This window comes from Streptomyces hebeiensis (assembly GCF_052983195.1).
On record NZ_CM129812.1, the window covers coordinates 7,401,190 to 7,458,860 of the forward strand.

At 72.4% G+C, this 57,671-nt stretch carries 45 protein-coding genes and 2 pseudogenes (1 of these 47 running past the window's edge); 23 read left to right on the forward strand and 24 right to left on the reverse strand.

Features of this window, described 5'->3' with window-relative positions; all coding sequences use genetic code 11:
• From ACU6P3_RS31790 to ACU6P3_RS31815, 6 genes are all read left to right on the forward strand, one after another.
• Nucleotides 1-364: the final stretch of a class I adenylate-forming enzyme family protein gene (locus ACU6P3_RS31790; RefSeq protein WP_447195239.1), read on the forward strand. 1,094 nt of this gene lie to the left of the window's left edge; the window shows 364 of its 1,458 coding nt (coding positions 1,095-1,458); the start codon falls outside the window, past its left edge; the stop codon is at nucleotides 362-364.
• 17 nt (nucleotides 365-381) lie between these two features.
• Nucleotides 382-1,347: an ACP S-malonyltransferase gene (locus ACU6P3_RS31795; RefSeq protein WP_447195240.1), complete on the forward strand. Its 966-nt coding sequence runs from the start codon at nucleotides 382-384 to the stop codon at nucleotides 1,345-1,347.
• Nucleotides 1,348-1,439: 92 nt separating this feature from the next.
• Nucleotides 1,440-2,126 carry an SDR family oxidoreductase gene (locus ACU6P3_RS31800; protein WP_447195241.1) on the forward strand — a complete coding sequence of 229 codons (687 nt, stop codon included), beginning with the start codon at nucleotides 1,440-1,442 and terminating at the stop codon, nucleotides 2,124-2,126.
• Nucleotides 2,127-2,352: 226 nt separating this feature from the next.
• Nucleotides 2,353-4,572, forward strand: coding sequence for an aminodeoxychorismate synthase component I (pabB, locus tag ACU6P3_RS31805; protein ID WP_447195242.1), 2,220 nt, complete (start codon nucleotides 2,353-2,355; stop codon nucleotides 4,570-4,572).
• A gap of 127 nt (nucleotides 4,573-4,699) precedes the next feature.
• Entirely contained in the window at nucleotides 4,700-4,882 is a 183-nt protein-coding gene (locus ACU6P3_RS31810; RefSeq protein ID WP_447195243.1) for a Trm112 family protein, read from the forward strand.
• Nucleotides 4,883-4,888: 6 nt separating this feature from the next.
• Nucleotides 4,889-6,424, forward strand: coding sequence for a peptide MFS transporter (locus tag ACU6P3_RS31815; protein ID WP_447195244.1), 1,536 nt, complete (start codon nucleotides 4,889-4,891; stop codon nucleotides 6,422-6,424).
• A 150-nt stretch (nucleotides 6,425-6,574) separates the two neighbouring features.
• Here the strand turns inward: ACU6P3_RS31815 and ACU6P3_RS31820 are convergent, their stop codons facing one another.
• The 5 genes from ACU6P3_RS31820 to ACU6P3_RS31840 form a co-directional block, all read right to left on the reverse strand.
• Nucleotides 6,575-8,362, reverse strand: coding sequence for an ABC transporter ATP-binding protein (locus ACU6P3_RS31820; protein WP_447195245.1), 1,788 nt, complete (start codon nucleotides 8,360-8,362; stop codon nucleotides 6,575-6,577).
• Nucleotides 8,359-10,176: an ABC transporter ATP-binding protein gene (locus ACU6P3_RS31825; RefSeq protein WP_447195246.1), complete on the reverse strand. Its 1,818-nt coding sequence runs from the start codon at nucleotides 10,174-10,176 to the stop codon at nucleotides 8,359-8,361. The genes ACU6P3_RS31820 and ACU6P3_RS31825 overlap by 4 nt, the downstream gene beginning before the upstream one ends.
• A gap of 75 nt (nucleotides 10,177-10,251) precedes the next feature.
• Complete coding sequence (locus tag ACU6P3_RS31830) at nucleotides 10,252-11,199, reverse strand: aldo/keto reductase (RefSeq protein ID WP_447195247.1); 948 nt, start codon at nucleotides 11,197-11,199, stop codon at nucleotides 10,252-10,254.
• A gap of 176 nt (nucleotides 11,200-11,375) precedes the next feature.
• Nucleotides 11,376-11,948, reverse strand: coding sequence for an AAA family ATPase (locus ACU6P3_RS31835; protein WP_447195248.1), 573 nt, complete (start codon nucleotides 11,946-11,948; stop codon nucleotides 11,376-11,378).
• A 69-nt stretch (nucleotides 11,949-12,017) separates the two neighbouring features.
• A complete protein-coding gene (locus ACU6P3_RS31840; RefSeq protein WP_447195249.1) occupies nucleotides 12,018-12,899 on the reverse strand; it encodes a class I SAM-dependent methyltransferase in 882 nt (293 codons plus the stop codon).
• Nucleotides 12,900-13,525: 626 nt separating this feature from the next.
• On the opposite strand from ACU6P3_RS31840, the gene ACU6P3_RS31845 reads away from it, so the two are divergent.
• Nucleotides 13,526-13,795 (forward strand): hypothetical protein, encoded by a 270-nt coding sequence (locus tag ACU6P3_RS31845; protein ID WP_447195250.1) that lies wholly within the window; start codon nucleotides 13,526-13,528, stop codon nucleotides 13,793-13,795.
• Between the two features lie 61 nt (nucleotides 13,796-13,856).
• On the opposite strand, the gene ACU6P3_RS31850 is transcribed toward ACU6P3_RS31845, so the two are convergent.
• The gene (locus tag ACU6P3_RS31850; RefSeq protein ID WP_447195251.1) at nucleotides 13,857-15,101 is read right to left on the reverse strand and encodes an SLC13 family permease; all 1,245 of its coding nucleotides are present in this window, start codon (nucleotides 15,099-15,101) and stop codon (nucleotides 13,857-13,859) included.
• 80 nt (nucleotides 15,102-15,181) lie between these two features.
• Complete coding sequence (locus ACU6P3_RS31855; RefSeq protein ID WP_447195252.1) at nucleotides 15,182-16,318, reverse strand: PrpF domain-containing protein; 1,137 nt, start codon at nucleotides 16,316-16,318, stop codon at nucleotides 15,182-15,184.
• A gap of 127 nt (nucleotides 16,319-16,445) precedes the next feature.
• On the opposite strand from ACU6P3_RS31855, the gene ACU6P3_RS31860 reads away from it, so the two are divergent.
• The 5 genes from ACU6P3_RS31860 to ACU6P3_RS31880 all read left to right on the forward strand — a co-directional run bounded on the left by ACU6P3_RS31860 (nucleotide 16,446) and on the right by ACU6P3_RS31880 (nucleotide 20,659).
• Nucleotides 16,446-17,414, forward strand: coding sequence for a LysR family transcriptional regulator (locus tag ACU6P3_RS31860; protein WP_447195253.1), 969 nt, complete (start codon nucleotides 16,446-16,448; stop codon nucleotides 17,412-17,414).
• Nucleotides 17,415-17,736: 322 nt separating this feature from the next.
• A complete protein-coding gene (locus tag ACU6P3_RS31865) occupies nucleotides 17,737-18,477 on the forward strand; it encodes a class I SAM-dependent DNA methyltransferase (RefSeq protein ID WP_447195254.1) in 741 nt (246 codons plus the stop codon).
• Nucleotides 18,478-18,628: 151 nt separating this feature from the next.
• A complete protein-coding gene (locus ACU6P3_RS31870) occupies nucleotides 18,629-18,940 on the forward strand; it encodes a hypothetical protein (protein WP_447195255.1) in 312 nt (103 codons plus the stop codon).
• A 204-nt stretch (nucleotides 18,941-19,144) separates the two neighbouring features.
• Nucleotides 19,145-19,669 (forward strand): DNA-directed RNA polymerase subunit beta family protein, encoded by a 525-nt coding sequence (locus tag ACU6P3_RS31875; RefSeq protein ID WP_447195256.1) that lies wholly within the window; start codon nucleotides 19,145-19,147, stop codon nucleotides 19,667-19,669.
• Between the two features lie 15 nt (nucleotides 19,670-19,684).
• Entirely contained in the window at nucleotides 19,685-20,659 is a 975-nt protein-coding gene (locus tag ACU6P3_RS31880) for an RICIN domain-containing protein (protein ID WP_447195257.1), read from the forward strand.
• Between the two features lie 205 nt (nucleotides 20,660-20,864).
• Here the strand turns inward: ACU6P3_RS31880 and ACU6P3_RS31885 are convergent, their stop codons facing one another.
• Nucleotides 20,865-24,500 carry an ATP-binding protein gene (locus tag ACU6P3_RS31885; protein ID WP_447195258.1) on the reverse strand — a complete coding sequence of 1,212 codons (3,636 nt, stop codon included), beginning with the start codon at nucleotides 24,498-24,500 and terminating at the stop codon, nucleotides 20,865-20,867.
• 237 nt (nucleotides 24,501-24,737) lie between these two features.
• On the reverse strand, nucleotides 24,738-25,109 hold the full coding sequence (locus ACU6P3_RS31890; RefSeq protein ID WP_447195259.1) for a VOC family protein: 372 nt from the start codon (nucleotides 25,107-25,109) through the stop codon (nucleotides 24,738-24,740).
• 82 nt (nucleotides 25,110-25,191) lie between these two features.
• Between ACU6P3_RS31890 and ACU6P3_RS31895 the strand changes: the two genes are divergently transcribed.
• The 3 genes from ACU6P3_RS31895 (at nucleotide 25,192) to ACU6P3_RS31905 (ending at nucleotide 27,494) form a co-directional block, all read left to right on the forward strand.
• Nucleotides 25,192-25,653, forward strand: a complete 462-nt coding sequence (locus tag ACU6P3_RS31895) for a MarR family winged helix-turn-helix transcriptional regulator (protein WP_447195260.1) — start codon at nucleotides 25,192-25,194, stop codon at nucleotides 25,651-25,653.
• A gap of 66 nt (nucleotides 25,654-25,719) precedes the next feature.
• The gene (locus tag ACU6P3_RS31900; protein WP_344274154.1) at nucleotides 25,720-25,917 is read left to right on the forward strand and encodes an antitoxin; all 198 of its coding nucleotides are present in this window, start codon (nucleotides 25,720-25,722) and stop codon (nucleotides 25,915-25,917) included.
• Nucleotides 25,918-26,081: 164 nt separating this feature from the next.
• On the forward strand, nucleotides 26,082-27,494 hold the full coding sequence (locus tag ACU6P3_RS31905) for an MFS transporter (RefSeq protein ID WP_447195261.1): 1,413 nt from the start codon (nucleotides 26,082-26,084) through the stop codon (nucleotides 27,492-27,494).
• A gap of 197 nt (nucleotides 27,495-27,691) precedes the next feature.
• Here the strand turns inward: ACU6P3_RS31905 and ACU6P3_RS31910 are convergent, their stop codons facing one another.
• On the reverse strand, nucleotides 27,692-28,252 hold the full coding sequence (locus tag ACU6P3_RS31910) for an NAD(P)H-dependent oxidoreductase (RefSeq protein ID WP_447195262.1): 561 nt from the start codon (nucleotides 28,250-28,252) through the stop codon (nucleotides 27,692-27,694).
• A gap of 118 nt (nucleotides 28,253-28,370) precedes the next feature.
• Here ACU6P3_RS31910 and ACU6P3_RS31915 point away from each other — a divergent pair, with 118 nt between their 5' ends.
• Nucleotides 28,371-29,021 (forward strand): TetR/AcrR family transcriptional regulator, encoded by a 651-nt coding sequence (locus ACU6P3_RS31915; protein ID WP_447195263.1) that lies wholly within the window; start codon nucleotides 28,371-28,373, stop codon nucleotides 29,019-29,021.
• A gap of 182 nt (nucleotides 29,022-29,203) precedes the next feature.
• On the opposite strand, the pseudogene ACU6P3_RS31920 reads toward ACU6P3_RS31915, so the two are convergent.
• The 9 genes and pseudogenes from ACU6P3_RS31920 to ACU6P3_RS31960 all read right to left on the reverse strand — a co-directional run.
• Nucleotides 29,204-29,719 (reverse strand): annotated as a pseudogene (locus tag ACU6P3_RS31920) (maleylpyruvate isomerase N-terminal domain-containing protein); the annotation flags it as partial.
• 169 nt (nucleotides 29,720-29,888) lie between these two features.
• Entirely contained in the window at nucleotides 29,889-30,914 is a 1,026-nt protein-coding gene (locus ACU6P3_RS31925) for a glycoside hydrolase family protein (RefSeq protein WP_447195264.1), read from the reverse strand.
• Between the two features lie 52 nt (nucleotides 30,915-30,966).
• Nucleotides 30,967-32,253 (reverse strand): TRAP transporter large permease subunit, encoded by a 1,287-nt coding sequence (locus ACU6P3_RS31930; RefSeq protein WP_447195265.1) that lies wholly within the window; start codon nucleotides 32,251-32,253, stop codon nucleotides 30,967-30,969.
• 3 nt (nucleotides 32,254-32,256) lie between these two features.
• On the reverse strand, nucleotides 32,257-32,853 hold the full coding sequence (locus ACU6P3_RS31935; RefSeq protein ID WP_447195266.1) for a hypothetical protein: 597 nt from the start codon (nucleotides 32,851-32,853) through the stop codon (nucleotides 32,257-32,259).
• On the reverse strand, nucleotides 32,850-34,979 hold the full coding sequence (locus ACU6P3_RS31940; RefSeq protein WP_447195267.1) for a hydantoinase/oxoprolinase family protein: 2,130 nt from the start codon (nucleotides 34,977-34,979) through the stop codon (nucleotides 32,850-32,852). Before ACU6P3_RS31940 ends, ACU6P3_RS31935 begins: the two co-directional genes overlap by 4 nt.
• A gap of 137 nt (nucleotides 34,980-35,116) precedes the next feature.
• Nucleotides 35,117-36,727 (reverse strand): FAD-dependent oxidoreductase, encoded by a 1,611-nt coding sequence (locus tag ACU6P3_RS31945; protein ID WP_447195268.1) that lies wholly within the window; start codon nucleotides 36,725-36,727, stop codon nucleotides 35,117-35,119.
• Between the two features lie 49 nt (nucleotides 36,728-36,776).
• A complete protein-coding gene (locus ACU6P3_RS31950; RefSeq protein ID WP_447195269.1) occupies nucleotides 36,777-37,877 on the reverse strand; it encodes a LacI family DNA-binding transcriptional regulator in 1,101 nt (366 codons plus the stop codon).
• Nucleotides 37,878-38,181: 304 nt separating this feature from the next.
• Nucleotides 38,182-39,576, reverse strand: coding sequence for an esterase/lipase family protein (locus ACU6P3_RS31955; RefSeq protein ID WP_447195270.1), 1,395 nt, complete (start codon nucleotides 39,574-39,576; stop codon nucleotides 38,182-38,184).
• Nucleotides 39,577-39,642: 66 nt separating this feature from the next.
• On the reverse strand, nucleotides 39,643-43,944 hold the full coding sequence (locus ACU6P3_RS31960; protein WP_447195271.1) for a hypothetical protein: 4,302 nt from the start codon (nucleotides 43,942-43,944) through the stop codon (nucleotides 39,643-39,645).
• A 112-nt stretch (nucleotides 43,945-44,056) separates the two neighbouring features.
• Here ACU6P3_RS31960 and ACU6P3_RS31965 point away from each other — a divergent pair, with 112 nt between their 5' ends.
• Entirely contained in the window at nucleotides 44,057-45,070 is a 1,014-nt protein-coding gene (locus tag ACU6P3_RS31965) for an NUDIX hydrolase (RefSeq protein WP_447195272.1), read from the forward strand.
• A 491-nt stretch (nucleotides 45,071-45,561) separates the two neighbouring features.
• Here ACU6P3_RS31965 and ACU6P3_RS31970 read toward each other — a convergent pair whose 3' ends face one another.
• A complete protein-coding gene (locus tag ACU6P3_RS31970) occupies nucleotides 45,562-46,494 on the reverse strand; it encodes a hypothetical protein (protein ID WP_447195273.1) in 933 nt (310 codons plus the stop codon).
• A 533-nt stretch (nucleotides 46,495-47,027) separates the two neighbouring features.
• On the opposite strand from ACU6P3_RS31970, the gene rph reads away from it, so the two are divergent.
• From rph to ACU6P3_RS31990, 4 genes and pseudogenes are all read left to right on the forward strand, one after another.
• Nucleotides 47,028-49,634, forward strand: a complete 2,607-nt coding sequence (rph, locus tag ACU6P3_RS31975) for a rifamycin-inactivating phosphotransferase (protein ID WP_447195274.1) — start codon at nucleotides 47,028-47,030, stop codon at nucleotides 49,632-49,634.
• Between the two features lie 437 nt (nucleotides 49,635-50,071).
• Nucleotides 50,072-51,112, forward strand: coding sequence for a vWA domain-containing protein (locus ACU6P3_RS31980; protein WP_030739894.1), 1,041 nt, complete (start codon nucleotides 50,072-50,074; stop codon nucleotides 51,110-51,112).
• A 116-nt stretch (nucleotides 51,113-51,228) separates the two neighbouring features.
• A complete protein-coding gene (locus tag ACU6P3_RS31985; protein ID WP_447195275.1) occupies nucleotides 51,229-51,567 on the forward strand; it encodes a DUF4185 domain-containing protein in 339 nt (112 codons plus the stop codon).
• Between the two features lie 8 nt (nucleotides 51,568-51,575).
• A pseudogene (locus ACU6P3_RS31990) lies at nucleotides 51,576-51,986 on the forward strand (serine hydrolase); the annotation flags it as partial.
• Nucleotides 51,987-51,988: 2 nt separating this feature from the next.
• On the opposite strand, the gene ACU6P3_RS31995 reads toward ACU6P3_RS31990, so the two are convergent.
• A complete protein-coding gene (locus tag ACU6P3_RS31995; RefSeq protein WP_447198150.1) occupies nucleotides 51,989-52,690 on the reverse strand; it encodes a class I SAM-dependent methyltransferase in 702 nt (233 codons plus the stop codon).
• A 390-nt stretch (nucleotides 52,691-53,080) separates the two neighbouring features.
• Here ACU6P3_RS31995 and ACU6P3_RS32000 point away from each other — a divergent pair, with 390 nt between their 5' ends.
• Nucleotides 53,081-53,872, forward strand: a complete 792-nt coding sequence (locus tag ACU6P3_RS32000; protein WP_447195276.1) for an alpha/beta fold hydrolase — start codon at nucleotides 53,081-53,083, stop codon at nucleotides 53,870-53,872.
• A 113-nt stretch (nucleotides 53,873-53,985) separates the two neighbouring features.
• Here the strand turns inward: ACU6P3_RS32000 and ACU6P3_RS32005 are convergent, their stop codons facing one another.
• The 3 genes from ACU6P3_RS32005 to ACU6P3_RS32015 all read right to left on the reverse strand — a co-directional run bounded on the left by ACU6P3_RS32005 (nucleotide 53,986) and on the right by ACU6P3_RS32015 (nucleotide 56,527).
• The gene (locus ACU6P3_RS32005; protein WP_447195277.1) at nucleotides 53,986-54,867 is read right to left on the reverse strand and encodes an alpha/beta fold hydrolase; all 882 of its coding nucleotides are present in this window, start codon (nucleotides 54,865-54,867) and stop codon (nucleotides 53,986-53,988) included.
• Between the two features lie 173 nt (nucleotides 54,868-55,040).
• Complete coding sequence (locus tag ACU6P3_RS32010) at nucleotides 55,041-55,619, reverse strand: TetR/AcrR family transcriptional regulator (protein ID WP_447195278.1); 579 nt, start codon at nucleotides 55,617-55,619, stop codon at nucleotides 55,041-55,043.
• 56 nt (nucleotides 55,620-55,675) lie between these two features.
• Complete coding sequence (locus tag ACU6P3_RS32015) at nucleotides 55,676-56,527, reverse strand: NAD(P)H-binding protein (RefSeq protein ID WP_447195279.1); 852 nt, start codon at nucleotides 56,525-56,527, stop codon at nucleotides 55,676-55,678.
• A gap of 87 nt (nucleotides 56,528-56,614) precedes the next feature.
• Between ACU6P3_RS32015 and ACU6P3_RS32020 the strand changes: the two genes are divergently transcribed.
• Nucleotides 56,615-57,211, forward strand: coding sequence for a TetR/AcrR family transcriptional regulator (locus ACU6P3_RS32020; protein ID WP_447195280.1), 597 nt, complete (start codon nucleotides 56,615-56,617; stop codon nucleotides 57,209-57,211).
• The last annotated feature ends 460 nt before the right edge of the window (nucleotides 57,212-57,671 follow it).

A 57,671-nucleotide genomic window follows, 5' to 3' on the forward strand; every position in this document is an offset into this window, starting at 1 on the left:
GGGGGACACCGGGCGGCTCCCCACCCCCCGCACCGTCGTGGTCGAGGGCCGCACCACCCGCCGCATCTCGGTGGCCGGCCGGAAGGTGGACCCCGACGAGGTGGAACGCGCCGTCCGAGCGGCGCCCGGGGTGATCGAGTGCCGGGTCGCCGCGCCGCCGGAGGGCACCGCGGGACACGGCGACCGCTTCGTGGCGTTCGTGGCCGTCGAACCCGGCGTCACCGAGACCGGACTGCGCCGCCACGTGGCCCGCACGCTGTCCTCGTACAAGGTGCCCACCCGCTTCCACCTGCGGGACGCCCTCCCGCGCACCGGCACGGGCAAGGTCCACCTGGCCCGCCTGTGGCAGGAGGTGACCGCGTGAGAAGGGATGGTCCTCCAATGAGCGTCCTCGACGACATCTCCGCCGGACGGTACGCGCTGCTCTTCCCCGGCGCGGGGTCGCAACTGCCCGCGATGGCCCGCCGGTTGTGCCGGTCCTTCGGCTCCGCCGTCGACGTGCTCCGACGCGCCCACGAGGCGACCGGACTCGACCTCCTCCGGCTCTGCCGCTACGGCACACCGGCCGAACTGGCGCCACCGGAGGTCGCCCACCCGGCGATCGTCGCGACCGCCCTCGCGGGCAGTGCGGCGCTGCGCGAGCACACCGGAACCCGCTGGGCGCCGCCCGCGCTCGTCGGCGGCCACAGCCTCGGTCACTTCGCCGCCCTGGTCGAGGCGGGCGCCCTCGGCTTCCACGACGCCCTGCGCATCGTCGCCCGGCGCGCCCGGCTGATGGGGGAGGAGACCCGCCGCCGGCCCGGCCTGATGGCGTCCCTCTCCGGTCCGGAACCGGGCCGCGTGGCCGACTGGTGCGCCGCCTGCCCGCCGGACCTGGGCGTGGTGGTCCCCGGCTGCTTCAACGGACCGGCGCGGACCGTGGTCTCCGGTGACACCGCGGCGGTGCGGTGGGTCACCGCGCGCGCCGCACGGGAGGAGGACGTCCGGGTGCGGGAACTGACCGCGGGCGTGGCGTCCCACTCACCGCTGATGGATCCCGTGCAACGGGCGCTGGCACCGCGGCTCGCCGCCGTCCCGCTGGCCGCGCCCACCGTTCCCGTCCTGCTGGGCAGCGACGGACGCGCCGCCCGCCGCACCGGTGAGCTGCGCGAGGACCTGCTGCGCCAGCTCTCGGCGCCCGTGCGGTGGAACGACGCGATGCGCACCGTCGTCGACGCCGGTGTGACCACTGTCCTGGACACCGGACCGGGCCAGGTGCTGGCCAAGGCCGCCCTGCTGCACCCCGAACCCGTCGCCGTGGCACTGAACTTCATGCGGCCCCTGGAAAAGGCGGTGCCGCTGCCGTGAAGCCCCCTCGCATCCGGCCGCCGGAAAGGACCGCCGAGGACCCGCCGCGGCCGCCCGCCCCTCATACGGGACCCCGCGGGCGCTCCGCCCTGGTGATCGGCGGCAGCCGGGGCATCGGCCTGGCCACCGCACACGTGCTGGCGGCCCAGGGCCACCGGGTGACGGTCGCCTCGCGCGGCGGCGAGGGACCCGACGGTTTCGCCTCCGTCCGCTGCGACGTGTCCGACAGCCGCCAGGTCGACGAGGCGTTCGCCCGGACCGAGGAACGGCAGGGTCCCGTGCAGATCCTGATCGCCGGCGCCGCCATCCGCGAGGACGGCCTGCTGATGCGGACCACCGACGCGTCGTTCCGGCGCGTCGTCGACACCAACCTGACCGGGACCTGGCGGGCCGTGCGCCGCGCCGCGCCCGCGATGGTCTCCGTCGGCTGGGGCCGCATGGTTCTCCTCTCCTCCGTCGCGGCGGCCCTCGGCGTGGCCGGGCAGGTCTCCTACGCGGCCGCCAAGTCCGGTCTGACCGGACTGGCCCGAGGAGTGGCCCGCGAACTCGGCCCGCGCGGGGTGACCTGCAACGTCGTGCTGCCCGGCTTTGTCGACACCCGGCTCACCGCCGACGTGGCCGCCCGGCGCCGGGCTGCTGTCCTCGCGAGCACGCCGCTGAACCGGGCGGCACGCCCCGAGGAGATCGCCGCCGTCGTGGCCTTCCTCGCCTCCGAGGCGGCGAGTTACGTCACCGGCGCCGTGGTCCCGGTGGACGGAGGGCTGGCCATGGGCTGCTGACACCGGGCGCCGACGCCGCCCCGCCCACCGGCGCTCCCACGCGCTCCCGCCCCCGCCGACCCGATTCCGCCGAACCCCCTCGGCGGACCCGCTGACCTCCGACCCGCCGACCCGCCGACCTGACCCAGCTGGACCGACGCGGGCCCGCCCCGCCGACCCGAAGGCCCGACCCCGCCGGACCGACGCAGGCCCGACCCCGCCGCTCGAACCGCACCAGGAGCCCTCCATGCGGACGCTGCTCGTGGACAACCACGACTCCTACAGCTACAACCTCTTCCAGCTCATAGCCCGGGCGACGGGCGCGGAGCCCGTGGTGCTGCGCAACGACGACCCGGCGCTGCGGCAGGTGGATCCCGACGCCTTCGACAGCCTGGTGATCTCCCCCGGGCCGGGGCACCCCGGCCGGGCACGCGACCTCGGGCTGGCCGTCGGCCTGCTGTCCGCCTGCGGGCTGCCCACCCTCGGGGTGTGCCTGGGCCATCAGGGCATCGCGCTGGCCGCCGGCGCGCGCGTGCGCCCCGCGCCGATGCCCCGGCACGGCCATCTGAGCCCGATCCGGCACCGCGGCGAGGACCTGTTCGCCGGTCTCCCGCAGAACTTCACCGGCGTCCGCTACCACTCGCTGGCCGTCCCCGAGCCCCTGCCCGCCGCGCTGGAGGCGACCGCCTGGGCCGAGGACGGTGTGGTGATGGGTCTGCGCCACCGCACGCTGCCGCGCTGGGGCGTGCAGTTCCACCCCGAGTCCGTCTGCACCGAGTTCGGCCCGGAACTGATCGCCAACTTCACGCGTCTCGCCCACGCCCACCGCGCCACCGCCCGGTCCGCCGCGCGCCGGCCCCGCCGCCCGGCGGCCGGCCCCGCGAAGGCGACGACCGGCGCCGGCCCCGGTCGTCGCCTTCGCGGGGCCGGCGAGCCGTACCGGCTCCATGTCCGCCGGCTGCGGACGGAACCGGACACCGAGACGGTCTTCCGTACCTTGTTCGCCCGTGCCGCCCACTCCTTCTGGCTCGACAGCTCCCGGGTCGAACCGGGGCTCGCGCGCTTCTCCTTCCTCGGCGACGCGACCGGGCCACTGGCCGAGACGGTGCGCTACCGGGCGGGCTCGGGCGAGGTCGAGGTCACCGCGGCCGACGGCACCGCGACCACCGTCCCGGGCAGTGTCTTCGACCATCTGCGTACCCGACTCGCCCGCCACCGGATCGACGCCCCCGATCTCCCCTTCGACTTCACCTGCGGCTACGTCGGCTACTTCGGCTACGAACTGCGCGCCGACTGCGGATCGCCCCTCAGCAGGCCCTCCACCGCCGACGACGCGGGATGGATCTTCGCCGACCGGCTGGTCGCCGTCGACCACGAGCACCGCACGACCTACCTGCTGTGCCTGTCGCGCGCCGACCACGCGGACCAGCGCCGGGCCGAGCACTGGCTGCGCGAGACCGCCTCGACGATCGCGTCCCTCCCGCCGCCGCCCGCGCGCGTGCCCGCCCCGGCCCCTGCCGCCCCCGGGCCGCCGGAGAGCCGGCTCGCCAGGGACCGGGAACGCTATCTGGCCGACGTGCGCCGCTGCCGTGCGGAACTGCGCGCCGGCGAGAGCTATGAGATCTGCCTGACCAACACCGTGCGGGTCCCCGCGAGCACCGACGCGCTGTCCGCGCACACCCGGCTGCGCCGCCTGAACCCGGCGCCGTACGCGGCCTACCTGAGGTTCGGCGAGCTGGAGGCGGCCTGTTCCTCACCGGAGCGCTTCCTGCGCATCACGGCCGACGGCACCGTGGAGAGCAAGCCCATCAAGGGCACCGCCCCGCGGGGCGCCGATCCCGCCTCCGACGCGCGGCTCAAGCGCGACCTCGCCACCGACCCCAAGACCCGTGCCGAGAACCTGATGATCGTGGACCTGCTCCGCAACGACCTGGGCCGCGTCTGCGAGATCGGAACCGTCCACGTGCCGCGCCTGATGCACGTCGAGTCGTACGCCACGCTCCACCAGCTCGTCTCCACCGTGCGCGGCACACTGCGGCCGGGCACCGACGCGGTGAGCTGCGTACGAGCCTGCTTCCCCGGAGGCTCCATGACCGGCGCCCCCAAGCTGCGCACCATGGAGATCATCGACCGGCTGGAGGGCGCGCCGCGCGGTGTCTACTCCGGCTCCATCGGCTACCTCGGCCTGGGCGGCGGCGCCGACCTGAACATCGTCATCCGGACCGCCGTCCGCTCGGGCGGACGGTGGACCGTCGGAGCGGGCGGCGCCATCGTGCTCGACTCCGACCCGGCCGAGGAGTACCAGGAGATGCTCCTCAAGGCCGGAGCGCCGGTACGGGCGCTGTGCCCCGACGGTCCCCGCGACGAGCCGTCGGCCGGGGCCGGGGCCGGGGACGAGCACGACGCCACGGACGCGGACACCGCGCGCGAACAGCCCTCGCACGTCCCGGCCCCGTACCAGGCGTGACGCCCCGGCCCGCCCTCCTGAGCCCATTCGCACGCCCACCCGCGGACACACACCCGCGCACACACCCGCATGCCCGGGACCGACGGCCCAACGACCCGTCCGAGAACCGGAACCAGAAGGAGTCATCATGATCGACAGTCGTCTGCTCGACATCCTCGCCTGCCCCGTCTGCGCCGAGCGGCTCGAACTCGGCCCCGACCACACCCGTATGACCTGCTTCGGCGCCGCCTGCGGCCGGCGGTATCCCGTCGTCGACGGCATTCCGGTCCTCGTCGTCGGTGCCGAGGCGCCGGCTTCCTCGGCGGGCTGAGGACCGTTGAGCCGGCCCACGGGGGCGGGGCGGGACGCGGCGACGGATCAGGAGAAGGCCCCGGCCCGCCGCACGGCCGGGACCCGCTGCCCACGAGGACTGCTCACGCTGTGGAGCGTCGAGATGTGGGAACGGTTCAGTTTCTACGGCATGCGAGCGATCCTCGTGCTCTTCCTCGCCGCGCCGCCCGACGACGGGGGACTCGGGCTCGCACCGCACCTGGCGGCGGCGGTCTTCGGCGTGTACGGAGCCCTCGTCAACCTGCTGGCGCTGCCCGGCGGCTGGCTGGCCGACCGGGTCCTCGGCTCGTACCGGGCGGTGCTGTGGGGCGGAGTCGTCATCACCCTGGGCCACTGCGTCCTGGCCCTGCCCGTCGGCGCCGGGGGAACCTACCCCGGACTGCTGCTCGTCGCCGTCGGCACCGGCCTGCTCAAGCCCGGCATCTCGACCGCGATCGGCGGACTGTACGACGCCGATGGCGAGGCGGACACCGCGAAGGCCACCGCCCGACGCGACGCCGGATTCTCGCTGTTCTACATGGGCATCAGCGTCGGGGCCTTCGCCGCACCACTGGTCACCGGCTTCCTCGGCGAACGGGTCGACTGGCACATCGGGTTCGGTGCGGCCGCGGTCGGCATGCTCATAGGTCTCGTCGTCTGCCTCGCGGGCGGCGGCCGGCTGCCCGACACGGCCCGTAGGCCGACGGGGACCGCCGGCCCGGCCGGGATACGCCGCATGCTCGGGGCGGTCGGCGGCGCACTCGCCGTCGTCGGCATCGCGCTCGGGGTCACGACGCTGTTCGGAACGACGTTCATCGACGGCGTCATCCAGGCCGTCACGCTGCTCACCGTCGTCGTCCCGATCGCCTACTTCGCCTCCATGTTCCGCGCCGCCGGCCTGGAACCGGTGGACCGCGACAGACTGCGGGCCTATGTGTGGATCTTTCTCGCGGCCGCCATGTTCTGGATGATCGCCGAGCAGGGCGGTTCCCTGATCAGCCTGTTCGCCCGGGACCACGTCGACCGGACCCTGTTCGGCCGGGAGTTCCCCACGAGCTGGTTCCAGTCCCTGGGCCCGCTCTACAGCATTCTGCTGGCCGGTGCGTTCGCCGTGCTGTGGCTGCGCATGGGCCGCCGGCAGCCGAGCACGGCGGCCAAGTTCGCCCTCGGCCTGTTCGGCCTGGGTCTCGCCACGCTGATCATGGCGGGAGCCGGCCTGGCCTCGGCGGACGGCGGACGCGTCTCCCCGCTGTGGCTGCTGGCGGCCTTCTTCGTCCAGATCGTGGCCGAGATGCTCCTCAGCCCCACCGGCCTGAGCGTGACCACCCGACTGGCCCCGGCCGGCTTCACCCACCAGATCATGAGTCTGTGGTTCCTGTCGGTCGCGACGGGCAGCGCGCTCAGCTCCCAGGCCGTACGGGCCACCACCGTATGGCCGGTGGGCACCTACTTCGCGGTGCTCGCCGTCGCCGCGCTGCTCTGTGCCGCGGCCGTCGCCGCCGCCCGCGGGAACCTCAGCAGGCTCATGCGGGGGGTGGCCTGACACCGTACCGGCCACGCGAGCCCGGCCACGCGAGCCCGGCCCCGGCGCTCCCGGAGCCGGGGCCCCTGCCGCCGCCGGGAACAGACACACGTGCGCGCAAGCACCGGGCACCGGGCAGCACGCAGCCGGAACCCAGCTCCGGACGCCGGATCACGGTGCTCCGGCACCCGACGACGTCGCCGACATCCACGCCGCGTACAACTCGGCGTACCGGCCCTCGCGGGCGACCAACTCCTCGTGCGTACCCTGCTGGACGATCCGGCCCTTGTCGAAGACCAGCACCCGGTCGGCCGCCCGCGCCGTGGACAGCCGGTGCGCCACCGACACCGCCGTACGACCACGCGTGGCGTTCTCCAGGGCCTGCTGGAGGCGCTGCTCGGTGGCCGGGTCCACCGCGGACGTCGCCTCGTCCAGCACCAGCAGATCCGGGTCCGCGAGATACGCCCGCGCCAGTGCCACCAACTGCCGCTCACCCGCCGACAGAGCCTCGCCGCGCTGCCCCACCGGCGTCCCCAGCCCCTGCGGAAGTGACTCCAGCCAGCTCCGCAGGCCGAGCGTGGCCAGCGCCCGGCGCACCTCGTCGTCGGTCGCGTCGGGGCGCCCGTACCGGATGTTCGCGCCGACCGTGGTGTCGAACAGGAAACCGTCCTGCGGGACCATCACCACCCGCTTCCGCAGCGACGAGAACCGCACCTGCGACAGCGGCACACCGTTCACCGTCACCCGCCCCGACGACGGGTCCGCGAGCCGGATCAGCAACTTGGCGAACGTCGACTTGCCCGAACCCGTCTCACCCACGACGGCCACCCGGGTGCGCGGCGCGATGTGCGCCGAAATCCCGTGCAGCACCGGCGGGCCGGCCGGATAGGCGTAACCGACCTCCTCGAAACGCACCTCCATCGGGCCCCGTTCGAGGTCCGCCCCGGCCTCCCCCGGGTCGGCCACATCGATGGGCGTGTCCACGACGGCCAACGCCCGACGCCAGCCGGCCAGCGCGTTCTGCAACTCGTTCAGCACTTCCGTGCTCATCTGTGCCGGCCCGATGAACAGGGTCACCAGGAACAGGAACGCCACCAGTTCACCGGCCGTGAGACGGCCGTGCACACCCAGCACGACGCCCAGGCTCACCACACCGCCGATGGCCAGCGCCGCCGCCACCTCACCGCTGGACAGTGTGACGGCCACCAGCCGCTGCGCCCGGCTCTGCGCCCGCCGATGCTCCTCCACCGCCGCGTCGATGCGCCGCCCGATGAGGTCACCGGCACCGTACGCGCGGATCACCGCGGCACCGACGACGGCTTCGCCCGTCGCGGCGAGCATGTCACCGGCCCGGGCGCGCACTCGTCCGTAGTGCTGCGACAGTCTGCGCTGCATCGGAGGGGACACCAGCAGCAACGGGAGGAAGACCGCCCACACCATCAGTGTCAGGACCCATGAGTAGACGAACATCACCGCGCTGCCCACCACCAGTTGGCACAGGCTCACCAGCAGCATCCCGCCGAACTGCAGGAAGATGCTGAACTGGTCCACGTCGCCGGTGACCCGCGCCACCAGGTCGCCGCGCCGCTCGCCGCTCAGCGCGGGGGCCGACAGGTCGTGCACCCGCCGGAACGCCTTGACGCGCAACGTGGCGAGCCCCGCCTCCGTACTGCGGTAGAGACGGTGGTTCATCAGGTACGTGACCCAGGCCGTGGCCAGCACCACGACCGCGCACACCGCGACCGTCGTCAGGACGAAACCGGTCTGCGGGCTCTCCGGCCGCTGGATCCCCTGGTCCAGGGTGATCTGCACCGCGATCGGCACCACCACCCGCCCCGCCGCGGCCAGCAGCGCCAGCCCCGCCACGACGAGGAGACCCTCCCGCAGCCCGGGGGAGACCTGGAGCGCCCGCCGGAACGTGCCCGTGGCGCTGCCGCCCTCGCCGGTGATCCGGCTCATGCCGTCCGTCCTTCCTCGATCGCCGCGACGCCGGAGCCGTCCGGGTCGGCGCTCCGCCGCTCCTCACGCTCGTAGGCGGTGACCAGTTCCCGGTATCCGGCGCACCGCGCCAGCAGTTCCTCGTGGGTGCCGCTGTCCACGACCCGGCCGCGCTCGATGTGGACGACCTGGTCGGCGAGTGCGATGGTGGCCTGCCGGTAGGCGACCAGCACCAGGGTGGACGGCACCCGCGCGTCGCGCAGACGCGTCAGGATCCGGCCCTCCACCTGCGGATCGATGCTGGAGGTCGCGTCGTCGAGGACCAGCAGCCGCGGCCGGCGCACCAGGGCGCGGGCCAGCGCGACGCGCTGCCGCTGACCGCCGGAGAGGGTGGCGCCGCGCTCGCCGACCCGGGTGTCCAGCCCCTGCGGCAGCGCGCGTACGACATCGGCGGCCTCCACCGCCTCCAGTGCCTCCCAGACCCGCTCGTCCGGGACTTTCAGTCCCAGTAGCACATTGCCGCGCACGGTGTCGTCGAAGAGGAGCGCCTCCTGCGGCACGAACGCCACGGCCGAGGACACCTCGCCGGAGCGCATCTCCCGGGCGTCCTTGCCGTCCATCAGCACATCGCCCTCCAGCGGGTCGACGAGCCGCACCATCAGCGCGGCCAGCGTCGACTTGCCCGAACCGGTCGGGCCGACCACGGCCACGGTCCGCCCCGAACCGACCCGCAACGTCACGTCGTGCAGCACGTTGCCGGCGTCGTAGGCGTAGCTCACGCCGCGCGTGTGGAGGCTGATCGGACCGGCGTCGGCGAGCCGCAGCTCCCCCGTGGACCGGTCGCCCTCGGCGTCCAGGACGTGTCGCACCCGCGACCAGCCGACCGAGCTGCGCGGCAGCTCGGCCAGCACCCAGCCGAAGGCGCGCACCGGGAAGGCGATCATCGTGAACAGGTAGGCCACCTGCACCAGTTCGCCCACGGTGATGGCACCGGCCGCCAGCCGTACGGTCCCCACGGCGAGCACGGTGAGGATGCCGAGGTTGGGCAGCGCGTCGAGCATCGGGTCGAAGCGGCCCCGCGTCCGGCCCACGGCGACGTTGGCGTCCCGCAACCGCTCGGCGGCAGTGGCCATCCGCTCCGTCTCGTAACGCTCCAGACCGAGCGTCTTGACGACGACGGCGCCGTCGAAGCTCTCGTGCGCGATGTCACTGACCTCGGCCCGCAGGCTCTGCGCCCGGGCCGCCAGGGGGGACAGCCTGCGCTGGTAGAACACGTTCAGCAGCCCGACCGCGGGGAAGACCAGCAGGCTCACCCCGGCGAGCACCGGGTCCACCAGGGCCATGGAGACGACGGCGGCGAGCAGCATGACGACCACGCCGATCGCGGTGGGCAGCGGCACGATCGGCGCCCACACCGCCTCCACGTCCGAGTTGACGTTGGAGAGCAACTGGCCCGCGGGGTGACGCTGGTGCCAGGAGAGCGGGAGGCGCAGGTAGTGGCGCGCGACCTTGCGGCGGTAGGTGGCCTGGAGGCGGAACTGCATGATGCCGGCCCCGACCCGGCGTCCGATGACCCCGACCACGCGGAGCATCGCCACCCCGAAGATGGCGAGCCCGGCACCGGTCAGCGCGGCCGTGGTGGTCCGGCCGGCCTCGAACGCGGGCAGCACCACCCGCTCGGTGATCCGGCCCAGCACCCAGGAGGTGGCGACCGGTGCGACGCCGTAGAGGCAGCTGGCCAGCAGTGCCGCGGTGAAGATCCACGGCTCCTCACGGACGGCGACGGAGAGGACGCCCAGCCCTCTGCGGAGCGTCGAGCTGTCTGTTCCGGACACGGGAAGGTTCCTTTCGTACGGCGTACGCGTGGCCGGGCGACGCGCGGGACGCCGCGCCGTCGACGTGCACGCCGGTCACTGGCGGGCACCGGCCGGTTCCGGCAGCGCGTCCAGCAGCGCCAGGTCGGCGTCGTCCAGCCGGATGCCGGCGGCGACGGTGTTGTCCGCCAGGTACCGGGGGTTCTTGGTGCCGGGGATCGCCACCACGTGCGCGCCCCGCGAGAGCACCCAGGCCAGGGCGGTCTGCGCGGGCGTGATGCCCCGTCGCCTGGCGACCTCGCGCACGCCCGCGGCGAGCGGCAGGTTCGCCGTGAAGTTCTCCGGGAGGAAACGCGGATTGGTACGGCGGTAGTCACCGTCCGGTACGTCGTCCGCCGAGCCGAACCGTCCCGCGAGGAAGCCCCGGCCCAGCGGGGAGTACGCGATGAGCACGATGCCCTCGCGCGCGGTGAACGGCAGCAGCTCCGCCGCCTTGTCCCGGGTCCACAACGACAACTCGCTCTGCACCGCGGCGACCGGGTGGACGGCCTGCGCGGTTCGCACCTGGTCCGGCGTCACGTCGGAGAGGCCCAGCAGCCGTGCCTTGCCGGCCGACACCGCCTCGGCCATGGCGCCCCAGGTCTCCGCCAGCGGGACCCGCGGATCCACCCGGTGGAGCTGGTACAGATCGACGTGGTCGGTGCCCAGCCGGCGCAGGGACGCGTCGATCGCGGCGCGTACGTGCTCGGGACGCCCGTCCCGCCGCAGCCGGTCCGCACCGGTGACGAATCCCACCTTGGTGGCCAGGAACGCCCGCTCCCGGCGGCCGGCGAGCGCGCGGCCGACCAACTCCTCGTTGGTGTACGGGCCGTAGACGTCGGCGGTGTCGATCAGGTTGGCGCCGAGGTCGAGGGCGCGGTGGATCACGGTGACCGACGTGGCGTCGTCCCGGCCGCCGGGATCGTAGGCGTACGACATGCCCATGCACCCCAGACCGATGACTCCCGGTGACTGTCCGTCCGGTCCGATCCCAAGCGTGCGCAAGGCGGTTCCTCCTCATGGTCGACGGGCCGGCACACAACAGGAGCGGGAGAGCGGGAGGCGCGAGTGCCGGACCGGCGGTGCGGGCCCTGTGCGGGAACGCGTCCCCGTCCGCCCGCCGGTCCGGCCTGTGGGTCGCACGGAGAGGGGGCGCCCCCGGCCGGGCGACGGGGCCCCGGTCAGGCGATGGCGCCCTCGGTCCAGGCCCGCTTGAGGATCTCGTCGACCGTCTCGTCGACGGTCTGCGCCGAGGTGTCGAGCCAGAGCCCGATCCGGGGTGTGCCGTCCCGCAGCACCCGGTCCAGGTCCTGCGGCTGCCAGTCCGGCCCGTACCCCGACTTGGCCCGCTTCCGCTCACGCTCGGCGACGGCCTCGGGGTCGGGCGCCAGGACGACGACGGCCAGCGGCCGGCTCGTGATGGACTCGGTGATCTCGGCCAGGTGCTCACCCAGCAGGACGTCCTGGACGATGGCGGTGAAGCCGGCCCGGCAGTAGGCGTCGGCGGACGCGGCGGTCAGCCGGTGCCGCAGCCTGAGTTGTGCGACGGCCTCCGGCGGTGCGTCGGCGGTCATGTTCACCTGACCGTTGACGATCATGCGGCGAAAGAAGTCACCGCGCACGTGGACGGAGCGTGTCAGGCGCTCGGCGAGTGCCTGCGCGACGGTCGACTTGCCCGCCGCGGAAATACCCGAGATGACGATGACGCCGTTGGTTTCCGCGTCCTGCGGAGGCGTGCTGGTGATACCGGTCATGAAGGGAAGGAATTCCTCTCTTGCGTGCCGACGGCGCGAAGGGCGGCACGGCGGCAATGTGGCGTGTCGCTAGGCACGTTCGAGGACGAGGAGGTCCATGGAAGCGGGCCGACGGGTGGAAACGCCCCAGGTGCCGAGTCGTGGCTCCTGGCACATGCGCAGATCGTAGCGCGCCGCTACCGCCTGGATGTGTTCCAGCCGGTAGGCGATGGCGTATGTCGGTTCCTCCTTCGAATGCACGAAGTAATTCCCGTGGTCGTGCGTGAAGCTGAACGCGGTGTTCCCGCGGGAGATGTTCTCGGCCACCTTGTCGTCCACCAGGTACGCGGTGGCGAGACACCGCCCCCCGGCCCGGAGCACCCTAGCGGATTCCGCGAGGTAGTTGTCCATTTCCTCGGGCATCAGGTGACTGATCAGCCCGACGAGCGCGGCGATGTCGAAGGACGAGTCCTCGGCGGGGAAGCGGAAGTCGGATGCCGAGAGCCTGCCCTCGGGATTGTAGATTTCCTGACGGATGTCGACGTGTTCGAAACGGAAGTTCGGGTGGCGCGCGCCGATGGTCGAACTGCACCACTCGATCGCGTGCGGCACGATGTCGAAGCCCAGGTACGAGCCCTCGGTGAGCACGTCCGTCAGGGGAATCGCGACGCGCCCCGCTCCGCAGCCGGCGTCGAGCACGTCGTGGGACGGGCCCATTCCCAGTTCGTCCCGCATGTAGGCGGTGATCTCGCGGCCGACCTTGAGGAAGTCGCCGTTGCCGATGAATCGGCGGTATCGGCGAGGCGGCAGGAACCGGTGCTCCCGGCCGCGCATTCGGTCCAGGAGATCCAGCAGGCGCAGCCCGGCGCGGTAACTGGATCCCCGTAATCGGTCGATGCCACCGGACCGGCGGAGCGACGAGGTGTACTTCGTCGCCCTGAGCGACTTCAACTCCGACTTGTTCCCCGGCACAGGTGATTCCTCTCTCCCCGGAATCGGGCTTCGACGTCACGGGCGGGGCGGCGGCGCGACTCGGCGGGAGCGCGGCCGGTGCCCGCCCGTCCGGTCGACATGTCGACCGGACGTCCAACGGCCGACGGTCTTTCGAGCCCCCCGTCTCATTCCCTCGCGTCATTCTAGGATTCCGAAGACCGGATTGCGATAACGGCGAGGGAAGTGAGCTGCGCACCGCGAATCGAATAAGACATGTGTGCGGCTCAGATTCGGCGGATCCTCCGACGACGACCACCGCTCTCACCACGGACACGGCGCCCGCCCGCCGCCCAACAGGCCGAGGACGCGCGGCGGTCCCGAAAACACCTTGGCGCACCGGGATGAGGACCGGTAGGGGCGCCCCTTGGAAGGTGGCCTCCCATGCCCCTCCCGGCGAGGTTCGCCCCGTGTCGACGCCCGGTACGCGTTCCCCCGGACGGGCAAACCTCGCCGGTCGCGGCACCGGAACGGGTGAGCGTACGGCTGGGCTCGCACCTGGTCGTAGACAGTGCGTGCCTCTTTCGCCCGAGTGGACACCCCACGTGGCCGGCCGCCCGGCCGGTCACCCTAGACTGCCCTCGTTCTCATATTGATCGGAGCATGACATGCGTCGCCTTGCCCCCGCACTCGCCCTTCTGACGGCCGCGGCCCTCGCACTCGGCGGGTGCGCCCGCGACTTCGAGGAAGGCCCCGCGGGGAAGGTCACCGACAAGGTCAAAGACGGGAAGAAGTTCTACCTGGTCGTCGACCCGGACAAGCCGGATAAGCCGGGCAAGGGGGACGAGGAGGGCGAGGAGAAGAAGTTCCGGGTCAGCAAGTACGACTACCACGACTGCAAGCGGGGCTCCACGTACCCCAAGTGCGTGGGCGATTGACGGCTCGCGGCCGAGAGCGGCGGCGCAGGTGTGTTCGCCGTGCGGAGGGCCGCCGCGCCCGTCAGGACCAGGGCAGCACGAGCGCTCCCCACGCCACCATCGGCCCGAACCCGACGATGCCGCAGGTGTAGCCGATGATCTGGCGGTAGAAGCGCCCACGGTCCACTCCGCGGACGTTGCTGAGGACCAGGGCGCCGTTCGTGGAGAACGGCGAGACGTCGACGATCGTGGTGGAGACCGCGAGGGCGGCGATCAGACCGGCGGCGTTGAGGTGGCTGGAGAGCAGCAGCGGGACGGCGATCGGGATGATCGCGGTGAGGATGGCCGTGGAGGAGGCGAACGCGGACGTGACGGCGACGGTGAAGCAGAGCAGGAGGGCGACCACCAGCGGGGTGCCGAAGCCCGCGGCGTGCTCGGAGATCTTGTCGATGATGCCCGCGTGCTCCAGCATCGCGATGTACGTCATCATTCCGGCGACCAGCAGCAGTGTGTGCCAGCTGATGCCGTCCACCGCCTTCTCCTGACGCCTGGTGTCCAGCAGCGCCAGCACCGCACCGGCGGCGAGGGCGAGGACGCCGATCTCCAGCTGGAAGCCCAGGGCACCCACCACGAGAACGGCGAGCGAGGCCAGCGTGAGCCCCTGGTGCCAGGTGAGCCGGGCGGACGCCGTGGCACCGTCCCCCGACTCCTCCTCGGCGACGGGCGGCAGCGTCCGGTTGCGCAGCGCGGCGAAGGTGATCACGGACAGCAGGACGTTGACGGCGAAGCTCGCGAAGAAGAGCGTCGCCGGGGCGACGGAGAGGTCGGTGTCCCGCACCATGCCGAGCACCAGTGCCCCGGAGACGGCGAGCGGGGAGAAGGCCCCCGCGTGGGCGCCGCTGATCACCAGCATGCCGGTCATCAGCGGGTTGATGCCGTAGCGGAACGCGAAGTTCATCGCGATGGGCACCAGAATGGCGACCGCGGCGGGGGTGAAGGTGCCCAGCGCGGTGAGCGCGCCGGCGAGCAGGAACAGCACCCAGGGGATGAGCGAGACCCGGCCGCGCACCAGGCGCACCCCCGCCGCGACGAGGAGGTCGACGGTGCCGTTGCGGCGGGCTATGGCGAAGAGATACGTGACGCCCACGATGGTGATGAAGAGGCCCACCGGGAAGCCTTCGAAGATCTCTTCCTCGGTCAGGCCGAGGGAGGCGGTGCCGATCGTGAACGAGGCGACGAAGGCCAGGATGCCGATGTTGATCGGCAGGACGGTACCGACGACGAACATGACGAGCAGGGCGCCGACGGAGATCAGCTCAGGAGACATCTTTGTCCTCGTGTGGGCAGGGGCAAGGGGGAACACGCCGGCCGGACCGGCGGCACGCGCGGAGCGGACGGTGGACGTCCTCAGGCGGCCACGGCCGGGGCGGGTACGAAGATCTCGGCGTCGCACAGGATGCGTGCGGCACGCCTGACGGTGACCCGGGCGGGCCCGTCCGGGGAGAGGCCGGACGCGCGGACGGCGAGGACACCGGCCGGGGTGCCGATGCGCAGCGTGGAGCTGCCCGGCGCGGTGGACGCCTCCGCGACGACGGTGCCCTCCCGAAGATTGGCGACGGCCACGGCGACGGCGGAGGTGAGGCCGATCGCCGGGTGGGGGGCGTTCATGGACAGCATGCGTGCGGAGACGTCGTAGTCCTCGGCCGCGATCCGCTCGCCGAGCGTGCTCGTGTACGGGACGGGCGGCCCGACCAGACCCACCTTGGGCACCGCGTCCCCCGGCCTGTCGCCGGGCCGGAGCAGGCCCATACGGGCGGCGGCGCTGTGGCGTACCGCGCGCAGCCAGGGGATCTCGGCCCGCGTCTGCTCCAGGGTCTCCGCGCCGGTGCGGCCGGCCCGTCGCGCGTCGACGAGCACCACGGGTGCGCCCGCGTCGACCATGCTCACGTACGGTGGCGGAAGCGCCGCTCCGCCCGGGCCCGCCGGGGCCGTGGAAAGCTCCTCGGCGGCCGAGCCGGTCGGCAGTCCGGCGCCGGTGCCGCTGCCGACGGGGTCGTGGAAGGTCAGCCCCACGGCGACCCCGCCGGAGAGCGTGCCGGGAACGGTCTGGGTGCCGAACTCGTGCACGACACCGCCGGTGGTGTCCACCTCGGCCCGGAGGATCGCGCCGGTGTTGGTGTTGTGCATCGTCACCCGGGTGCGGTCACCGGTGAGGGGCACCAGGCCCTTGGTCACCGCGTACAGAGCGATGGCCGTGGCGCAGTTGCCGCAGTTGCTGCCCCATTCGACGGTCCCGGTTCCGATGCCCACCTGGGCGAAGAGGTAGTCGACGTCGATGCCCTCGCGTGAGCTGGCGGCGACGACGGCCGCCTTGGACGTGGTCGGGGTGGCACCGCCCACTCCGTCGAGGTGGACGGGGTCCGCCGCGCCGTAGGCATCCACCAGAAGGCGTTCCAGGTGGGCCCGGTCGGCGGGGACGTGCACTTGGTTGAAGAGCCAGCACTTGCTCGTGCCGCCACGCACCAGAGTCGCGGGGATGTGCATGTAGGGAGGAACTTTCTGTGCGGTGAACGACGTGTGAACCGTCGAGCTGCGATGACCTTCGCAAACCGCAGGGTTGAGCACAATGTCTGTCTTCTTCAGTAGCCTTTAGTAGGGCTAAACTCGGATGGTGTTGAACGTACGACGTCTGCTGCTCCTCGCCGAAGCCGCCGAGCGCGGCTCTCTCACCGCGGCGGCGGAAGCGCTCTCCATGACGACCTCGGCCGCCTCCCAGCAGATGTCCCTGCTGGAGCGGGAGGTCGGACAGCCTTTGCTGGAGCGACTGCCACGCGGGGTGCGGACCACCGCCGCGGGCGCGGCGCTGGCCGAGCGCGGCAGAGCCGTCCGCCGCGAACTCCAGGCCGCCCAGGCGGACGTGCGCGAGTTCGCCGACCTGGACCGGGGAACACTGCGCCTCGGCTCGTTCCCCACGGCCAGCGCCTCGCTGCTCCCGCTCGCCCTCACCCGGTTCAGCGGGCGGCACCCGGCGATCCGCACGGTGGTACGCGCGGGCGTGCTGGAGCGGTTGCGCGAGATGCTCCATGTGGGCGAGGTGGATCTGGCACTGATGTGGGAGTACGAGTGGAACCGGATCCAGGACAAGGACCTGACGCTCGCTCCGCTGCTCGACGACCCGACGGTGCTGGTCGTCCCCGCCGACTCCGAACTGCTCACCCGCCCCGCGGTGCGCCTCGGCGCCCTCGCCGAACAGGAGTGGATCATCCGCGCGGAGAACCACCCGGTGGCGGAGGTGCTGCGGCGCAGTTGCCGGCTGGCCGGCTTCGAGCCGCGTATCGCCTACGAGTCGCACGACTACCAGGAGGCGCAGGCCATGGTCGCCGCCGGGCTGGGCATCGCGCTCGCCCCACGCCTCGCGCTGACCAACCGGCGCAGCGACGTGCGCCTGCTCGCCTTCGCCTCGGACGCCCCGGCCCCCGTCCGGCGGATCCTGCTCGCCAGCCCCCGGCACCGCGCCGCCACACCGACGGCCCGGGCCATGGCGCGGATCCTGCACACGGTGGCCCAGCAGTTCACGGACTCGGGCCTGGACCGAGCCCAACTGGGGGCGGTGCGTCGCGGCGGCGGCGCTCGCCACTGACGCCTTCGGCCATCCATCGGATTGCCGTCCCCACGCCGCGGCGGCGCCGAACAAGCGCCCGCCCTGGGGCGCCTGCCCCGCCTGCCCCGGCCTCGGCTCCCGTACGGAGCTCGACTCCGGCCTCGTCGTGCCGGACGACACCAAGTCGCCGGCGAAGGCGCCGTCGCCCCCTGGACCGACACCGGCGGCGCCGACGACTCCGCCCGCCTGCTCGAAGCCCTGGCCGCCGCCCTCGCCGAGGACGGCCACCGGACGCCCGGCCCTCGCGTCCCGCCCCGAAAACGGCGGGCGCCGGCCGGGCCGCGAGCGGTACGGTCCGGGCATGGAGGACGAGGACGGTTACTTCGGAGAAGAGATCGCGGCCACCTATGACGAGTCGTCGGCGGCCATGTTCCGGCCGGAGGCGGTGGACCCGGCGGTCGACCTGCTGGCCGGCCTGGCCCACGACGGACGGGCGCTCGAATTCGCCAGCGGCACCGGTCGGATCGCCCTGCCTCTGGCCCGCCGCGGAATCCCGGTCCACGGCATCGACATGTCACGCGCCATGACGGCCCGGCTGCGCGCCAAGCCCGGGAGCGACGCCGTCGACGTGACGATCGGCGACTTCGCCACGACGAGGGTCCCGGGCACCTTCGCGGTCGCCTACCTCGTCTTCAACACGATCAACAACCTCGTGACGCAGGACGCCCAGGTCGCCTGCTTCCACAACGCCGCCGCCCATCTGAGGCCCGGCGGCTGCTTCGTCGTCGAGGTGGGGGTCCCGGACCTGCGCCGACTGCCGCCCGGACAGGACGCCGTGCCGTTCGAGATCGGCCCGACGCGATGGGCCTTCGACACCTACGACGTCACCACCCAGGCGATGAGTTCGCATTACGTCAAGATCGTCGACGGGCGTGCCGAGCACTGGTCCGTCCCGTTCCGGTACGTATGGCCCGCCGAGCTCGACCTGATGGCACGACTCGCCGGCCTGCGGCTGCGCGACCGCTGGGAGACCTGGACACGGGAGCCGTTCACCGCCGAGAGCCGCTCGCACGTCTCGGTCTGGGAGAAGCCCGTCGACTGACCGCGGCCGGAAGGCGGGAGTCGCAGACGGACCGTGGTGCGACGAGGGCCTCGTCGGCTGGTACCCGCGCGACGGACGCCCCGGCTTTCGCCGCCCGGCCGGACACCGTCCATGTGCCGCTCCGGCCCGTCCCCGTCGCAAACCGGGGTGAGTGTTGTTCACCCGTGGCGCGTTGCGGACTCCTCCGGTCCGCGCAGGGCGGGAACCTGACGACGTCGAGGCGCTCTGGGAGCACCTGCTCGACGGCACCGTCGACTGGGTCGTCAGCGACCACGCGTGCTGCCGCGAGGAGGTGAAGTTCGGCGAGCCCGAGGACGACGTCTTCCTCGCCAAGGCCGGCTTCGGCGGTGCCGAGTACCTCCTCACCGACGCCTTCTTGAGGGGCAACCACATCGTGCGGGCGGGCAAGGTCGTCGGTCCGCCCCTCGGCGCCTACCTGCACCGTCCGACCGGCACTGCCTGAGCCTGGGCGACCTGCCCGGCCCCGGCGGACCGGACGGCACGACGACACGGATCCCGGACCTGCCGACGGCGGCCACGTCACCGGCGGCCCCCCGTTCCGACGCGTGGGAACGGGTGCTCCCGCCCGCGTCCTATCGGGTTCCAATCGACCACCGACAGGGTGGCCCGTGGACAGAGGAAACCACTTCCCTCGCAGGAGGCCGCTTTGCCGTCCCCGATCACGCGCCTGGGCGCCGTCCTCGCCGCGTCGCTCGCGACCGTTCTCCTCACAGCGCCCGGTGCGTCGGCGGCGGAACCGCCGCCGGTGAAGTTCACGAACCAGCAGAGCAAGCTGTGCGTCAGACTCCAGGACAACCAGCTCATCAGCGACTGCTACGGAACATCGCGTGAGATGACCTGGACGCTGGTCGCACCCCACCTCGCGCCGGTCGAGTACCGCTACATGCGCTCCAGGTTCAACAGCGGTTGTCCCTGGGTCGACGGGACCACGATCACCCTGACGCCCTGCACCGACGGAACGCAGCAGGTCTGGGTCATGGTCCGCTACGAGCCCCAGGCACCGCCCGCAGGCATGGCGGGGCTCCGGCTGCAGAGCCTGAACACCAGGAAGTGCCTGGACACCGACGCGGCACGGGACTGGGCGATCGTGCCCAACACCTGCAGCAACTTCTCCACGTCGCAGCAGTGGAACATCCCGCTGGACGCCTTCGACGCCATCTTCACCGAATGAGGAAGGAGGGCTGACGTGCTGTCATCCATCAGACGTGCCGGGCGGGCCGCTGTCGTCGCCGCCGCGACCTTGCTGGCGGCGTCGCTGTCGCCGGGGCAGGCGACGGCGGACACCGGGAAGACCTGGCTGGTGAACCAGGTGAGCAACGAGTGCGTCCAGGGACAGGGCGAGGCCGGGACCGTGGACTCCGGGTGCATCGGCTTCACCCAGGACATCGAGTGGCGCTTCGCTCCGGTCCCCGGGATGCCCGCGTCGGTCGAGTACGTCAAGCTCGACGCGTTCGCCGAGCCCGGTGAGTGTCTGGACAACAACGGGTCACGCATCTACGTACTGCGCTGCAACGGGGGCGGCTACCAGCAGTGGATCGTCACCAGGTTCCAGGCCGCGCCGCCCTCCGGGGGGAAGGTCGGCGTCCGGCTGAAGAACGTGGCGACGGGAATCTGCGTCGACACGACACGGACCAACTTCAGCGGCTGGAAGATCTACCCGAACTCCACCTGCAACGACGGCCCGTACCAGCAGTGGAACATCGACCCTGGGGTGGCCGCCGGACTGGGGGAGTCCGTCCCGGGCGACGCCTCGCACGCCGGTATGACGTGGACCGTGCTCAGCCGGCGTGCCGACGGTGTGGTGCAGGTGGGCCGGGACGAAGAGGCCAGTGACCCGTACAACGGCGACACTCCCGCTCAGGCGTCGCTGCCGGTGCTGTGCCTGCGGACCGACGGGCGTCCGGCGCCGCCCGGTGTCCCGGCCGACGGGGAGAACAGCTGGGCCGAGGGCCAGGTCAAGGCGACGCCCGAGGTCCGGGGCGTGAATCTGGTGAGCCGTGCCGTGGCGGACGCGACCTGCGCCGTGTACTTCGGCCAGGGCTGGCGGATGGCCGAGTTCCACGACGGCGGGGGCTGGTCGCTGTGGGCCGACGGCCCGTTGCCGACCGGTGTCCGCTTCTGGACCGCGATCAACGACCAGCCGGCCAATCCTTGGAACTGAGGGTTTCGGGCCGAAGACCTCGTCCGGCCGGTTGACGGGCCGGTACGGGCGTGGCGGGCGGGGCACGGGCCGCCGGGGGGCGCGGCACCGAGGCCCCGGCCCGAGGGGGGAAAGGGGGGGGCGGTGCGGGCTCGCCGAACCGCTGTTCGGTGAGCCCGCACCCGGCCGTCCCGGGCGGAGCTCCGCCCGGGCCCGGGGCGCCCGGTCACCGTTCGGCCGTCAGCTCTGCCAGCCGGCCGGCCGAACGCCGCTGCCAGCGCGTGCAGCCGAGTTCTCCGTTGTGTCCGACCGCTCCGCGCATCAGCCGGATCGCCAGTTCACGTTCGCCCGCCACGGCGGCCACCTCCCCGAGGAAGTGGTCCACCGACCCCCAGCAGAGCATCGCGGACCCCGTGGTCACCGCCCTTCCCGCGTAGGGGAGCAGCCGGCGGAGCGCCACCCGGCAGGAGGCGGCGTCCCCGCACAGCGCCCAGGTGTAGGCCCGCAGAACCGTCTGAAGGAGCCACAGCCAGTCCTGCGGCGGATCCGGCCGCAGGCCGGCGGGCGGACAGAGCGTCCTGGCCTCCGACCGCCGGCCCTGAAGCGCCCGGACGAGGCCCAGATGCTCCGGAGTGACCGGCCCGCCCGTCCGGTGCGCCGCGCGTACCAGGGGCTCCATCTCCTCGTAGCGTTCCTCGTCCAGCAGCCAGGACACGCGGTGGGCGAACAGCGCGGGTTCGGCTCCCCACGCCGTGTGCCGGTGCAGTTCGTACGCCTGCGCGGCCAGCCGCTCGGCCGCCGCCAGATCGCCTGCCAGCCCCCGGCGCATCGCGGCCCACCAGCGCAGGTGCACCTCCACCTCGGGCAGTCTGACCCGCTGGTTGGCCAGCGCGCAGGCGTCGATCCCGCGCTGGGCGGCCGGCATGTCGCCCGCCTCCAGCCGGATCAGGGCCCGGCGCAGCAGCAGTGTCGGCATCCAGTCCGCGCTCACACCGGGCCGGGTGGCCAGGTCCAGTTGCTCGTCGACGAGTTCCTGGCGCTCGGCGAGCGTACGGGGATGGCGCACGGCCTGGTGGCGCAGGTGGAGAGCTTGGAGCAGCAAGGTGTCGTCGCCGAGCCGGCGGGCCATCGCGACGGCCTCGGCGGAGAGCCGGTCCTGGGCACTGTCCACGTGCGGGCCGGCCACGCCGCTTTCCGCGTCGGCCGCGGTGGGCGTCCCGGGGTGTCCGGCGGCGGCCGGGTCCGGTGGGTGGTCGAAGTAGCGTTCCGTCGCGAGCGCCGCCAGCGCGAGGCAGCGCAGCGGCGAGTCCTCCTCGGGCAGCGACCGGAGGGCTTCCTCCAACGCGGTCACGACCGTGTCGTCGTACGTTCCGTATTCCCGTGTGGGAGTGAACGTCTCCACGGTGTGTACGGTCGCGGCCAGGGCCAGCGCCTCGGGATCGCCCAGCGAGCGGGCCAGGCCGATCGCGCGCTCCAGGGCGACCGCGGCCTCCTCGCGCTGTGCCGCCCGGCAGGACAGCCGCCCCCACCGTACGAGCAGCCCGAACAGCCGGCCGGTCTGCTCGGCGGTGCCGGGCGGCGCGTGGTCGTCGACGATCCGGACCGCCGCCGCGACCAGCCGCGCGGCGTGCCGGTGGGCGTACGCGGACTCGGCGCGGCCGGCCGCGGCGGACAGCGCGGTGACGGCCTGCTCGGCGTGGCCGACCGGTGCGGCGGCGAGCCAGTGGAAGGCGACCGCGTCCAGGAGTTCGGGGCTCGCGTTCCCTCGGGAGGCACGCCGCTCCTGAGCCATGGCGACCCGGGCGTGCAGCCGCGCGACCCGTACCCGCGAGTACGTGTGGCGCAGGGTGTCGCGTACCAGCGCGTGGCTGAACCGGTAGCGGCCCACGAGGCCGGTTTCCACGATCAGCCCCCACAGCGCCGCCGCCTCCAGGATGTCCAGCAGCCGGTCGGCGGACACGTCGCTCACCTCGGCGAGGAGTTCGAAGTCGAACTCCTCGCCCACCACCGCCGCCACGGTGAGCACCTCCGTCGCACCGTCGGGGAGCCGGCGCAGCCGGTACGCCACGAGATCGCGGGTGCCCTCCGGCAGTGCCTCCGCCAGCGGTCCCGTGTCCACCACCGGTAACAGCCGGGCGAGTTCGGTGACGTGGAAGGGGACCCCGCCGCAGCGCCGGTGGACGATCCTGGCGACCTCCCGGTCCACTGCGTGACCGGCCCGTCGGGCGAGGGCGCGTGCGACCTCCGGCTCGGTGAGGCGGCGCAACGGCCAGCGGTGCACCCAGGAGCCGGTCATGTCCGCGATCAGCGAGGCGGCCGGACCGTCGAGTTCCGGGCGGTCCCGCGAGGTGGCGAGGAGCAGCAGCGGCAGTTCGGGGAGCATGCTGGCGAGGACGCGCAGAACCCGGACCGAGTCGGGGTCCGCCCGGTGCAGGTCGTCGATCACCACCAGGAGGGGCTGTTCGGCGGCGGAGCGGGCCAGGCGCTCCACGACAGTGGCCGGGGTCGCCTCGGCCCGGTGCCACGATCCGTCCCGGTACGGCTTCAAGCCGCTCCGGGCCCGTTCGCCGCTCCGGGAGAGTTCCCCGCCCGCTCCCGACCACGTGGCGGGGCCGGGCGTCCGGGCCCGTTCCGGGGATATCCGGGCCCGTGCGCCGGTCCGGTGTCCGGTTCCGTCCGGGTCCGCCACGGAGCGAAGGACGGTCAGCCAGGGCCACAGGGCGGGCACGCCCTCGTCGTCGGGACACCTGCCGACCGCGGCCGGCAGACCACGCGCCGCCGCCCGCTCCAGGGCGGCGGCACCGACCCGCGTCTTTCCGATGCCGGGCTCGCCGGTGATCAGTAACAACGCGCCCCGGCCGCCGGACAGTTCCGTCAACGCCCGGTCCAGGCTTGCCAGTACGTCGTCGCGGCCCTCGAGTCCGGAGTCCGGCGTGTGCCGCGGCCGGCCGGTGACGGGTCCGCGCCCCGGCCGGTGACCGGCGAGGGCGGGGGCGGTCGGCGGGGACGGCCGGGAGGCCGCCACCGGGGGCCTGCCGGGACGCGTCTCCCGGGCGGCGGTCGTCCGGGCCCGTTCCTCATTCGGCGGCGGCGCCGGACGGAGGGCCCGGTCGAGCTCCAGAAGGGGGTCCTGCCCGAGGATGGCGCGCTCGATCCGGCGCAGTCCGGGGCCCGGTTCGATACCGAGGCCGTCCGCCAGTACCCGGCGCACCTCCCGCAGTGCCTCACGCGCCTCGGCCTGCCTGCCGCAGCGGTACAGCGCGACGGCGAGCATGAGCCACCGACGCTCGCGCAACGGCTCCGCGGCCACCAGTGGCCTGAGCCCCGCGGCGGCGGACTCGGCCAGCCCGGCGGCGAGTTGGGCCTCGGCGCGCCGCTCCTGGGCGACGAGCCGCAGTTCTTCGAGCCGGCTCGCCTCCAGTGCCGCGAACGGCTCGACCGTGAACTCCCCGAAGGCGGGCCCCCGCCACAGCCCCAGCGCCCGGTCGACGGCGGCGAGTGCCTCGACGGGCCGTCCGTCGGCCAGGAAGGTACCCGCCGACGTGGTCAGCGCCGCGAACCGGGCCGCGTCGTACCGCTCGGGCGGCACGTCGAGGCGGTACCCCGCGGGCGAACTGACCAGCAGGCGCGCCGCCTTCCGGGGCGCGCGGTCCGGCTCCAGGGCCCTGCGGAGGTTGGCCACGTACGCCCGCAGGGTGCCGACGGCGGAGGGCGGCGGGTCGTCGCCCCAGACGCTGTACACCAGCCGTTCGACCGAGACCGCGCTGCCCGCCTCGGCCAGCAGGGCGGCCAGCACCCGCCGTTGCTTCGCGCCACCCAGCCCGATGGGCCTGCTGCCGATCTGGACTTCCAGGGATCCCAACACCGCCCACCACACAGGGCCGAACCTAATCCCGTGCGGAGCGTTGATCAATGATCTTCCGCCTCGCACCGGTGCGCGAGGGCAGAGATCCGGCCACCGTGCCCGCACTCGCGGTTTCCGGGCCCGGAGCCCGCCCGGAAAGCAGGGAGCCGGCCGGGACCGTTCATGTGCGCCGTCCACGCCCGTGCGTGACCGGGCGCCCTCGACGGGAGCGCGCGGTGGCCGACGGCGCTCACGTCAGCCTCCGTGCACGGTGAGCCGGTAGCCCTCGGGGCCCATGAAGGAGAACGTCGGCCCGAACGGGCTGTCCAGCAGCGGGCCGACGTCCGGTGTGCCCGCCTCGACCAGCTGCTCGCGCAGCGCACTCGCGTCCGACGTGCGCAGCCACAACGCCACGCCCAGGCCGGGGCGCGCGTCGCCGGTGAGGTCGACGCCCGGGAGCGGCTCGCGGACGGCGAACGGGACCGGGCTGGTGGTGAAGACGACCGCGCCGGGCGGCGAGGCGGGGGCCCGGCGCAGCCCGAGACGCTCCTCGAAGAAGGCGGCCGCGGCGGGTACATCCGTCACCTGCAGGGCGATGAAGTCGGGGCCGTCGACGGTGGCGGGCATGGTTCCTCCCGGGAAGGTTGATGTCAGGACTTTGACATGGGTGACTGTAGGCGCCGCTTCTCCCGCATGTCAAAATGCTGACATGGAAGACCGTGCGCCCGTGCCCTCCCCCCATCCGGCCCGCGACGTCACCGAGCACGTGGGATACCGGCTCAAACGCGCCTCCGCCGCCCTGCGCGGCGCCATGGACAAGGCCCTGCGCGAGCACGGCCTCACCGTCCCGCAGTACTCCTGCCTCGAACTCCTCGACGAACGGCCGGGCCTGTCCAACGCCGACCTGGCCCGCGGCACCTTCGTCACCCGGCAGTCGGCCAACGTCGTCCTGCGTGGCCTGAAAGACGCCGGTCTCATCACCCGGGCCGCCACCACCGACCACGGCCGCGCCCTGCCCGTCCACCTCACCCCCGCCGGACGGCGACGCCTGCACGCGGCCCGGGTGGCCGTCTACGCCATCGAGGAACGCATGATCGAAGCCATCCCCGCACAGCGCCTCGCCGCCCTCCTCGCCGACCTCGACACCATGTCGGACGCCCTCGACGACTGAGACGCCGTAGCCACCGTGGAATCATTGCCCGTCCGGCAGTTCGAGTGAAGGAGACAAGGCCCCCACATGTTCGACGCGCTGAAGAACCTCAAGGACAAGGCGGAGGATCTCGCCGAGGCCCACGGCGACAAGATCTCCGACGGACTGGAGAAGGCCGGCGACTTCCTCGACGACAGAACCGACGGCAAGCACAGCGACAAGATCGACACGGCTGTCGACAAGGCTCAGGAGTACATCGAGAAGCTGGGGGAGAAGAAGGACTGATCCGATCCGGACGGCAGGGCGCGGCATGACGTCCGGCAGCCGGAACCGGGGCGGTCGCCCGTACGGTCGCCGGACGCGTGCCACCGCGCCACGGCGGCGGATCCGGCGCGCCGCCGGGCCGTTCAAGCGGCGTGAGGCGCGCATCGGGGGAATACCGTGTCGCCATGGTGCGTGCCGAGGGGCCCGGGGCCGGCCGACCGGAGGGGCGTACTGCTTCCGGCCGGCCCCTGGCCCCCCTCCTCGCGGTCTGCGCCGGCTACTTCATGGTCATCCTGGACGTGACCGTCATCACCGTCGCCGTTCCGGTGGTGGGACGGGAGCTGTCGGCCTCGCTCACCGGAATCCAGTGGATCACGGACGGCTACACCCTGGTCTTCGCCGGCCTGCTGCTCACCGGTGGCGCGCTGGGGGACCGGCTGGGAAACCGCCGGGTCTTCTGTGCCGGGGTGGTGGTGTTCACCCTTGCCTCGGCCGGCTGCGGACTGGCCCCGAACTCCGGGGCCCTGGTCGCCGGGCGGCTGGTGGAAGGGCTCGGCGCGGCACTGATCGTGCCCGGCTCGCTCGCCCTCCTCCAACAGGCGTACCCCTCACCCGCCGAGCGCTCCCGCGCCTTCGGACTGTGGGGTTCCATGGCCGGCATCGCGGCCTCCGCCGGTCCGCTCCTCGGTGGCCTTCTGGTCACCACCGTCGGGTGGCGCTGGGTGTTCTTCGTCAACCTGCCCGTCGGATGCGCGTGCCTGCTGCTGACGCTGCGCCACGTGCCCGCTTCGGTCCGGCGCGCGGACCGTTCCGTGGACTGGCCGGCCCAGTGCGCGCTCGTCGCGACGGTGGCCCTGCTGACAACCGTCCTCAATGAGGCGGGACGGCACGACCTGACGGACCCGCTGATCCTCACCGGGGCGGGCCTGTGCCTGTCGGCCGCTGCCGCGTTCGTCCTGCGCGAGCGCCTGACCCGCGATCCCGTGCTGCCCCTGCGGCTGCTGCGCTCCCGCCGGATGAGCGGAGGCGCGGCCATCGGCCTGCTGTTCAACTTCGCCTTCTACGGCATGATCTTCACGGCGAGCCTGTACTTCCAGCACGAGCGCGGCCTCACCGCCCTGCGCACGGGGATCGCCCTTTTCCCGGCGGTGGCGATGACGATGTTCGCCTCCGTGCTGTCCGGGAGGCTGGCGCGCCGTACTGGACACCGGCGGCTCGTGGTCACGGGCATGCTCCTGGGAGGGGCGGGCCTGGGCGGCTGGGCCGCCGCCGGACCGGCCCCGGACTACCTCCTGCTGGTGGTGCCGATGATGGCGGCGGGCTTCGGCACGTCCTTCGCCCTCACCGGATCGACCGCGACCGTGATGTCGGCCGCCCCGGAGAGCTACTCCGGCGCCGCGTCCGGCCTGTTCAACACCGCCCGCCAGGTCGGCAGCGCCGCGGGGGTCGCACTGGGAGGCTCACTTCTGGCCGTCTCGGCCGGTTTTGCCACCGGGCTGCGGACGAGCATGGCCATCGGCGCGGCCGCGTATCTGACGGCCGCAGCCCTCGCCGTCTTCTGCGTCCCGCGCGAGACGGCCCGCCACCAGGCCGCTTGACGGCGGGCGGGCCCGCCCGCCTTGGCGTGGCGGCTCCGGCCGCGACGGGTGCGGGGAGTGTGCGTGGGGCCGCGGCCCCACGCACCACACCACGGACACTCACGCGTGACGCGGCACCCCCGCGGCGGGTCACACCCCCGTGCGGGTGCCGTCCGGCGCGACCTGGTGCCGGTCTCGCCGGGCGAGCGGTCGTCCGCTCAGGCAGAGGGCGATCCGGCCCGGGAACCGAGCTGCTTCAGCACGCCGGTCAGGCCGGTGACGACCTCGGCGTCGTCGGCGGGGTGGGTCTCGGCGAAGCGGGTGACGGAGCCGGGGATGGAGAGCTTGAGGTCCTCCAGGACGGTGGCGCCGGCGATGCCCGCGGCCTTGCGGGCCTCGTCCTGCGCCCACACGCCCCCGTACTGGCCGAAGGCGGTGCCGACGACGGCGACCGGCTTCCCGGAGAACGCGCTGGCCCCGAACGGGCGGGACAGCCAGTCGATGGCGTTCTTGAGCACGGCCGGAATGGTGCCGTTGTACTCGGGCGAGAACAGCAGGAAGCCGTCGGCCTGGCCGGCCGCCGCGCGCAGCCGGAGGGCGGCCTCCGGCACCGAGCCCTCGACGTCGATGTCCTCGTTGTAGAAGGGCACGTCGGCCAGGCCCTCGAACAGCTCGACCTCGACGTTCTCGGGGGCGTGCTTGACGGCGGCCTCGGCGAGCTGACGGTTGTGCGAACCGGCCCGAAGGCTGCCGACCAGGGCGAGAATCTGTACGGACATGAGCGTTGACTCCAAGAGATACGAGTGTGAGGGCAACCGGACCGAGGTCCGTTTAATGTTTTACCACCCAACCGGACCGGGGTCCACTTTTGTTCACAGGAGCGTTACGCTGAGGGGCATGACCTCCTCCGGCCCGCCGCCCTCCGTGCCGTACGACACCCCGGACGGAAGGACGGGCCTCAGCCTGACGTCCTGCACAGAACGCCGGCTGCGGGCCGACGCGGAGCGCAACCGTACGCGCCTGCTGGAGGTCGCCGCGGGGCTCGCCGCCGAACGGGGCGCGGCGAACGTGACCATGGAGGGCGTCGCCGCCGCCGCGCAGGTGGGCAAGGGGACCGTCTTCCGGCGGTTCGGCGACCGCACCGGACTGATGCTGGCCCTTCTGGACCACCACGAGCGGCAGCTCCAGGCGGCCTTCCTCACCGGCCCGCCACCGCTGGGCCCGGACGCGCCCGCCCTCGCGCGCCTGCGCGCCTTCGGCCCGGCCGTCATGCGCCACGAACACCGCCACAGCGACCTCTACCTGGCCGCCCAGGGCGCCCCGGAACGCCGCTATTCGACTTCGCCGCACGAACTCCGCCTCACCCACGTCACCATGCTGCTCCGCCGGACGAAAGTGCCCGGCGACGTCGAACTGCTCGCCCACATCCTGCTGGGCTTCCTCGACACCGGCCTCGTCCACCACCTGCTGACCCAGCGGGGAATGTGTCTCGAGCGGCTGGAGACGGGCTGGAACGACCTGGTGGACCGGCTGGGAGCGAGGACGTAGCGGTCCGGTGGTCCGGCGGTCCGCGCAGGGGGAAGCGGAACCGAGGGCCCCGCGGATCCGCCGGCCGGCCGCAATCGCGTGGAGGTCGCGGCCCGGGCATGGCAGCACGGTCTGTGCGCCGCGACGGCACCCGCTGATTCGTGACGGACGAGCCCGCCGGCCGGCCAGGCCCGACGGGCCGATCAGCCCAGGGAGAGCGGGAGTCCAGCGGCCGACTCACCCAGTTCGGCCGTCTCCGCCGCGGTCGGGGCCCGCCGTCCGGTGCCGATCAACAGGGCGTCCTTGTCGGAGAACGACCGGGGAAACGCCGTACCGGCTATCTTCTCCAGCAGCTCGCGGGACCGGGCGAGCCCCTCGGCGGGCGGTTCCGCCGCGTCCGGGAGGTGCGCGATCAAGTCGAGGTGGTGCAGCGTCCACTCCAGGACGTACGCGGAGAGGTAGTCGCCCGTGGTGAGCACCTCCCCGCGAGTGCCGACCCGAACCGAGGGATCGGCCAGTCCGGCGGCCCGTCCGGCGGCGGAACCGACGTCGTCGAGGTGGAACCTGAGCAGCCACGGCTCTTCGTACGCGGAGGCCAGACGGACGGTCAGCGCGTCGAGCGGGTCCTCGCCGGTCGGCGCCCCGACGATGTCCCAGTAGGTCACCGCGTCCCGGGTCGGTTCCGTGTCGGCGGGGGTGACGAGGGTGATCAGGACGTCCGGTGGGTGGTGGGAAGCCCGCGGCGTCCAGGACGTCGTCGACAGCCGCGAACTCCCTGCCGGCGGCGGCGGGCACGCGCGCCGTGCCGACGTACCGCCTCCTCCCGCACCGGGCCGTCCCGCACGGCCGGCGTCTGCATGTCCCGGTGCGGGAGGACCCGCGCGCCGGTCAGCCCCGGGCGACCGCGATGCTGCCCTTGAGACGTTCACCGGCCTCGTAGACCATGTAGGGCACCCCTCCCTCGGTGCCGAAGCTGGGCGCGGCGCTGCGGCCGTTGTCGGGCGCGCTGTTCGAGGAGTCGTAGAAGAGGCCGAGGTGGCGGCGCAGCGTGAAGTCCTTCCCGACCTCGGTGATCATGAGGTCGCCGCCGCTCTGCTTGTCCTTGTTGTAGACGACGTAGGCACTGCCGTTGCGGGTCAGCAGGTGCGGGCCGCCGACGTTGACGGCCGACACGTCGTTGTGGCTGACGAGGGCCTTCTGGTCGAAGGTCCAGTTGCGGCCGTCAGCCGACCAGCCCCAGTGGATGTCCCGGTGGTTGCTCTTGTTGTTCAGCATGAACAGCATCACGTAGTGGGCGTTCTTGGCGGGCAGTTCGTGCGGGAAGACCCGGGCGTACGAGGTCTCGGTGGTGCCCGCCGGCAGCATGGACGCGGTGAGGACCACCTTGTCGTAGGTGAAGTTGATGCCGTCCTTGGACCGGGCCAGCCGCGTCGTGGTGTTCTCGCCGTGGAAGTAGAGCCACATCTCCTTGGCGCTCTCGTTCCACATCACGTGCGGGGAGGAGACATGGCTCACGGAGTAGTGCGGCGCCCAGTTGTTCGAGACGATCGGGTTCCGCGGGTACTCGGTGAAGGGGCCTTCGATGTGGTCCCCGTAGGCGAGGCAGATCCCGCCGGGCGCGTCGTGCGGGGCGTAGTAGAGGTAGTAGCGGCCCAGCGGCGCGGACAGCCGGTCCTTGGTGCCCCGGATGCACGGGAAGATGATCTCGCCGGTGGGGTTGTACTTGAGCTGCGAGGGCGTCAGCAGGGTCTTGACGTAGCGGTAGTCGGGGAACCCACCGGGGGCCGCGGCCACGGCCGGGCCCTGGGCGGCGGCGAGTGCCGGGGAGGCCGCCGAGCCGACGGCGAGCGCCGCCGTTGTCGCGGCGGCCGACTTGAGGAGGATGCGACGGCTGGGTTGCCGCGGCTCGTTCATGGAGTGCTCCGTTCTGTACGGGAAAGGGGATGTGTGTGCCGGGGCCGAGCGGTCAGAGAGCGGTGGCGGCGGTGACGCAGAAACCACCGAGGGCGACGAACCAGACGTAGGGCAGGGTGCGCACCATCACCTGCTGGGGGCCGACCCCCGCGTACTGCGCGCTCCACACGGTCTGGGTGCTGGTGGGGTCCGCGACGCCGAACACCTGGTTGTAGGAGGCGGTGATGCCGAGGACGGCGACGGCCGGGTAGATGCCGGCGGCGATGAGGACGCCCGCGATGCCGGCGCCGAGGCCGTACACGTTGAGCGGCCCGCGGTACAGGCACAGCGGCACCAGCACCGTGAAGACCACCACGAACAGCACCGGGTTCTGCGGGCTGACCGCCTTGACGAGGGGCTCGAGCGCGGTTACGGCCCCGGGGAGCTTGACCGCCGCGAGCAGGATGCCGATGGCGACGAACAGCGTGATGGGCGCGGCGGCCACGTCGAAGCCGCTGTACAGGGTGCGCAGCAGACGGCGGTTCATGTCGCGCGGGCGCGTGGTCGTCACCAGTGCGTAGAGCACCCCGGCGAGCAGCGAGGGGATGATCGCGAGCTCGAAGCCGAGGGCCAGCACGAGGGGCACACCCGGGGTGAGCAGCGCGTACCACGGGGCGTCGCCGAGCCGGGCGCGCCGCTCGCCCGCCTTGGTGCGCGGCGTCTCGGTGCGGAAGGCCCAGGCGTGTTCGACCCCGCGCCTGCGGGACTCGACGAGGACGAACATGACGGCGGCGAACAGCGCGAACGGGAAGAGCTTGATCATGAAGTCGCGCACGTCGGCGACCGGCATGTCGAGGGCGCTGGAGAAGAACTGCCACACCGGCAGCTCGAAGGGTATCCCGGCGGCGATGCCCATGAGGATCGTCCCGGCGGCGGTCACCTTGGGGATGCCGACCGCGATCATGGCGGGGATGCCGATGATGCCGGCGAGCATCGCCGCGGGCGCGGAGCCGGTCACGGTGCCGACGAGGGTGGACACGAGCAGCACGCCGAGCGCCACGACCGTGGGGCGGTCGCCGCCGAACTCGACTATCTTGCGGACGAGGGTGCCGGCGATGCCGGTCTCGTCGAGCAGTTTTCCGAGCCAGGAGCCCAGCAGGATCGCGATCATCGTCGCGGCCAGCGCCGGCGCGCCCTCTTGGAGGACCGTGTCGAAAACGCTGTTCTCGCCGGTGACCGGGGCGCCCGAGATGAAAGCGATGACCACGCCGAGCAGGACGAGCGCGAAGGCGGTGGGGAGCCTCTTGGTGAGGATCGCGGCGACACCGGCCGCCATGACGATCAGGATGACGATGCCCATGACTTATTTCTCTCTTGCCGGTGCGGCTGACGCGGCCAGGGCGGCGGACAGCAGGAGCGGGGTGCGGCCCAGGCCGCAGACGGATTGCGCGTAGGCGTGCGCGGCGAGTTCCTCGGCGCCCGCGACGTGCGCGAGGACCCGGAAGCGCCCCAGGCGCAGCGCGGTGTGGCCGAGGGCCTCCTTGAGCGCGGCGCGCTCGGGGCCGTGGTGGAGCCGTTCGTGGACCGCCTCGTGGGCGAGGGCGGCGGCGCGGACCGAGCCGGCCGGGAACCACTTCCGCCAGCCGTGGGCGGTCACCAGGCGCTCCGCCGCCTCGAGGGAGTCCGTGTACAGCTCGACGGTGGGCGGCCGGGAGGTGTAGCGGGCGAGGAGCCCGCGCTCCAGGCCGCCCCCGCTCTCCACGATCCGCAGCGGCGCGGGTATGTCGGCGGGGGCCAGGGCGGCGCCGAACTCGGCCGCGGCCGCGGCCCATTGACGCAAGCACGCGGGGTCACGGCCCTCGTGCAGCGAGAGCGAGCCGAGGAAGCGAGCGCCGTACTCGACGTCGTCGACGGCCGCGAGGCCGGTGTGCGGGCCGGCGGCGGCGTGGCGGGCCGTCATGACCGCTCCTCCACGATGGCGACGACGGGCTCGTCGCCGGGGCGGCCCTCCAACTCGGTGCGGGCCAGCGCGAGCAGGGGCTGCGGGTCGAGCACCCCGGAGAGATCGGCGATGCGGGAGCCGATGAGCAGCCGCATCGCGGGGGCGCGCACGCCGCCGTCGCCGTAGGCGGTGGCCTTGTCGACGAGGGCGGCGAGAGTCTGCTGCGCGGAGCCGACGGTGGTGGTGTCCACCCGGGCGTCCTGGGCGTGCAGCCGGACCACGCCGTCGGCGTCGACGACGCGCACCGGGTGGCGCACCCCGCGCAGTCTGCGGCGCAGTTCGGTGCCGTAGACGGTGTAGGCGGGGGTGCCGGCGAGGACGTCGACCCGGTTCTCGGGGACCTTGAGGCTCTCGGCGGCCAGCCGCAGGCGTTCCGTGTCGTCGGCGCGGTGGGCGCGGTCCTGGGTGCGCAGTTCGGTGGCGCCGGTGGCGACGGCGCGCACGGTGTTGGTCTGCGGATCGATGGTGACCTCCACCTCGACGGCGTCGGCGACGGCGCCCTGCGCGACGACGGCCCGTTCGGCCTCGGAGCGGACCGCGAGGATGTCCTCCTGGCCTGCGCCCGGGATGATCCGCTCGACCTGTTCGCGCACGAGGGCGAGAGCGACCCCGATGGGGCTGATGACCTCGCTGTGGGCGGCGATGCGACCCTCGTGGCCGGTCGTGGCGACCAGGTGCGGGGTGACGGAGGCGGCGCCGCCGCCCCCGCCGACGAGCAGGACGGTGTCCTTGTCGAGGCGATAGTCGTCGATCATGGTGTCGACGACGCTCCTGACCTGGGCGACACCGGCGTCGAGGACCTGGGTGGCGGCGGTGTCGACATCAGTGCCGAGTGCCATGGCCAGCGGGGTGAGGGCGGCGCGGGCGACATCGCGGTCGGCGCGCGCGAAGTCGCCCTCGGGGACCCGGCCCAGCGCGTTGGCGGCGCAGGTCAGGGTGATGGCGTAGCGGCCGCCGGCGGCGTCGAGCACGACGTGGTCCTCGGCGTCCTCGGGCAGCGGGCGGACGGTGGCGAGCCGCGCGCCCACGAGGTCCTCGGCGGCGGCGAAGCAGGCGTAGGGCAGTCCGGCGATGTGCGCGCTGCGCGGGCCGACGCCCGTGACCTTCCCGCCGCCGACCCGGACCATCGAGCCGCCGCCGACGCCGACGGTGCGCACGTCGAGCGCGGAGAGGTAGGAGGACTTGCCGAGGAGGGTCGCGTGGCGCACGGCGACCTTGCCCCTGCGTACGACGCTGATGTCGGTGGAGGTGCCGCCGGTCTCCAGGAAGACGCCCTCGCTGACGCGTTCCCGCATGAGAGCCCCGGCGACGCCGGCGGCGGGGCCGGAGAGCACGGTCAGCAGCGGCCGGCGACGCATCTCGTCGAGCGACATGACGCCGCCGTCGCACCGCATCACCATGAGCGGGGCGGTCACGCCGGCCTTGGTGATGGAGGCGTCCACGAGGTCGGCGGTGGCGAACATCTTCGGCAGGATCGCCGCGTTGACGACGGCGGTCCTGCTGCGCTTCTGGAGGCCGTAGAGCGAGGTGATGTCGTGCGCGGCCGTCATCGGCAGACCACGCCCGGCCGCCACCTCGCGCACCGCCTCCTCGCCCTCGGGACGGTCCACGCTGAAGGGCTGTGTGGCGACCAGGACCTGGGCCCCGCGCAGCACCACCTGGTCCACGGCCTTCTCGACGGCGGCCCGGTCCTCGGGGTCGGCGACATGGGCGTAGGCCAGCGGAAGCCGTTTGCCTGGCGTCAGTTCCAGCTTGGCGAGCGAGGCGAGGCGGCGGGTGAAGGCGGCACCCGCCCCGGTACCGATGCCGAGCAGCCCGACCGTGGCCACATCGCCCTCCAGCAGGGCGTTGGTAGCCTGTGTCGTGCCGTGGGCCAGGAAGGCCACGTCCTCAGGGGCGTGTCCGGTCTGTTCCAGCAAGCGGTCGAGCGCTTCCACGATGCCGTGGGCGACCCCGTCCTCGTGATGGTGGCTGGTGGGAACCTTCACCTGCCCGAGCAGGTCGAGGGTCGTGGCGTCTACGGCCACGGCGTCGGTGAAGGTTCCGCCCACGTCGATGCCGACGCGGATGCGGTGGGTGGTCATGGTCCGGGCACCTCCTTGTGCTGGGTCGGCGCTTACGCGGGCGGTGGGCCGGGCGGGGCAGGTGGAGCTGCTCCCGTCCGGCCGTCCCGCCGCCGGGCGACCGGGCGCGCTGTCCGCTTCCCGGCCGCCGGTGGTGTTCAGTAGCCGCGCACCTGCGGCCAGTGCCGTTCGACTCCGGCTCGGTCGAGCAGGGCGGCGAAGGCCTCGAAGCGCTTGTCGTCGGCCTGCACCTCGCGCGGTTCGACGCCCTCGTCGAGGCAGTGCGAGGCGAGCGCGCCGGCGACCTCGCCGATGTTCCACTCGACGGGGTGCAGCCGGTAGCAGCCGTTGGTGATGTGGGTGGTGCCGATGTTCTTTCCGGCGGGCAGCAGGTTGCGCATCCGGCGCGGGACGAGCGCGCCGAGCGGGATCTCGAAGGGCACGGAGCCGATGTCGATGTAGTTGTCGCCGCCGGTCGAGGGGTGCAGGTCGATGCGGTAGCTGCCGACGCCGACCGAGTCCCGGTAGCGGGTGCCGCCGGTGGGGCCGACGAGGTCGATCGCCACGTCCTGTTCGGTGACGGTCGTGACGGCCTTGATGCGGCGCGACTCGCGCACATAGGGGGCCTTGGCGAGGCCGTCTTCCGTGCCCATGACGTCCGGGCGCAGCCGCAGGCCGGGGAAGCCGGTGCCGCCGTCCGGGCGCGGGGCCTCGGTCTGGAGCCAGTACAGGACGGACAGCGACAGCTGCCTGGCCTCGCGAACCGCTTCGGCCGCGGTCTTCTCGCCGGCGCCGATCAGCGGCTTGAGCCAGTAGTCGTTGAGCGGCCAGTTGACGAGCGTGATGTCGGAGTCGAAGAAGCCGTCCTGGTGCAGCTTGCGCGCCAGGATCCGGCGGAAGCCGAAGAGTTCCTTGTCCCCGGCGTCGGCGGACTGGTCGGCGCTGACGGCGAGCGGGTCGACGTCCGGGTTCGGCACGAACGTGCGCGGTACGGCCTCCAGGCTGCGCGGGTCGGGCGCCAGGAAACCGAGCAGCGGACCGGGCCAGAACTCCGGCGTGTAGCCGCGCCAGAAGTCGTAGTCGGCGGGCCTCTCTATCGTGTGGTCCTCGCCCTCGTGGTGCGAGAGCGCGAAGCAGAAGGTGATGCCCTGCTGGTTGAGCGGGTCGGCCTGCTCGGGGGCGTGCGGTTCGCCGAACTCGGCGCGGGACTCGGCGCCGAGCGCGTACTCGACCCCGGCCAGCTCCAGCAGTTCGCCCGTCTCGGTGGCGTCGAGGACGTAGGGGGCGGTGAAGGTGCGCCTGCCACCGCCGCGCAGGTCCTCCAGGGTGACGGACCGTACGGTGTCGTCCTCGGCCTCGGCGGCCACCGGGCGGTGCTCGGTGAGCAGGGTCAGCCGGCCGGAGGAACGGTGCGGGGCGAGCAGGCCCTCCAGCGCGGCCAGCGCGACGCGGGGTTCGGCGCACAGCTTGCTGACGCGGCCGGCGCCGGGGTTGAGGCCGGGCAGGGCGGCGGCCTCGGCACGCAACGGGTACCAGTCGCGGTAGTAGCCGCGGATCGCCTCGCGCAGCGCGCGGTAGGAGGCGGTGACACCGAACTGCTCGACCCAGGGGTGCTCGTCCGGGGGGACGCCCTGGGAGGTGAGCTGGCCCCCGATCCAGTCGGTCTCCTCGGTGAGCACGACCCTGCGGCCGGCGCGGCAGGCGGCGAGGGCGGCGGCGACGCCGCCGAGTCCGGCGCCGACGACGAGGATGTCGGGTTGGCTGATCACGGCTCTCCTTGTGGTGCGGTGTGGTGCGGGTGACGCGGTCGTACGGGAGTCAGGCGAGGTGGGGCGCGGGCCCCGCGGTGGCGCCGGCCCGGAAGGGGCAGGCCACGAGGGGTTCGTCCGCCTCCTCTCCCGCGACCAGAGCGGCGAGCAGCCGGACGGCGGCGGCGCCGAGCTGAGGGCGGGGGATGTCGAATCCGGTGGGCACCGGTTCGGCCGCGAGATCGGCGGGCGGGCTGCCGAGCAGGGCGAGGCTCAGCTCGCCAGGGCAGTCGAGGCCGGCCTCGTCGACGGCGGAGCGCAGGGCCCGCCACGGGCAGCCGGTGTCGGTCTCCTCGGCGACCAGGGCGGTCACTCCGTCGTCGAGCCACGCGCGCAGCCGCTCGGGGGAGAGCGTGCGCGCGGGGTCGGCGGTACGGAAGACCGAGTCGGGGCCGGCGGACAGCCCGGCTTCCTCCAGGCCCTCCAGGAAGCCGCGCTCGCGGTCGGTGGAGGCGGGCGCGTCGTCGTCCTCGCGGACCAGGACAATGCGCCGGTGACCGAGCGCCGCGAGCCGGGTGACGACCTCGTGGCTGGCGCTCACGTAGTCGGCACCGACCCAGGCCAGGCCCTCCGGTTCGTCCCTGCGGCCCACGTGCACGGCGGGGAAGCCGTCCTCGACCAGGCGCCGCAGCTCCTTCGTGGGCGCGTGCCGGCCGAGGAAGAGGCAGCCGTCGGCGAGCCGGACCCGGCTCAGAGCGTCCGGTCCGGCGGCTCCCGCGCCGCCGGAGCTGGAACCGGTGAAGAGTACGAGGTCGTAGCCGCGGGCGGCGGCTTCCTGCTCCACGCCGACCAGGAAGGGGTAGTACGAGTGCTGCACGTCCGTGGGGAAGGTCGCGGTGAAGCTGAAGACGCCGAGCAGGTCGTTGCGCGCGGCGGCGAGCCTGCGGGCCGCCGGGTCGGGCACGTAGCCGAGGCTGAGGGCCGCGTCGAGCACCTTCTGCCGCGTCTCCGCCGAGATCGCGGCGCCCTGCTTCTTGCCACCGAGCACGAGGGAGACCGTGGCCTGCGAGACCCCGGCCAGCCGGGCCACCTCGGCCTGGCGCGGCCGTGAGGTGCGGCCCGAGGGCCCCGGAGCCCGCCCCGGCCTGGCTCGCTTACGTGGTTCTGCCACCGTCGGCACTACTCCTCGGGACGACTCCAACCCACCGTTAATGCGTATTACTAATGCGCATTAACGAGCACTCTGGGCCCTCGAGGAGCTGCCGTCAAGAGGGTTGACGGGGCTGTTTCGAAGGGGTTCTCCTACGGGTCGGCCGCCGGCACGGTGTGATCTTCCGTACGTGTCGTGCGCCCGAACACCCACGCGACCAGGCGCACCCGCAGGGCACGGTGGGCCGATGACCCCTGATCGACCCGCCCTCGGCCGGCCGCGCGCCCGCCCCGGGCGCCCGAGGAAACGGAGACGTCGGCCGAGTTCAGTCCAGGACCAGCACTGCCTCGCGCTGCACGGGGATCCCGGTGGCACGTACCGCCGCCGCTTCCACCACCCACACCCCGGGCGGCGGCGAGAGGGTGGCGTGGTAGCCACCGTCCCCGTCGGGACGCAGCCTTCGGCGCTCCACGGGCTTGCCGCCGTCCGGGGCGACCAGCCGGGCTTCCAGCAACAGGTCCGGGTCCTCGGACACCGCGGTCACCGGAACCGGGGTGCCCGCGGCCACCGCCTCGGGCACGTCGATCCCGAATCCGGTGCCGAGGACCTGGTAGGGACGGTGGTCCAACGCCTCGTAGCGGTCGCGGAGCTGGCGGTGAAGGAGACCGTCGTTGGGCAGGGCCGTGTGGCCCAGCCGGAACCAGTCGACGCGGGCCGCGTCCTCCCACTCCGGCGGGGTGGCGGAGACGCAGGGCACCGTGCCGTCACCCTGCCAGCGGTCGCCGCCGCCCAGGGTGTCCGCGTAGGCGACGGCCCCGGCCGACAGGCTGAACGTGACGTCGGTCGGCTCACCCTTGCCGCCGGAGGCGAAGACCCGGTACGGGGCGGCCCGGCCGGCGAGCAGGTCCTCGGCCGTGTTGGTGCGCACCGCCGTGTCCAGCTCGCGGCGGAAGGCGAACGCGTCGGCGACCCAGGCGCTGTCGAGGTCCGGAACGGACACGGAGTCCAGGCGCGTGCCATCGGGGTGCGCCGTGACGCACTGGTAGGTGGGCAGGAGCTGATGGACGGCCGGCATCGTGCGCGCGGCCCCCACCAGGGTTTCACGCAACCTCTCTCCCACACCCAGCAGTTTGCGGCCGGACAGGGTGCCGCTGAGGATGCGCACGGCCTTCACCGAACCGGCGAACGGCGTACCGACGGTGACCAGCGAGCGGGTGATCTCCCGACCGCCCAACACCTCCACGTAGTAGCGTGTGAGGAGACCGCCCATGGAGTGGCAGACGAACACCACGCGGGGCTCCCCCGCGTCGCCCGCCGCCCGCCGCCGTTCGCGCCACTGTCCCAGTTCGCGTTCCACGAAGACCTTCAGCAGGCGCGCCGAGTGCCGGTTCGACAGCCGCCAGTCGTAGGGGAAGACGGCGACGCGGCCCTCGTCCAGTTCCTTCAGGTGCCGGGCGAGACCACGGTAGGCCACGTGCGGCAGCAGGCCCGGATAGATGCGCGGTTCCCGCAGCAGCGCGGTCGGTTTCAGCGCGTGCGGACCGTCCGGTGCCTCGTCGACCAGTCCCTCGCGCAGGGTCAGCCGCTCAAAGAAGCGCTCCATGCCGAGGACCAGTCGGCCGCCGACCCGCGGCGACAGGTTCCACACGTCGTTGCCTTCCGCGTCCCGCAGAACACTGCCCATCACTCCGGGAACGAACACCACGAGGTCGTGCGCCACGTGCTGACTCTCCTTCACTCCGACTCGAACGGCTGACTGACAGCTCACCGGGCGGGGGAACGCCCGTCACGTGCCCGGCGGCGACACCCGCAGCAGGTCCATGCGTTCCAGGCCGACCGAGGCCGTGAGCAGCCCCCGGCCGTCAGGCTCGGCCTGCGCCAGCACACCGAAGACCGCGAAACCGCGGTCCGGCACGGTCAGGGAGCGGTGGTCCTCGCCCACCTCCCACACGTGCAGCACGCGCGAGCCGTCGGCGGCCATCACCACGACGCGGTCGCCCGGCAGGCTCCGGCACACCAGGGACCGGACCCGCGTCACCGTGGTGCTCAGCGGACGCAGCGCGAGGGCGGTGCCCGGCGGCGGCCCACCGCCCGGCAGGCGGGTGACGTAGACGCCGGTGTCGGCCGCCACGGCGACATGACGGCCGCCCCGGTGGTCGTGGGTACCGGCGAGCGCCCGGACCGGCGCCTTGTCCGGCACCCTCAGATGCAGAGGGGAGCCCGCCCGGCCCTGGTCCCAGAGCCAGACCGAGTCGCCGGTGCCGGCGAGCAGGAACGGGCGGCCGGCGGGCGACTCGACATAGGCGAGGTGCCGCACCATGTCGTTGGGGACGTGCAGGGACGGCAGCGCCTCGGTGGTGCGCACGTCCCAGCACCGGACGTAGCGGTCGTCGGCGGCGAACACCCGGACGTCGTTCCGTGCCGCCAGCGCCACGGCCACCACCGCTCCGTCCTCACCGGGAGCCACGTGCAGAGCGGTCGCCCGGTGGCCGCCCAGCCGGCGGACGACGACCACCGGGCCGTCCGCGGAGCTCTGCCCGCCGACCGCCCACCACACCGTGCCGAGGGCGTCGGCACGCAGATCCAGGGACGTGTACGCGGCGAGTTCCGCCTCGTCGTGGAGCACCCTCCCCGTGAGATCCCACACCCGCGCCGCCCGTCCCGCGCCGAGGGCGACCGCGCCCCGTCCCGGGGCGGTGCACACAAGGGCTCCCGCGTGCTCCATGCCTGCCGAGGGAAGTCCCGCGCGGCCGGTGCTCGGCGGATCCGCCGAAGGCCCGCGCTCCCACAGGCGCACCCGTCGGCCATCGGCGACGGCCACCCGACGGGTGCCGTCGCGCAGCACGGTGACCGAGGTGGGACGTGAGCGGTGTCCTGTCAGCGTGCCCAGTTCCCGCCCGTCCCCGACGGACCACTGACGAACCCGCCCGCCGTCCACCGCCAGCAGCAGCGGTCCGGCCGCCCCGGCGCCGCCGTCGAGGGCGACTGTCGCCCCGGCCGGGTGCCGCAGCCGGGCGCTGAGCACCGGTTCCGCACGCGGGACACCGGTCTCACGCGGGCCGTCCGTGCCGTCGTCGCCCCCGGCGTCCCGCAACAGCCACACGCGGATCTGCGGGCTGGTGGTACCGACCGCGGCCACCCAGCAACAGCCGTCGCCGGACACGGCATCCAGGCATTCGACGCGGCCGGCCTCGGCGGCGAACCGGCCGACACGTCCACCGGTCCGGGGATCCAGTACGGCCACGCCCCGTTCGCCGCCCACCAGCAGGAGGGGCGCCCGCCCGGCGGTCGCCGTGGCCACGGCGCGGACCTGCCCCACACCGCCCGGCCAGAACCCCCGGTGCCGGGGACGGCCGTCCCGCCACTCCCAGACCGCCGCGTACGGCCCGGAGCCGGCCACGATGAACTCCGTGCCGCCCGCCGGCCCCAGCGCGACCGCGCTGACGGGCGCCCCCCAGCCGAGCGGGTGCACGCGCCCGGGGTCGCTCCGCGACCAGACCAGCACGCGTTCGGCGTCCGCCGCCACGGCCTCCACCTCACGGGCCCGCGGGGGAGTGGCCAGCGCCATGAGCCGGACGGGGGCGCCGTCGGCGGTGGCCGGCAGATACCCGCGCACGAGGTCGGGCCGGCCGTGGGCGTCGTTCCACCGCCAGAGGCGCTCCCCCGCGGCGAGGAGAGCACCGTCAGGGCCGGCCGAGACGGCGAGGACGTCGCCGAACGGCACGCCGAGGCTGCGCTCCGGAGCCGAGCGCTCGGCGGTGGTCCACAGGTCCTCCCAGAACAGCCGCGCCGCCGAGCGGGCCCAGGGCCGGAGCTCCGGCTGCTGCCGGAGAGCCGCCGCCTGCAACAACGCGGCGCGCTCGTCGGGCGAGCACCGGATCAGGTCCTCCGCCACGGACCGGTACAACTGTGCCTCGTCCGAGAGGGCGTCGGACTGCTCCAACTGGGCCACGAGCCGCTCGGGATCCAGCCGGACCAGCAGGTCGGCGTCGTGGAGCAGTTCGGCGGGCCGGCCGGCGCGGGCGGCGTGGGCCGCCGCATACCGGGCGATGTACGGATTGGTGGCGGTGCGCCCTCGGTACAGCTCGTCGTGGACGCGCCCGAGCACCCGCGACATCGCGTCGTGGGCGGCCCGGTCCGTCAGCCCGGAGGAGCGCAGGACGTGACCGGCGAGGGTCTCGTGGTTGAGCCGGAAGACGGGCTGGCCGCCTTCACCGTGGGCCACGATGTGCGCGCCGCCGGCCCGCCGGATGGCGATCACGTCATGTTCCTCGTAGACGCGGTCGTGCCCACGCGCCGCCGCCAGGGCCCGGGCCGCGGCGAGCCAGATCCCGTCGTCCTCGGGCAGTCCCGCGCCGAAGGACAGCGCCAGGGGGAGCAGCAGCCCGAGGGCCCAGCCGGAGCCGGGCCCGGCACCCGGCGCGGCACCGTCCAGCGCCCGGATCTCGTGGTCCAGGGCGTCCCCCAGCCCCGAGGCCAGGGTGCGGCGGAACTCCTCGTCCCCGGGGCCCACCCGCCTGTCCAGGCGCAGCAACGCGGAGCAGTGCAGCTTGGCCACCAGGAAGGTGCCCCGACTGCGGCGCACCAGATCCTGACAGACCGCGGTGAGCGTCTCGCCGGCGTCGTGGTAGGGGCTCGTGGGGCCACTGAGCCGGGCGCGGACGTAGTCGGCGATGTCGGAATCCCGGTCCGGAGCCGCGTCGAGGTCCAGCGTGGTGGCGGTGTCCAGGAGCGGGCCGGTTCCACCGTCGAGCGGTCTGGTGCCGATGAGGACCCGGACGTTGGGCTCCTGCGCCAGCGGGACCAGGACATCGGCGATGAGCGCGTCCAACTGGCCGCGGTCGGCCTCGTCGAGTCCGTCCACGAGGAACGCGACGGACGCGGCGGCCCGGCAGGCGGCGAGCAGGGCGTCCACCACCGCCCGCAGGTCCGGCCAGCCGCCCGGCGGCTCCTCGACCCGCAGGCCGTCGGCCAGCTCGCGCGCGCACTCCAGGGCGCCGCGGCCGCGACACTGGATGCCCGTGTCGATGGCGTACAGCAGAGCCCCCCGGACCGCCGGCGAGAGTTGCTCGGACTGCGGGGTGCGGCTGACCGTCATCAGGGCCAGCTGGGCGAGCAGGGCCGACTTGCCGCTGCCCGGACCGCCCGTGACGATCAGCGCGCCATTGCGGTCCGGCGCGGCGAGCCACTCGACGAGCCGGGCCAGACAGTACCTCCGGCCGGTGAAGAACGCGGTGTCGTCCTCCAGGAGCAGCCCCGTGAAGCGGCTCTTCAACAGCTCCTGCACGTGCGCGTCGAGCAGTTCCCGGCGTCGTGAGGGCGCGGCGGCCGACAGCGGACGGGCCGTCGCGTCGTAGTAGGGGTTGACGAACAGCCCCAGCAGACGGCTGCCGCCGTGGAACTGCGGGTAGACGCTGTCGTCGGCGAGGACGCTGTTGACGGCTTCGAGGACCTCGGCGGCGTGCAGCGCCTGGGCGTACGGGGTCCACAGCAGCCGCTCCCGGAACTCGAACCGGGGATCGTCGCACACCGCCCGGAAGGCGGTCGGCCACGCCCCGAGTTGCGCGGGCTCGTCGCCGCGCACCGTACCGAGCACACCCACGCCGCGGAAGTCGGCCGATCCCTTCGCCAGGGGCCGTGGACCGAAGTGGTCGTCCTCGCTGTCCACGACGCGCGTGTGGACGTCGTGCGCCACGAAGGAGGCATGGCAGGTGTCGAGGACCAGCAGGACGTCACCGCTCATCCGCCTGACCAGGTCCGCCAGTTCGTCGGTGAAGACGAAACCGTCGCGTCCGTCGGCACTGTAGTCCCGGCACGGGAGGACCGTCGTGTTCCGTCCCACCCGGACGCCGTGGCCGATCCAGTAGACGAGCTTGCGCCGGGCCGGTGAGGCCGCGAAACGGCGCAGGGACCGGAGTACGTCGTCCTTCGTCCCGGTCACGGGCGGCGTGTCGGCGACGAAGCCCAGCCGACGGGCCAGCCGCCGGAACTCCTCGGCGTGACGATCGGCACTCGGCAGGTCGTGACGGGGATGGTGGTCGTACGTGGCCAGGGACACGGCAAGAGCCTCGCCATGCTGCCCACCCATGCCCGTGCCCCCTCACCACACCGTGGAACGGAGATGTTGCCGCCTGTCACCGTGCTGTGCAACTGTCGTGCCGGGCAACGACATTGACGGGGACGAGGACGGGGGCGGTTCCATGCTGAACGACCGTAAGCACTTTCGAATCGGGCCACTGCGTACGAGCTGCTACATCTACGAGGGGGACGGCACACGGCCCATCTCCGAGCGGAACCTGAGGATCTACTACGACGCCGACGAGCCCGTGTACGTGCCGGAGGACGTGCGGCGCTGGCGGCAGGAGATCGAGGACGAGCAGCGCACCCGAGCGGTGGCGGGCCGCGACCGGCGCTGGAACCACCCCCGGTTCGCGGTGGAGACCATCGCGGTCACGCGCAGCGACGAACGGGAGGACCCGATCGTGGAGATCAGGTTCTCGCCGACGGACTACTTCACCTTCCTGGCCTCCCAGCAGCTGGACCGGCCGTTCGAGGAGGGCGAGAGCGCAGGACTGACGCTGCGGGAGCACTATCTGGAAGGGCAGGACCCCGTCCTGGTCAACGGCTTCCTCTCCGCGAGCTTCGGCGCCAACGTGGCCGTCGTCACCGGCCGGGACAACAGGATGCTGTTCTCCCGGCGCAGCGCCACCGTGGGCGGCAACGCGGGGCAGTGGAACTCCTCGGCGAACGAGGGGCTGTCCGGGCGGCACGACCTCAAGGACGGGGTTCCGGACCTGTTCGGAGCGGCCCGGCGGGCCCTTCGCGAGGAGCTGGCCGTGCACGAGGACGATGCCTGCGAGCTGGAGCTGCTCTCGTTCGCGATGGACACGGAACGGCACCAGTGGGCGGCGTTCTTCCTGGCCGTGCTGCCGGATCTGGACGAGGACGGTCTGCGGGACCGCTGGAGCAGGGGCATCGACGACAAGTGGGAGCACAGCGAGTTCCGCTTCGTTGCGGCCGAGCCCGATGACGTCCTGGCCTTCATGCTGAGCCCCGACGCCCGGGACCACTGGACGGCGTGCGGCCCGGCGCTGTTCCAGCACGCGCTGGTCCGGCTGATGACACGGCGCCATGGGGATGCCGGGAAGGGCAGGCTGGCGGTGGAGCGGGCCATCGGCCGGGCCGTGGCCGGCCCGGTCGTCGGGGGAGGGTAGGGCGGGCATTCCCGCGAGGCACGGAGCCGCGCACAGCGGCCGCCTGGCGTGATCGCCCGTGTCGGGGGGGAGGGGGCGGCCCGCCCGGGCTCCCCCCTCGACTGTTCCTCCACGGTTACCAGGGCATGTTCCCGACGACGGCGACCTGCCTCCGCGGACCGATCCGGGGCTACTGGCCCGCTACGGCACCACCTTCGCCTACGGCATCGCCGTACAGGCCGCGAGCGGTGTCCGCCGCGATGAACTCCAGGAGATGGCCGACGCCGCCCTGCGTAACCGGCCACTCTCCTGAGACCCGCCCGGCCCGCGTCCCTCGGTCACCCCTGGAGGGCGGCCGCCACTCACACCGCCAACCGCTCGTGAGCCCGGCTCATGGGCGTTTTCCCCCGGCTGGAACGGTCGCTGCGCCTGACCAACACCGGTCCGCGTGCAATCCCCCCGGCGCGCGGGAGTTGCGCGGGCGCGGGGCTGCTGCTGTGGCCGACCGGGGATCAGTAGCCGCCGAAGCCCCCGCTGTACCCACCGCCGCCGTGGTCTCCTCCCATGCCACCGTAGTCGCTGCCGAAGAAGCCGTACGCACGGCCCGGGCCGGCGAGGGGAGGCGGGGGCGGTGGCACCTGCCGGGAGGAGGGCCAGTGGCGCACGGTGACGGTGGCCCACCAGTCCTCGAACGGCACGGGGTCGTCCGGAGCCGAGCACTCCGCCACCACAAGCTCCCTCGCCGCCCGCTCCCAGCGGACGTCCGTCAGGCCCAACTCGTCCCGGAGCCCGTGCAGCTCCTGCTCCAGGGAGCCCGCCGACAGCGGTAGCGCGGACCGCCGCGAGGAGGCCGGGACGGGCTGCCCAGAACCTACGTCAAGCCGGTGCACCAGGATCTCCGTCCCACCCCGCTCCCCGCCCTCGACGACCGCCCAACCCCACACCTTCCGCCGCGCCAGGTCGTGGCAGCGGGCCGCGCGGGCCTGGGCGACCCGCCGTCGCGCCTCCTCCTCGGCCCGTTCGGCAGCCCAGCGGCGCTCGTGCTCCTCCCGTTCCCGGCGCGCCCGCTCCGCCTCGGCGGCCAGTCGGCGCCCGATCTCCGCGCGGACCGGCGCGTAGCGCTCCTCGGCGAGAGCCGCCGCCTCGCGGAACCGCTCCGCCGCCCGCTCTGTGCGCCGCCTCGCGCCCGGCAGGTGGCGGCCCCTCCCGCGGACGACCGCCTGGTAGGCGTCCTGCGCCTCCTGGACCGCGGCGGAGAACTGGTCCGCGGCCGCCTGCCACTCGTCCTTCTCGGCCCGGGTGCCCCGGACGGCAGTCCAGCCGAGCATGCCCGTGCCCGAGCGACTGACGGGGTGGTACGAGCACCCCGTCCGCCCCAGTGGCTCGGGGTAGAACGTCACCTTCGGCACGCTGATCACCAAGAGCCGCTGTCCATCGTGGACCATGAGGCGACCACCTCCCCGCCGACCAGGGTCCACTGTCCCGGCCGGAGAAGGAACGGCGCGGCAAAGCCGGATTCGGCCGAGGCGGAGCCCACGGAAGGTGTGGTGATCGCGGTGGCGAACGCGACCGGACGGCCAAGAGAAAAAGGCAAGGAGATCTCCCTCTCCTTGCCACTTTCAATGTATAGCGCGCTGGGGGGCTTGCCGCAAGGCCCGGGTCACGGCGCAGAATCGTCGGCCGGTGTCACTGTCCGCGGAAACGGGGGGCGCAAGGTGTGTGTGTTGTTGTTGAGGCGTGGGGGACGCGGTGAGGTCGGACCAGAGGCGGGGCCGGCCGTCCGGGTGCGGGTGCTCGGGGCGGACGAGGGACGGGGATGCGTGCCGTCCGGCTGGGCGGGGCGGTCGGCCGACTCGCCAGAGGGAGGGCAGTCAGGGATGAGGACGTGCTCGACAAGAGGTTCGGCAGAGCGGGAGGCGCCGGTGATTCGATCGGCCACCGCGGTGCCAGGGATCACGGCTGCCTCGGAGGCATCGCGATGACCGGGCAGTATGTGCTGGATCTTCAAGAGGTTGACGAGACGCAGGTCGCGGTCGTTGGCGGCAAGGGCGCGCACCTGGGCGGGCTGTCGCGCATCGAGGGGATCCGCGTTCCGGGTGGCTTCTGTGTGACGGCGGATGCTTTCCGGCGGGTCATGGCGCAAGCGCCGTCGATCGACGGTCAGCTCGATCAGTTGTCGCGCTTGGACCCGGACGACGGGGAGGCGATCCGGGCGCTCAGCGCGCGGATCCGTCGGACCATCGAGGGGATTGCCATTCCGGGCGATCTCGTGACGGCGATCACTCGCGCGCTCGCCGGGCTCGGTGAGCAAGCCGCCTGTGCCGTCCGGTCCAGCGCGACGGCGGAGGACCTGCCGACGGCCTCCTTCGCCGGCCAGCAGGACACGTATCTGAACGTCGTGGGGCCGACAGCGGTCCTCCAACACGTCAGCCGGTGCTGGGCCTCGCTGTTCACCGAACGGGCCGTGACCTACCGCCGGAGGAACGGTATCGACCACCGTAGGGTCCACATGGCCGTGGTGGTGCAGCAGATGGTTTTCCCGCGTGCGGCAGGCGTCCTGTTCACGGCCGACCCCGTCACGGGCAACCGGAAGGTCGCCATCGTGGACGCCGGCTTCGGCCTCGGCGAGGCCCTGGTCTCCGGCCTGGTGAACCCGGACGTCTTCACAGTGCGGAACGGTGAAGTCGTCGCCAAGACGATCGCCGCCAAACAGCGTGCCGTTCACGCCCTGCCGACCGGCGGTACGCGGGACATGGCGATCGACTCGCGGCAGCAGGAGCAGCCGGCGCTGACGGATGCGCAGGTCGTGCGGCTCGTGCGGCTCGGACGGCGGATCGAAGCGCACTTCGGCCGCCCGCAGGACATCGAATGGTGCCTGGCCGATGACGGCTTCCAGATCGTCCAGAGCCGACCGATCACAACGCTGTTCCCCATTCCCGAGACCGGCGACCAGGAGAATCACGTCTACGTCTCCGTCGGCCATGGTCAGATGATGACCGACCCCATGAAGCCCCTGGGGCTCTCCGTGTGGCAGCTGACGGCGATGGCGCCGATGCACGAGGCCGGCGGGAGGTTGTTCGTCGACGTCACCCGGCGCCTGGCCTCGCCCGCGAGCCGCGCCGGCCTCCTGGACGTCATGGGGAGAGGCGATCCGCTGATCAGGGACGCGCTGGAGACCGTCCTCGACCGCGGCGACTTCGTCCCGTCGCTGCCGGACGCGGTTCCCGGCGGGCCGCCGACCGGCGGCGGGTCCGCCCCGATCGAGACCGATCCGGCCATCGTCGCCGAGCTGATCGAGCGCAGTCAGGCGTCCGTCGCCGCCCTGGAGCGCGACATCCGGACGAAGACCGGACCGGCGCTGTTCGAATTCCTGCTGGAGGCCTTCGAGGAGCACAAGCGAGTCCTCGGCGATCCGCTGAGCCTTCAGGTGATCATGGCGGGGATGGAGGCCACGTGGTGGCTCAACGACAAGCTGCGGGAGTGGCTGGGCGAGAAGAACGCGGCTGACACGCTCACGCTGTCCGCCCCCGACAACGTCACCTCGGAGATGGGACTGGCGCTGCTCGACGTCGCGGACGTGATCCGCCCGCGGCCGGAGGTGGTGGCCTTCCTGCAGGGCGTCGAGTACGTGGAGGACGCGGCCTTCCTGGACGAGCTGGCGAAGCTCGCCGGCGGGACCGAAGCGCGCGACGCCATAGTGGCCTATCTCGACCGGTACGGCATGCGCTGCGTGGGCGAGATCGACATCACCAGGCCGCGTTGGCGCGAGCGCCCCACCACGCTGGTGCCCTTGATCCTCGACAACGTCAGGAACTTCGAGTCGGGCGCCGCCGAGCGGCGCTTCGAGCAAGGACGGCAGAAGGCGCGGAAGAAGGAACAGGACGTGCTGTCACGCTTGCGGGCCCTGCCGGACGGCGACCAGAAGGCCGACGAGGCCAAGCGGATGATCGACCGGGTCCGCACCTTCATCGGGTACCGGGAGTATCCGAAGTACGGCATCATCAGCCGCTACTTCGTCTACAAGCAGGCCTTGCTGGAGGAGGCCGAGCGCCTTGTGAGGGCCAACGTGCTTCCTGAGAAGGAGGACATCTTCTACCTCACGTTCCAGGAGCTCCACGACGTCGTGCGCTCGAACCAGGCGGATGACCGGCTCATCCGGCGGCGCAAGGAAGAGTTCCGGTCGTACCACGCGCTCACACCGCCCCGGGTGCTCACATCGGACGGTGAGGCCGTCACCGGGGCCTACCGGCGCGACGACGTGCCGGCCGGTGCCCTGACCGGCCTGCCGGTTTCCGCCGGGACCATCGAGGGAAGGGCCCGCGTCATCCTTGACTTGGCGGAGGCCGGTCTCGAGGCGGGCGACATCCTGGTCACGGCCTGCACGGATCCCAGCTGGACCCCCCTGTTCGTCGGTATCGCGGGCCTGGTGACGGAGGTGGGCGGCCTGATGACCCATGGCGCGGTGATCGCCCGGGAGTACGGCTTGCCGGCCGTCGTGGGCGTGGATCGGGCCACCCGGCTGATCCGGGACGGACAGCGGATCCGCGTGCACGGAACCGACGGGTACGTCGAGATTCTGCCGTGACCGATCACACCGATGAGCCCCGTCCGAGGCTTCCGTTCTCGATGCCGGGCCCGGCCCCGGCCGGGCGCCCCGGCAGGCTGACGTGCCGTCCGGGCGAGCACCGAAGACGGCGTGATCCCCGCAGGGTTGTGAACGGCCCACCGGATCGAACTCCAGCAGGTCCGTGCTCGCCACGCCCGGAACAAGTGGTACGGCCAGTCCCCCGGAGGGCAGGCGGGGCGGGCCGTACCGCGTGCGAGACGCCACCCTCGACCGGCTGACCGACAAGCCTGCCGGACACACCAGTGCACGCGGAGGCCCCGCTGGCCGGGGCCCCGTGCCACGCCCCGGCGGCGCCTCTGGTCGGGTGGACTCTTCAGCCGGCGCGGGAGCCGGGACCGATTGTCAGTGGTGGGTGAGACGGTAGGAGCATCGAGTCGAAAAGAGGGGGAGCCTTCATGTCCGGAAACCAGAACTACATCAATCATGTTGCCCTTGTGCTGGATGCCAGTTCGTCGATGTCGCATCTGAGCCGGAAGGTCGTCGAGGTCGCCGACCAGCAGATCGCCTATCTTGCCCGCCGATCCAGGGAACTGGACCAGGAAACCCGCGTCACGGTGTACGTCTTCGCGGACCAGGTGGAGTGCGTCATCTACGACAAGGATGTGCTGCGGATGCCGTCGCTCAAGCAGCTGTACCGCGTCGGTGGAATGACGGCTCTGCTGGCGGCCGCGCTGAAGTCACAGCGGGAGCTGGCGCAGACAGCCCAACTGTACGGCGACCACAGCTTCCTGACGTTCGTCCTCACGGACGGGCAGGAGAACGCGAGTCATCGCTGCCCGGACGCCCCTGCCAGGAATCCCCGTGAACTGGTCGATGCCGTGGCCGAGATGATCGAGACACAGGAGGCCAACTGGACGCTGGCTGTCCTCGTGCCGGACCAGATGGGCAAGCGCGAGGCCATGCAGTGCGGTTTCCCGAAGGACAACATCGCCATCTGGGACGCCACGAGCACACAGGGTCTGGAGGAGGCGGGCCTGGTCATCCAGCAGGCCACCGAGAAATTCATGGTGGGCCGCACCCGCGGCATCCGGGGATCGCGGGCGGTGTTCACCATGGGTGCGGAGGCGGTCAACAAGGACACCATCGAGGCGGCCGGCCTCACCCCGGTGAATCCTGCGGAATACCAGCTGATCCCGGTGGCGCGCGACGCGGCGATCCGGGACTGGGTCATCGAATCCGGGCACACCTACCGTACCGGCGGTGCGTTCTACCAGCTGAGTAAGTCGGAGAAGATCCAGGCGCGGAAGCAGATCGCCGTTCTGGAGAAGAAGACGGACCGGGTGTACACGGGGCCCGAGGCCCGAGCCCTGCTCGGCCTGCCGGACGTGGAAGTTCGCGTCAAGCCGGACCACAACGACGACTTCACGATCTTCGTGCAGAGCACCAGCGTGAACCGGAAGCTCGTGACCAACACGCGCCTACTGCTCATGCGCTGACGTCCCGGAACACCTTGACCGACCCGCGGCCTAGCGGGCGGCGTGAGCAAGCTCTCGGCACCGCGACCGCGCGCCCTGCCCGCGACCGCCGCCCCGGGGCGGCGGTCGCCGTCTCAGTGGAACCGCCCGCTCCTTGCGGCAAGGATCGCGGCGCGGGCGAGAGCCGTTGGCAGTGGACCACCGCCGCCCCGCCCTCGCCCATTCTGGCCGGCAACAACGTCGGCGAGTTCTCGGTCAAGCGGATCGGCGACCGCTACTGCATGAGCTACTTCGACGTCACCGACTACTCGATCTGCACCCGGACCGCGTCGCGGCCCGACACCGTGTGGAGCGCGCCCAAGCCGCAGATCGTCGGCGACAACCGCCTGCCGGCGAGCCACTGGGGCAAGCCGCAGGTTCCGAACCTGTACGGCGGCTATATCCACCCGGGCAGCGCGAGCCCGCGAACTACCTGATCCTCGGCATGCTCATCGAAAAGGTAACGGGTACACCGGTCCACAAAGCCGTCACCAGCCGGATCACCGACCCCCTCGGCCTGAAGCGGACCGTCTTCCCCGCCCCCGGCGACCGCTCCCTGCCCGCACCGGCGGTGAACGGCTACCACGGCGTACGGATCGGGTCGTTCTACTTCTGGAGCCCGGTCATCTCCTACGATCCGTCCGTCTTCAGCTCCGCCGGGGCCATGATCTCGACGCTGGAAGACCTCGGCACTTTCTACCAGGCTCTGACCGCCGGACGCGTTGTGTCAGCCGCAGCGCTGGGGGAGATGGAGAAGGCCCCGGCCGCCGGCGGCATCCACTACGGCCTCGGCGTCTTCAGGGCGGCCCTGTCGTGCGGCGGCGAGGCATGGGGGCACAACGGAGCCGTCGCCGGCTACTACTCCCAGACCCTCGTCACCAAGGACGGCCGACGCGCCTCGGTGATGACCAACGCGTTTCTCGCCACCCAGCCACCGTCCCGGCAGATGTCCGCCGTTCTGGACACGGCCCTGTGCGAAGACCGGTCTGCCTTCAGCCGGGTCGAGAACCTCCGCGTCCCGGCTGAGGGCAGAGATCCCCAAGCTCTGGGAACAGCCGTCCCGTCAGCCGTGGTTGCGAAAGACGAGCAGATAGCGCCAGAAGAGGAGCCGGCGACAGTCAGCCTGGCGACCGCGTTGACGGGCACAGCTGCCAGGCTCCATGCCCAGTCGTGCCGGGTCTTCTCCGGATAGCACCCCAAGATCACGAGGACCCCGCCGGGCGCAAGCGCGTCACGCAATGCGGCGACGGTGTCGAACGGCATGTGGTGCATGCTGGCAAGGCACGAGATGAAGCCGTAGCGCGCCTTGGGAAGTTCGACTTCGGTCACGTCCGCGTGCTGGAAGCGCGGACTGCGTTCACCGGTCATCCGACCGGACAGCGCGCGAGCCTCCGCGATGGCCTCCTCCGACGGATCGATCGCATCGACCTCTATGCCCAGGTGAGCGAGCCGACGCGCGAACCGGCCGGTCCCGCACCCCACATCCAGTGCCGCACCGCAGTTCCGCGGTACCTGGCGCAACAGCAGACGGTGATAGTGGTCGTCGTGATCAAAAGGCATGGCCTCGACCCTGCCACAGCGGACGCACTCGACCGCACTCACTCAGGCTGCCACCACCATCGACTGCGCGGGCCGGCCGAGGGCGCCCTCATGGCCGGCAACGCCCTTACCGACCTCGCGTTCTCCCACCTCGGACAACAGCCCCACCGACGCACCACGGGCCGTGAGAGTCGCGGTGCGCCGTCGTCTCCGACATGACGATCTCCACCACCGTGCCGGCGACGCTGTCCTGCTGGGCCGGCCTGGAGGGCGTCCGAGGGCCGCTGAGCGCCCGCCAGGGCGCCCGTGCGTTCAGTCTTGCGCCGAGTGGCGCCGCGCCGCGGTCCACGACCGCTCAAGGCCCGAGTGGAGTACCGTGCCCACCCACACCGGAGTTGAGGAACCCAGCCGATGACGTACACGACGACACCCGACGGCACCCGCATCGCCTACCAGCTCCAAGGGGACGGAGCGCCACTCGTGCTGCTGGCGGGCCAGGCCAACAACCACCACTGGTGGGACCCGGTCCGAGCCGACTTCCACCCCGCCCGCAGCACCCTCACCCTCGACTACCGCGGCACCGGCGACAGCGACAAGCCCGACACCCCCCACAGCACCGAACTGTTCGCCCAGGACGTCATCGCCATCCTCGACGACCTCGGCATGGACCGGGCCGACATCTACGGCACGTCCATGGGCGGCCGAGTGGCCCAGCAACTCGCCGCGCGCCACCCGCACCGAGTCAGCGCCCTGGTCCTCGGCTGCACCTCACCCGGCGGCCCGCACAGCATCGAACGCGACAACGACGTCCGCAAGGCCCTGGCCCAGTCTCACCCCGGAGCCGCCCGGCAAGCCCTGCTGGAGCTCATGTACACACCCCGCTGGCTCGCCGACCACCCCGGCCCGCACCACACCCTCGGCGACCCACACATGCCCGCCCACTCCCGGCGCCACCACCTCGCAGCCAGCAACCGGCACGACGCCTGGGACCTCCTGCCCAGCATCAGCGCACCCACCCTGGTCCTCCACGGAACCGACGACCTGCTCAACCCCACCGCCAACGCACCCCTGCTCGCCGACCGCATCCCCGACGCCCGACTCCACCTGATCCCCGACACCCGCCACGCCTACTTCGAGGAAGCCCGCACCCACGCCGGCCCCCTGGTCCTGGACTTCCTCACCACCACCTCGCATCAGCCGTAGAAGCGCGGCGGGCGGCCCGCTGTACCGCCAACACGGCCCCCGCCGGCCCCGGCCGCGGCTCCGAGCACCGCGAGCGCGGCGCTGAGCGGGAAAACGGTCCGGACGGACGTCGACTACCGGTGTGCCGCCAGGAACGGCAGGACGACGTCGGCCATCTCGTCGGGTACTTCCTCCGCGAGGTCGTGGCCCGCGTCGAAGACGTGCCCGGTGACGTGGTGGGCCACCAGCCGTGCCTGGGACTCGTTGCGCTCGCCGATGAAGGCGGAGCCGCCGAGTGCCAGGACCGGGATGTCCAGCTTCTGCCGTGCTGCCTGCCGGTTCTGTCCGGCGTCGGTGAGCATCGCCCGGTAGACGGCGAGCATCGCGCGGATGCCGCCGGGCATGGAGTAGCAGCGTACGTACTCCTCGATCGCGTCGGGGGTGGCGGTGTCGGGGTGGCTGCGCTCGTTCTTGATCATGTAAGTGATCAGTTCGCGTTCGTGCCCGGCGATCAGCATCTCGGGGACGTCGGGCTGGAAGTAGAAGCCCAGGTGCCACAGGTGCATGCCACTGGAGACGTTCTCGGGGGTGAGGGCCGTGTGGTCCTCGAAGCCGAAGCCCGGGAACAGAGCCTCGGCGAAGACCAGGGCGGTGGTGTGGTCGCGGTGGCGGGCGGCGAGCTGGTAGCCGATCACCGCTCCCCAGTCCTCGCCGATCACGGCGTAGGTTTCGTGTCCGAGGCGGGCCAGCAGCTCGGCGATGTCGTCGCTCATCGTCGCGGAGTCGTAGCCGTCAGCGGGGCGGGCGGAGTCGCCGAGACCGCGCAGGTCGGGCACGACGACGGTGTGGTGGGGCGTCAGCTTCGGGACGAGGTGACGCCAGTGGTAGCCGGTCTTGGGCACGCCGTGCAGCAGCACCACGACCGGGCCGGACCCGGCCGTCCGGTAGTGCAGACTCGTTCCGTTGACGGCGGCGCGGCCGGTGCGCAGGGGCGTCGCGGTGTGGTCGTACATCATGACGTGGTCGCTTCCTGTCGTGGGTGGGTGTGGTGGGTCGATGAGGCCGGCGGGCGGCTTGGACCGTCGGCGCTGATGGGGGCGCTGTGGTCGCGGCCGGGACGGGTAGCATTTTCTTTATCGGGCGTTACAGATTCGGGCCATGAGGACATCCGGCCGAGGCCGGTGAGTTCTCAGTCGAGAGTGGTCAGTGCGATATCCACGAGGGGTTCGAGGGTGGGCGCGTCCGGTGTGATTTTTGAGGAGACCAGCAGCCCGTTGAGGAAGGTGACCAGGAACGCGGCGACCGTGCGCGGGTCGTGCCGCGCCGCGATCTCGCCCCGCTCCGTCGCGGCCCGTAGCACCTCGGTCAGCGCGTCCCGGCTCGCGTCCTGCATGTCGCGCACGGTGCGCCGGGTCGCCGTGTCCTGAGGCAGCCGCTCGCAGGCGGCGTTGACGGCCAGGCAGCCTTGGCCGCCGCTCCTGACGGCGATGCGGATCCGCTCCGTCAGCAGCGTACGGATCGCCGTGCGGGCGTCCGTCCCCTCCTCCAGACTGCGCAGGGCGGCCGCCGCGAGGGTGGTGCGATAGTGCTCCAGCGCGGCCCGGTACAGGCCGTCCTTGTCGCCGAACGCGGCGTACAGGGATCCTTGCCCGATCCCCAGGTGCTGAGTCAGATCGCGCACCGAGGTGGCCTCGTAGCCGCGCGTCCAGAACAGTTCCATGGCGCGGCCCACCGCCGCCTCGGTGTCGAACTCCCGGGTCCTTGCCATGCCTCCACCGTAACCTATCTGGATCGCTCGCTCAAGAAAAGCCGCTGTGACGAGGTTTACGAACCCTCCGCGAACGCGGTGGTGTGGTCGGCGGCCCACTGGCGAAACGTTCGTGGCGCCGTGCCGAGGATGTCGGCCGCCGCGGTGGTGACGTGGGCGGGCTGTCCGACCGCCGCGCTCCACGCGGCGAGCAGCATGTCGACGACCGAGCTGGGCGCCGTACCCTCCGACAGGCTCCGGAACTCGTCCGGCGTCATCTCCTCGAATACGATCCGGCGCCCCAGAGCGTCACCGATGACGTCCACCTGCGCGGCTTGGGTCAGCGATTCGGGGCCGGTGAGGACGTAGTCGCCTCCGGTGTATCCGTCCTGGCGGAGTGTTCGTGCCGCGACGGCTGCGACGTCGCGGTCATCGACCGGTGCCGTCTCGGCGGCGCCGTAAGGCCACCGGACGACTTCGCCGGCCCGGATCGCGGGCGCCCACCAGGCCAGCGAGTTCGACGCGAGCATCCCCGGCCGGATGATCGTCGACTCGAGTCCGGTGGCCGCGATGAGCCGCTCGATCTCGGCGTGCAGCATGGCCATCGGGTTGGGCTGCTGGAAGAAGGGGTGCGGCGTCCGGTGCGGGGAGGAGAGGAAGACGACCCGCCGCGCGTGGGCTGCCAGCCGCTCGACGACTGCCGCGGCGGTCCGAGGCGGGGCGGTCCAGACGAGGAAGACCGCACCGGCGCCGTTCAGTGCCGGGTCGAGCGACTCGGGCACGGTGAGGTCGCCGGTGAAGACCTCGGCCTTCGCCGGCGGCGCCGCCGCCTCAAAGCGACGGGTGAGGGCGCGGACCGGCACGCCGGCGTCGAGGAGTTGGTCGATGACGACGCGGCCGACCCGGCCCGTCGCCCCGGTTACGAGCACCGGAGGAATGTCTGTCCGATTCACGCCGTCCATGAAAACGTTACCTGGTTAAAAAAGCAACTCGGTCATGAATGTTACGGTGGGCGGATGAGCGAGCCGACGGGACTGCGGGCCCGCAAGAAGGAGCGGACGCGCGACGCCATCGGCGACGCGGCCGTCTCGCTGTTCCTGGAGCGCGGCTTCGACCGCGTCTCGGTCAACGACATCGCCGCGGCGGCCGAGATCTCCAAGCCGACCCTCTTTCGGTACTTCCCCACCAAAGAAGACCTGGTGCTGCACCGGTTCGCGGACCACCAGGGCGAGACGGCGCGCGTCGTACGAGACCGCGGGTCCGGCATCGAGCCGGTAACGGCGCTGCACCGGTACTTCCGGGCCGGGCTCGATCGGTACGACCCCGTCACCGGCCTCAACGACCACCCCGAGGTGGTGGCGTTCCATCGGCTGGTGTTCACCACGCCGAGCCTGGCGGGACGGCTCACGCGGTACCAGCTCGAGGACGAGGAGGCGCTGGCGGACGCCCTCGGCGAAGGCATCCAGGCACGCCTGCGAGCCGCCCAGGTGCTCGCGGTCCAACGGGTGCTCGCCCGGGCCAACTGGCAGAAGATCGCCGACGGTCGGACCGCCCACGACGTCCACCCCGAGGCCGTGGCCGACGCCGACCAGGCGTTCAACCAGCTGCGGTGACAGGCGACGTCCGCGGAAGGGGTACGGCTGGTCGGGGCGGACTGCCGGTCGAAGAAGGCTCCGCGGCCCGGTGCGCGCATCGCCACGGGCCCGGTCAGGCCGCTTCCGCGGGTACCGGCGGCCACCGCCTCGTCGGAGGCGGGCTCCCGGCGTGGTCCCGATCCGGTGGGCACGAAAGAGGTGCGCGGCGGTGCCTGGGCCGGCCCGGTGGGCGAGCCTGGTTCGCCTGGACGACGGCGGCCGTTGGCCGCTACGGTCCAGGCCACCACTTGTGGACTGCGGTGCCCGACGCCTCCGTGGTCGCGGCACCCAAAGCCGCTCAGCAAGCCCGCGACGAGGCCGCCCATCCCGACCGAACGGGCAGCATGGGGGGATTGCCCGAGCTCAGTCCGTCCCTGAAGAGCTCCCGGACAACGCCGACAGGAGGAGTCCGGTGAGGTCTTGGAACCGTTGCTTCCCG

Excerpts from the sequence above, each read along its gene's own strand:
- ACU6P3_RS31910 (WP_447195262.1), bottom strand. The coding sequence starts at position 28,252 with ATGTCCGTACAGATTCTCGCCCTGGTCGGCAGCCTTCGGGCCGGTTCG.
- ACU6P3_RS32005 (WP_447195277.1), bottom strand. The coding sequence starts at position 54,867 with ATGATGTACGACCACACCGCGACGCCCCTGCGCACCGGCCGCGCCGCC.
- ACU6P3_RS31820 (WP_447195245.1), bottom strand. The coding sequence starts at position 8,362 with ATGAGCCGGATCACCGGCGAGGGCGGCAGCGCCACGGGCACGTTCCGG.
- ACU6P3_RS31960 (WP_447195271.1), bottom strand. The coding sequence starts at position 43,944 with ATGGGTGGGCAGCATGGCGAGGCTCTTGCCGTGTCCCTGGCCACGTAC.
- ACU6P3_RS31940 (WP_447195267.1), bottom strand. The coding sequence starts at position 34,979 with ATGACCACCCACCGCATCCGCGTCGGCATCGACGTGGGCGGAACCTTC.
- ACU6P3_RS31900 (WP_344274154.1), top strand. The coding sequence starts at position 25,720 with ATGTTCGACGCGCTGAAGAACCTCAAGGACAAGGCGGAGGATCTCGCC.
- ACU6P3_RS31855 (WP_447195252.1), bottom strand. The coding sequence starts at position 16,318 with ATGCACATCCCCGCGACTCTGGTGCGTGGCGGCACGAGCAAGTGCTGG.
- ACU6P3_RS31905 (WP_447195261.1), top strand. The coding sequence starts at position 26,082 with ATGGTGCGTGCCGAGGGGCCCGGGGCCGGCCGACCGGAGGGGCGTACT.
- ACU6P3_RS31980 (WP_030739894.1), top strand. The coding sequence starts at position 50,072 with ATGTCCGGAAACCAGAACTACATCAATCATGTTGCCCTTGTGCTGGAT.
- rph (WP_447195274.1), top strand. The coding sequence starts at position 47,028 with ATGACCGGGCAGTATGTGCTGGATCTTCAAGAGGTTGACGAGACGCAG.
- ACU6P3_RS31810 (WP_447195243.1), top strand. The coding sequence starts at position 4,700 with ATGATCGACAGTCGTCTGCTCGACATCCTCGCCTGCCCCGTCTGCGCC.
- ACU6P3_RS31890 (WP_447195259.1), bottom strand. The coding sequence starts at position 25,109 with ATGCCCGCCACCGTCGACGGCCCCGACTTCATCGCCCTGCAGGTGACG.
- ACU6P3_RS32010 (WP_447195278.1), bottom strand. The coding sequence starts at position 55,619 with ATGGCAAGGACCCGGGAGTTCGACACCGAGGCGGCGGTGGGCCGCGCC.
- ACU6P3_RS32000 (WP_447195276.1), top strand. The coding sequence starts at position 53,081 with ATGACGTACACGACGACACCCGACGGCACCCGCATCGCCTACCAGCTC.
- ACU6P3_RS31915 (WP_447195263.1), top strand. The coding sequence starts at position 28,371 with ATGACCTCCTCCGGCCCGCCGCCCTCCGTGCCGTACGACACCCCGGAC.
- ACU6P3_RS31845 (WP_447195250.1), top strand. The coding sequence starts at position 13,526 with ATGCGTCGCCTTGCCCCCGCACTCGCCCTTCTGACGGCCGCGGCCCTC.
- ACU6P3_RS31995 (WP_447198150.1), bottom strand. The coding sequence starts at position 52,690 with ATGCCTTTTGATCACGACGACCACTATCACCGTCTGCTGTTGCGCCAG.
- pabB (WP_447195242.1), top strand. The coding sequence starts at position 2,353 with ATGCGGACGCTGCTCGTGGACAACCACGACTCCTACAGCTACAACCTC.
- ACU6P3_RS31935 (WP_447195266.1), bottom strand. The coding sequence starts at position 32,853 with ATGACGGCCCGCCACGCCGCCGCCGGCCCGCACACCGGCCTCGCGGCC.
- ACU6P3_RS31930 (WP_447195265.1), bottom strand. The coding sequence starts at position 32,253 with ATGGGCATCGTCATCCTGATCGTCATGGCGGCCGGTGTCGCCGCGATC.
- ACU6P3_RS31970 (WP_447195273.1), bottom strand. The coding sequence starts at position 46,494 with ATGGTCCACGATGGACAGCGGCTCTTGGTGATCAGCGTGCCGAAGGTG.
- ACU6P3_RS31795 (WP_447195240.1), top strand. The coding sequence starts at position 382 with ATGAGCGTCCTCGACGACATCTCCGCCGGACGGTACGCGCTGCTCTTC.
- ACU6P3_RS32020 (WP_447195280.1), top strand. The coding sequence starts at position 56,615 with ATGAGCGAGCCGACGGGACTGCGGGCCCGCAAGAAGGAGCGGACGCGC.
- ACU6P3_RS31925 (WP_447195264.1), bottom strand. The coding sequence starts at position 30,914 with ATGAACGAGCCGCGGCAACCCAGCCGTCGCATCCTCCTCAAGTCGGCC.
- ACU6P3_RS31965 (WP_447195272.1), top strand. The coding sequence starts at position 44,057 with ATGCTGAACGACCGTAAGCACTTTCGAATCGGGCCACTGCGTACGAGC.
- ACU6P3_RS31865 (WP_447195254.1), top strand. The coding sequence starts at position 17,737 with ATGGAGGACGAGGACGGTTACTTCGGAGAAGAGATCGCGGCCACCTAT.
- ACU6P3_RS31895 (WP_447195260.1), top strand. The coding sequence starts at position 25,192 with ATGGAAGACCGTGCGCCCGTGCCCTCCCCCCATCCGGCCCGCGACGTC.
- ACU6P3_RS31835 (WP_447195248.1), bottom strand. The coding sequence starts at position 11,948 with ATGACCGGTATCACCAGCACGCCTCCGCAGGACGCGGAAACCAACGGC.
- ACU6P3_RS31850 (WP_447195251.1), bottom strand. The coding sequence starts at position 15,101 with ATGTCTCCTGAGCTGATCTCCGTCGGCGCCCTGCTCGTCATGTTCGTC.